Source organism: Thioalbus denitrificans, assembly GCF_003337735.1.
Lineage (GTDB): Bacteria > Pseudomonadota > Gammaproteobacteria > DSM-26407 > DSM-26407 > Thioalbus > Thioalbus denitrificans.
In genome coordinates, this window is the sequence record NZ_QPJY01000001.1 from 521,665 (window position 1) to 577,222 (window position 55,558).

The window sequence follows — 55,558 nt, forward strand, 5'->3', positions numbered from 1 at the left end:
TGGGCTGCGGGGCGGGTTTCAGGACAGCACGCTGACGTTCGTCGCCTGCAGTCCCTTCGGTCCCCGTTCCACCTCGAACTGCACCGCCTGGCCCTCGTTCAGCGTGCGGTAGCCGTCCGCCTTGATGGCCGTGTAGTGGACGAAGACATCGTCACCGCCCTCCGCGGGGGCGATGAAGCCGAAACCCTTGGTGTTGTTGAACCACTTGACCGTCCCGTTCTGCATTGGAAGTTCCTCTGGTCTCTCAATCACGGTGAGTCCGGCGGCGGGGCGCGGCGCCCGGGCCGCCGACGGGTTGAATTTAGCCATAACCGCTCCGGCGTGTCATGCCCGCCCGTGTGACAGCCGGCGCGCGGCGGGGCAGGCGCCCGGCTTGACCGCGCCGGCGCCCTGCCGACACCATGGCCGGGCCACCGGGGCGTTCATCCACGGGCCCGCTCCGGGGCCGGGCGCCTGCCGCCCCGCGCGGGCCCGGACGGGACCTGAACCATGTGCGGACGTTTCTATCTCGATGTGCCGGGCGAGGTGCTGATGGAGCACTTCGGGCTGGCGGCGGCGCCGGAGCTGGCGCCGCGCTACAACATCGCCCCCACCCAGGCGGTGGCGGCGGTGCGCGCCGGGTCCGGCGGCCGGGAGCTGGTGCGGCTGCGCTGGGGCCTGGTCCCGGCCTGGGCCAAAGGGGGGCGCAGCCCCTACCGTCTCATCAATGCACGGGCGGAGACCGTGGCGGACAGGCCCGCCTTCCGCGACGCCTTCCGCCGCCGGCGCTGCCTGGTGCCGGCCTCCGGCTTCTACGAATGGCAGGCGCGGCCCGACGGCAGGCAGCCCTGGGCCATCAGCGCCGGCCCGGGGCCGGTGTTCGCCATCGCCGGGCTGTGGGAGCGCTGGGAGGGGGAGGGGCGGGTGGTGGAGTCCTGCACCCTGCTGGTGACGGAGGCCAACGCCGCGGTGCGGCCCATCCACGACCGCATGCCGGTGATACTCGCGCCGGAGGACTACGCCGCCTGGCTCGATCCCCGGGCGCAGGACCCGGCCCGGCTGGCGACGCTCCTGCGCCCCTGTCCGGCGGAGGGGATGCGGGCCTGGCGGGTGGGGCGCCGGGTCAACTCGCCGGCCAACGACGATCCGGGCTGCCTCGAGCCGCTGGCCTGAGCCGGGAATGCCCGCTTCAGGGCGGGACGGGTCCACAAAAAAGGCCGCGCATTCGCACGGCCTTCAGAGGGCATTGCAGCTGGTGGCTACGGGTGGACTTGAACCACCGACCTCAGCATTATGAGTGCCGCGCTCTAACCAACTGAGCTACGTAGCCAAAATTGGAGGCGGCAATTGTCTACGCCCGGGTTGCCGCTGTCAAGGGTGGTCAGACGTTGAAGCGGAAGTGGACCACGTCGCCGTCCTGCACCACGTACTCCTTGCCCTCCAGCCGCCACTTGCCCGCTTCCTTGGCGCCCTGTTCGCCGCCGAACCTGACGAAATCGTCGTAGGCGATGACCTCGGCGCGGATGAAGCCCTTCTCGAAGTCGGTGTGGATGACCGCGGCGGCCTTGGGGGCGGTGGCGCCCACGGGGATGGTCCAGGCGCGCACCTCCTTCACCCCGGCGGTGAAGTAGGTCTCCAGCCCCAGCAGCCTGTAGCCGGCGCGGATGACCCGGTCGAGGCCCGGCTCGTGGAGGCCCATCTCCTCGAGGAACTCGGCCTTCTCCTCGTCGGCCAGCTCGGCGATCTCCGCCTCGATGGCGGCGCACACGGGGACCACCTCCGAGCCCTCGGCGGCGGCGTACTCGCGCACCTGGTCGAGGTAGGGGTTGTCCTGGAAGCCGTCCTCGGAGACGTTGGCGATGTAGAGGGTGGGCTTCACCGTGAGCAGGTGCAGATCGTAGAGCAGATCGAGCTCCTCGTCGCTCAGGCCCAGGGTGCGCACCATGCGCCCCTCGTTGAGGGTCGCCTCCACCCGCGCCAGCAGCGCCACCAGGGCCTTGGTCTCCTTGTCGGCGCCGGCCTTGGCGCGCTTGCCCGCCCGCTGCACCGCCTTCTCCACGGAGGCGAGATCCGCCAGCGCCAGTTCGGTGTTGATCACCTCGATGTCGGAGATGGGGTTCACCTTGCCGGAGACGTGCACCACGTCATCGTTCTCGAAGCAGCGCACCACGTGGGCGATGGCGTCGGTCTCGCGGATGTTGGCCAGGAACTGGTTGCCCAGCCCCTCACCCTTGGAGGCCCCGGCCACCAGGCCGGCGATGTCCACGAACTCCATGGTGGTGGGGACCGTGCGCTGGGGCTTGACGATGCGCGCCAGCTCGTCGAGGCGCGGATCGGGCATGGGCACCACGCCCACGTTCGGGTCGATGGTGCAGAAGGGATAGTTCTCGGCCTGGATGCCGGCCTTGGTGAGAGCGTTGAAGAGGGTGGACTTGCCCACGTTGGGCAGGCCCACGATACCGCACTTGAATCCCATGGCTGCGACCCGTTGTGTAGGAAAAGATCACCACGAAGTCACGAAGATGATGAAGATCACGAAGTGCCGGAATTCCTGTTAAGCGGTCCTCCACTGTCCATCATGGATGGCGTTTTTTAGGCCGCAGATACCGCTTACCGCGCTTCTTCGTATTCTTCGTGTCTTCGTGGTGAGCTCTGTGGGTTGATGTTCAGCGGCTGTGGAGCCGGTTCATGGCCCGCGCCAGCTCGCCGTCGAGCACCAGGGGCAGGGCGTCGAGGGCCGCGTCGATGGCGGCGAGGATGCCCGCCTCCTCGTCCCGGGTGGGCGGCTTGAGCACCCAGCCCACCACCTTGTCCCGGTTGCCGGGGTGCCCCACGCCCAGGCGCAGGCGCAGGAAGTCCGGCCCCAGGTGGGCGATGGTGTCCTTCAGGCCGTTGTGGCCGCCGGCGCCGCCGCCGCGCTTGAGCCGCGCCGTTCCCGGCGGCAGGTCCAGGTCGTCGTGGACCACCAGGATTGCCTCGGGGGGAATGCGGAAAAAGCGGCAGACCGCGGCGATGGACTGGCCGCTGCGGTTCATGAAGGTGGCGGGTTTCAGGACCCGGCAGTCATGGCCCCAGAGCTGCAGCCGGCAGAGCTGGCCGTGGAAACGGCTTTCGGCCTTCCAGGCGCCGGTCGCGCCGGGAAGCCGGTCGACGAACCAGAAGCCGGCGTTGTGCCGGGTGCCCTCGTACTCGGGACCGGGGTTCCCCAGTCCCACGATGAGCTGCACCTTCGACACCCGCGCCGGCTTCCGGTCGAATCGGCCTGGTCAGAATCAGGCTTCGGCCTCGGCTTCGCCCTCGGCCTCGCCTTCCTCTTCCTCCTCGGCGCCGCCGCCCTTGCCCTGGACGCTCACCACGGACATGTCGTTGCCATGGCTCAGGGCCAGGATCTCGACCCCCTGGGGGAGCTTGAGGTCGGAGAGGTGCAGGGCCTCGCCCAGGTTGAGGGCGGCCAGATCCACCTCGATGAACTCCGGCATGTCGGCCGGCAGGCAGCTGACCTCCACCTCGATGAGCTGGTGGGAGATGCGGCCGCCGCCCTGCTTGACGCCGACGCAGGTCTCCTCGTTGAGGAAGTGCAGGGGCACGTGGATGGTCAGCTTCTCGCTGGCGGAGACACGCTGGAAGTCGGCATGCTCGATGATGGGCTTGATGGGGTGGCGCTGCAGGGCCTTGAGGATCACCTGCTGCTTCCTGCCGCCCACGTTCAGGTCCAGGATGGAGGAGTAGACGGCCTCGTTGGCCAGGCTCTTCACGAACTCCGACTGCACCAGGGTGATCATCTCCGGGTCCTGGTGACCGCCGTAGACGATGGCCGGGATCTTGCCGGCGCGACGCAGGCGGCGGCTCGCACCCTTCCCCACGTCCTGACGCGGCTCGGCATCGATATTGAACTTGATGCTCATTGGTTTGTTGCTCCGGTTGAGTAATGCCCTCGCGGGCGCTTGTGCCGTCCCCGCGACCAGGAACGGCGGTTGAAAGACTGTTTCGTGCCGGTGGGCGGCCGGTCGCTTACCGGCCCGTCCCCGTCAATCCATGAACAGCGAGCTGACCGACTCCTCCTGGTTCACCCGGCGGATGGTTTCGGCCAGCATCTCGGCGATGCTGAGCTGGCGGATGCGGCTGCAGGCCTCCAGCTCGGGGCGCAGCGGAATGGTGTCGGTCACCACCAGCTCGTCCAGCTCCGAGGCCTCGATGTTCTGCAGCGCGCGGCCGGAGAGCACCGGGTGGGTGCAGTAGGCCACCACCCGCTCGGCGCCGTGTTTCTTCAGCGCGCCGGCGGCGTGGCAGAGGGTGCCGGCGGTGTCCACCAGGTCGTCCACCACCACGCAGGTGCGGCCCTTCACGTCGCCGATGATGTGCATCACCTCGGCCACGTTGGGGCGCGGCCGGCGCTTGTCGATGATGGCCAGATCCGCGTCGTCCAGCCGCTTGGCCACGGCGCGGGCGCGCACCACGCCGCCCACGTCCGGCGACACCACGATGAGCCGCGGGTACTTCTGGCGCCAGATGTCGCCGAGCAGGATGGGCGAGGCGTAGACGTTGTCCACGGGAATGTTGAAGAAGCCCTGTATCTGGTCGGCGTGCAGGTCCACGGTGAGCATGCGCGTCACCCCCACGCTTTCCAGCATGTTGGCCACCACCTTGGCGGTGATGGGCACGCGGGCGGAGCGCGGCCGGCGGTCCTGGCGGGCGTAGCCGAAGTAGGGGACCACCGCGGTGATGCGCCAGGCCGAGGAGCGGCGCAGGGCGTCCACCATCACCATCAGCTCCATGAGGTTGTCGTTGGTGGGCGCGCAGGTGGGCTGGATGATGAACACGTCGCGGCCGCGGACGTGCTCCATGATCTCCACCATCACCTCGCCGTCGCTGAAGCGCCCCGTCACCGCCTTGCCGAAGGGGATGTTGAGGTGGTTGCATACCTTCTGGGCGAGCGCCGGGTTGGCGTTCCCGCTGAAGACCATCAGCCTGCTGTCTGACACGCCGTCGTACTCCGTCTCGGGTTCAGGTCGGGGTGGTTTCACGGGCGGGGCGGCCTGCGCGCTGGCCGGGCTCCCGGGTTGTGGTGCTGAAGCGCATGTCGCTCACTCGCTGGAGATCTGGCTGGGGCGCTAGGATTCGAACCTAGGAATGCGGAGACCAAAACCCCGTGCCTTACCACTTGGCTACGCCCCAGATGAACCGATTTTCAGAGCAGCGGCCCGCCGTCACGCGTCCCGGTCTTCCTCCGCCAGCCTGGCGAGCAGGGGTGAGCGGTTGCAGCCGCGGGCGGCGAATCCCGGGAGCGGCGCGGCGGCCAACAGGGCCCGGGCCGCGGCCTCGTCACCGCAGGGCGCGAATACACAGGCCCCGGTGCCGGTCATGCGGCCATCGCCGTGGCGCCGCAGCCAGTCCAGGGCCGCCGCCACCGCCGGGTAGCGCCTGGCCACCACGGCCTCGCAGTCGTTGCCGCCCCTGCCTGAGAGAAAGTCGGATATTTTGAGGGGCTTGGAATCCCGTGTCAATTCCGGGTCGGCGAATACCGCGCCGGTGTCCACGTGGCACGCCGGCGCGAGGACCACGTACCAGGGCTCGGGAAGCTCCACCGGCGTGAGCCGCTCGCCCACCCCCTCGGCCCAGGACGCCAGCCCGCGGACGAACACCGGCACGTCGGCGCCCAGTTCCAGGCCCAGGCGCTCGAGCTCCACGGGGGGCAGTCCCAGCGACCAGAGCCGGTTCAGCGCCACCAGGGTGGTGGCGGCATCGGAGCTGCCGCCGCCCAGGCCGCCGCCCATGGGCAGGCGCTTGTGCAGGCGGATATGCGCCCCGAGGCCGGTGCCGGTCACGGCCTGGAGCCGCCGCGCGGCGCGCAGCACCAGGTTGTCGGCCTCCCGTACCCCGGGCAGGGCCGGCTCCAGGGTCACCCGCCCGTCGGTGGTGGGGGAGAAGTCGAGGCGATCGCCGTGGTCCAGGAACTGGAACACCGTCTGCAGCAGGTGGTAGCCGTCGGAGCGCCGGCCCACCACGTGCAGGAACAGGTTGAGCTTGGCCGGCGCCGGCCAGTCGCTGGAGGTCACGGTGCCACCGCTCAGCCCCCATCGGGGGGCAGGGTCCAGTGGCTGACCACCAGCCGCACCTCCAGGTGATCGCTGGCGAGAAAGACCCGCCGCGGCAGGTCCTGCCCGCCCACGCGCACATAGTCGAGATAGTCGATGCGCCAGCCGGACTGTTCCAGCCGGACCAGGCGGCCGGCGTCGTCGAACCGGGGCCGGGCCTCCGGGCCGGGGCGGGGCAGGCCGCGGACCCACCACGCCAGTCCGTCCACCGGCAGCCGCCAGCCCAGGTGGCGCCGCAGCAGCGTCTCGGCGTCCGCGGCACGATCCCGGGTGCCGTCGGGCAGCGCGATGCGCACCTCTCCGGCGCGGCCCTCCACCATGGCCACCCCCTGCCCGAGGGGGGAGGAGAGCCGCAGGCGGTAGCTGTCGGGCAGCTGCTGCCAGAGCAGCGAGGCGTGCCAGGCCTCGCCCTCCAGGGTGAGGGCCACCCGCCCCTGCAGGTCCCAGGCCGTGATCCGGCCCACCGCCTCGGCGTGCCGCCGCCAGCCGGAATCACCCTCCAGGGGCGTGGTCGGGGGCACGGCGGCGCAGCCGCCGAGGGCCAGGGCGAGGAGGCCGGCGCAGAGCAGGCGGCGGCGGTGTGCGGGTGGGTTTCCGGCCACGACGGGTAGGGTTGTCCGGGTCAGGGGCGGGGCGGTTCCTGCCCCGTCAGGCGGGTGATGGTCTCGCGCAGGATGGCGTCGTCCGGATGATCCGCCAGGGCCGACTGCCACACTTCCCGCGCCGCGTCACGACGACCCCGGGCCCACAGCACCTCGCCCAGGTGGGCGGCGATTTCGGGGTCGCCCTTGCGCAGCTCGAGGGCCCGGCGCAGATGCCGCTCCGCCGCCTCCAGGTCGCCGAGCCGGTACTGGACCCAGCCCATGCTGTCGATGATGGCGGCGTCGTCCGGGGAGAGCTCGAGGGCCTGGCTGATGTACTGCAGGGCCTCGGCGTGGCGGTCGGTGCGATCGGCCAGGGTGTAGCCCAGGGCATTGAGGGCCAGGGCGTTGTCCGGGTCGCGCTCGATGAGCAGTTTCAGGTCGGACTCGAGCAGGTCCAGGTTGTCCATCTTTTCGGCCAGCAATGCCCGGGCGTAACGGATATCGGTGTTGCCCGGCAGCTCCAGCAGGGCCTGGTTGTAGATGTCCATGGCCTGCTCGAGGCGTCCGGCGTTGGTGAGGATTTCGCCCTCCACCAGGTACAGGCGCGGGCGCTGGGCCGGGTTGCGGGAGGCGATGTCCTCGAGCTGGGCCAGGGCCTCGTCGATCCGCTCCAGCCGGGCCAGGACCACGGCGATCCGGAGCTGGGCCTCGTTGAAGTTGGGGCCGCTGCGGACCTCGGAGTACCAGTCGAGCGCCGCCTCGTAGTCCTTGCGCTTCTCCGCCACCTGGCCGAGGTAGAAGGGGGCGCGGGCCGAGGTCTTGCCGTCAACCTCCAGCAGCCGCCGGAACGCCCGTTCGGCCTCCTTGTCGAGACCGGCCTGGAGGCTCAGCAGGCCCAGGGCGAAGAGGGCGTCGCCATTGTCCGGATTGCGCCGCACCAGCGCCTGGAAGGCTGCGTGGGCCTCGTCCATGCGGTCGGCCTGGATCAGGAGCCGGGCGCGGGCCATCGCCAGCTCGTTGTCCTGCGGATGCTCGCGTCCCGCGGCGTCCAGGTAGGCCAGGGCGGCGTCGGTCTCCCCGGCCAGGGTCAGGGCCCGGGCCCTGAGCACCATCGCCTCGGTCCAGTCCGGTTTCAGGCGCAGGGCCTCGTCGACGGCCTGCAGCGCCAGCCCGGAGTCGTTTTCGCTCACCGCCAGCTCGCCGAGGGCGTAGTGGGCCTCGGGCTGGTCGCTGTGCTTCTCCACCAGCCCGCGCATCACCTCCAGGGCGGTGGGCCCGGTGTGCTCGCGGCCGAGCAGGGCGGCGATGATGAGGAAGCGCCGGGCCGGATCGGTCTGGTCGGCGTTCATCAGCCGGTCGAGCTGCTGCAGCGCCTCCTCGGCGCGACCGGCCTTGATGAGGTTGATGGCCAGCAGCTGCCGGGCTTCCTGGCTCTCGGGCGCGGCCTCGAGCCAGATCCGGGTCGCCTCGATGCTTCGTTCGGTATCCCGCACCGCCATGGCGATGCGGGCGGTGCGCTCGGCGATGCCGGCATCCCGTGTCTCGCGCGCGGCCTCAAGATACAATGCCAGGGCGGTGGCGAGGTCGCCGCGCTGACCCGCGATCTCGGCCACCAGCAGGCTGTAGAGCACCTCGGGACTGAAATCTCCGCTCGGCGGGGTCGTCTCCTCCCCGGCCGCCGCGGGGGCGGCAGCGGTTTCCGTGGCCGGCCCGGTGGTGACGGCACCCTGGGTGGCGCAGCCGCCGAGGGCGCCGGCCAAGATGAAGGCGAGGATGGGAAGAAGACACTTCATTGAGATCTGCTCCGGCTGGCAGCCATCGCCGGCCGCGGGCCGGGCGAGCCGTCACTATACCGGAAACGCCGAAGGGTGCGAAACGGGTCCGGAGGCGGCGTGCTGCGTTGACATGATGCCATTAGTAAGTGGAGTGCCAAGTCGATTAAACTCTCCCTCCGCGTGCTGCTATTCATCGGAGCGGCGGGTTCGCGGAAGGTTCCCCGGCGGTGTGCCGAATCACTCCCGGATCCCCGTTCCGTGCACCGCCGGCCGTGCGTGCGGCGTGCCCGAATGGAGCCTCGCCGGCAAGGCCATGACCGTGTTGCAGCGCCTGGCCGGGCACCCGGAGGGGCCGCTGCCCGGGCAGCGCGCCTCGTTCCGGCGCTGTCGAGAGGCCCTGAACGGATATCCAAGTGTGACGCAGGACACGTATAGGCGGTAAATGTCATTGCTGGCGTTCGGCATCAATCACAAGACGGCACCCGTGGCCATCCGGGAGCGGGTCAGCTTCGCCCCTGACCGGCTGGCGGATGCCCTGCGCGAGCTGGTGAGCCAGCCGCGGGTGCAGGAGGCGGCGATCCTCTCCACCTGCAACCGCACCGAGCTCTACTGCAACACCGAGGACGACGACATCGCCCCGGTGGTGGAGTGGTTCCGGCGCTATCACGAGCTGCGCGCCGAGGAGATCGAGCCCTACATCTATATCCACCCCCAGCTCGAGGCGGTGCGCCACATCATGCGCGTGGCCAGCGGGCTCGATTCCCTGGTGCTGGGCGAGCCCCAGATCCTGGGGCAGATGAAGGATGCCTACAACACGGCCAACGAGGCCGGAACCGTCGGCACCCTGTTGGGGCGGCTGTTCCAGCACTGCTTCGCCGTGGCCAAGCAGGTGCGCACCGATACCGCCATCGGCGAGAGCCCGGTGTCCGTGGCGTTCGCGGCGGTCAGCCTGGCACGGCAGATCTTCACCGACCTGTCCGAGACCACGGCGCTGTGCATCGGTGCCGGCGAGACCATCGAGCTGGCCGCCCGCCACCTGCACGAGCACGGCGTGGCGCGCATGATCATCGCCAACCGCACCCTGGAGCGGGCCCATCTCCTGGCCGGCGAGTTCGGGGCCTACGCCATCCCCCTGGACGAGCTGCCGGCCCACCTGGAGGAGGCGGACATCGTGGTGGCCTCCACCGCGGCCCCGCTGCCGATCCTGGGCAAGGGGGCGGTGGAGCGGGCGCTCAAGGCGCGCAAGCACCGGCCCATGTTCATGGTGGACATCGCCGTGCCGCGGGACATCGAGCCCGAGGTGGCGGAGCTGGACGATGTCTATCTCTACACCGTGGACGATCTCCAGGAGGTCATCCGCGAGAACCAGGAGTCGCGGCGCGAGGCCGCCGCCCAGGCCGAGGAGATCGTCAACCTCCAGAGCGCCCACTTCATGGGTTGGCTGCGCTCGCTCAGGGCCGTGGACCTGGTCCGCGCCTACCGCAGCGAGGCGGAACGGCTGCGCGACCAGGAGCTGGACAAGGCCCGGCGCCTGCTGGCCCGCGGCGACGATCCGGAGCAGGTGCTCTACCTGCTGGCCCGCGGGCTCACCAACAAGCTGGTGCACAGGCCCTCGGTGACCCTGCGCCAGGCCGGCTACGACGAACGCGCGGAACTGATCGAGTTCGCCTCCGAACTGCTCGGCGTCAAGACCGACGTAGACTGACATGCAGCCCTCCGTTCTGCACAAGCTGGAGTCACTCTCCGAGCGATTCCAGGAGGTCTCGGCCCTGCTCTCCGACCCGGAGGTCATCGGCAACCAGGGGCGCTTCCGCAGCCTGTCCATGGAGTACGCCCAGCTGGAGCCGGTGATGGGCTGCTTCCGCGACTGGCGCGAGGCCTGCGCGGCCCGGGATTCCGCCCGCGAGCTGCTCGCCGATCCCGAGCTGCGGGAGCTGGCCGCCGAGGAGCTGCGCGCGGCGGCGGACCGCGCCGAGGCGCTGGAGCTGGAGCTGCGCCGGTTGCTGCTGCCCCGCGATCCCCACGACAGCAGCAACATCTTTCTCGAAATCCGCGCCGGCACCGGCGGTGACGAGGCCGCGCTGTTCGCCGGCGACCTGTTGCGCATGTACAGCCGTTACGCCGAGATCCGCGGCTGGGACGTGGAGGTGCTGAGCGAGAGCGAGGGCGAGCACGGGGGCTACAAGGAGGTGATCGCCCGGGTGGTCGGCCAGGGCGCCTACTCGCGGCTGAAGTTCGAGTCCGGCGCCCACCGCGTGCAGCGGGTTCCGGAGACCGAGAGCCAGGGGCGCATCCACACCTCCGCCTGCACCGTGGCCGTGCTGCCCGAGGTGGACGAGGTGGAGGCCAGCCCCATCAACCCGGCGGATCTGCGTATCGACACCTACCGCGCCTCCGGGGCCGGCGGCCAGCACGTGAACAAGACCGACTCGGCCATCCGCATCACCCACCTGCCCACGGGCATGGTGGTGGAGTGCCAGGACGAGCGCTCGCAGCACAAGAACCGGGCCCGGGCCATGTCGCTGCTGGCGTCGCGGCTGCTGGAGGCCGAGCGCGAACGCCAGCGCAGCGAGCAGCAGGCCACCCGCAAGAGCCTGGTGGGCAGCGGCGATCGCTCCGAGCGCATCCGCACCTACAATTTCCCCCAGGGCCGGCTCACCGACCACCGCATCAACCTGACGCTGTACAAGCTGGAGGAGATTATGGCCGGCGCGCTCGACCCGGTAATCGATCCGCTGATCAGCGAGTACCAGGCCGACCAGCTGGCCGCCCTCGCCGGCGAGGCGTGATCCGCGCCCGCCCTGTGCCCGTGCCCCTCCGCATCCTCACCGCGGCGCTGTTCATGGCGGTGGCCACGGAGGCCGCGGCCGCCGACTCCGTCAACGCTCTCGAGGCGCGCGCCATGGCCGCCCTGGCCGCGGTGCAGGCGCGCGCGGACGCCCGGCTTGCCCCCTTCGCCACCGACGGCTGCAGCGGCGGGCTCTCCGCCGGCTGGGCGGTTCTGGCCGGGCGGCTGCCGGCGTTTGGGCGCACCCTGGGCGGGCGGCCGCCCTGGGAGGCCTGCTGCGTGGTCCATGACCTGGCCTACTGGCGCGGGCCGGCCCGCGACGGGGTGGCCCGCCGGCTGGAGGCCGATCGCGGGCTGCAGGCCTGTGTTGCGGACACCGGCCGCGCCCGGGCGGCGGAGCTGGCCCGGCGGCTCGACGTGCCGCCGGAGCAGGTGAGGGTGGCCTTCGAGCTGGCCGCCGAGGTGATGTACGCGGCCGTTCGTCTCGGCGGTGGCCCCTGCACCCCCTTCCCCTGGCGCTGGGGTTACGGCTGGCCGGAGTGCACACCGGGGCTGGTCCGGCCCCGGGACGGCGGTGACGGGCCGTGAGCGGTGCGGCGCCGATCAGCGTCGAGGCGGCCCTCGACCGGGCCCGGGCGCGCCTGGCGGGCCGGGGCGAGAGCCCGGCGCTGGACGCCGAGGTGCTGCTGGCCCATGTGCTCGGGCGGAGCCGGGCCTGGCTGCGCGCCTTCGGCGAACGGGAGCTCGGGGCGGCCGAGGCGGCCCGGTTCGAAGCGCTGGTGGCGCGCCGCGCCGCGGGGGAGCCGGTGGCCCATCTCACCGGCCGCCGGGAGTTCTGGTCGCTGGAGCTGGAGGTGACGCCGGCCACCCTGATACCCCGCCCCGACACCGAGCTGCTGGTGGAGGCTGCCCTGGCGCGGCTGCCGGACACCCCCGGCCTGCGGCTGGCGGATCTCGGCACCGGCAGCGGGGCGGTGGCGCTGGCGCTGGCGGCGGAGCGTCCCGGCTGGCGGCTGCTGGCCACCGACCGCTCGGCTGCCGCCCTGGCGGTGGCGCGGCGCAACGCCGGGCGCCTCGGCCTGGCGAACGTGGCGTTCCGGGCCGGGGACTGGTGCGCGGCGCTGGGCGGGGAGCCGTTCGATGCCATTCTCAGCAATCCGCCCTACATTCCCGCCGCCGATCCCCACCTCGACCAGGGCGACCTGGTCCACGAACCGCGCGCGGCCCTGACCCCGGGGCCGGGCGGACTGGAGGCCATCGAGCGCATCGCCCGGGAGTCCCGCGCCCACCTGCGCCCCGGCGGCTGGCTGCTCATCGAGCACGGCTACGACCAGGGCGAGTCCGCCGTGGCGGTCCTCGAGGCGGCCGGCTACACTGCCGTTGAAGACCTGCGGGACGCCGCCGGGAACCCCCGGGTCGTATGCGGCCGCCAGCCCTGAAAAGCGGCCCGACTGGCTATGCTGCAGTGCATCTTGCAAGCGCTGTTGATGTCGCGGATAAAGGCCACATGAGCGCGAAGGACACCATCAGGGGGCGCACCCTCTGCTTCTGCCAGTATCACCCGGACCCCCACCAGGCGCGTTCGGCCCTGCCCATGCTGCGGCAGGTGGACGGCGTGCATACCGTGAAGCAGCGGGCGGAGCGCTGCCTGGAGCTGGAGTATGACCTCCACAAGGTCAGCCTCAAGCTGATCGAGGACGCCATGGTGGCGGCGGGATTCCACCTCGACAACTCCCTGATGTCCAAGCTCAAGCGGTCGCTCTACTACTACACCGAGGAGAACCTGCGCACCGCGATCGGCTGCGACCGTGGCCAGAACAACTGCGTGGAGAAGATCTTCATCAACCACTACGCCCGGCGGCCCCACGGCTGCCGCGACGACCGCCCGGAACACTGGCGCAAGTATCTCTGAGCGGATAACGGGAAACGGATAAAGGGGAACGGGAGCCCGTTCCTCGTCTCCCGTTCCCTGTTCCCCGTCCCCCGTCCCCTGTAATCTTCCCCCATGGACGACAACACCCTGCTGCGCTACAGCCGCCAGATCATGCTGCCCCAGGTGGACGCCGCCGGGCAGGAGCGGCTGCTCGGCGCCACCGCGCTCATCGTGGGCATGGGCGGGCTTGGCTCGCCGGCGGCCCTCTATCTCGCCGCCGCGGGCGTCGGCCGGCTGCTCATCGCCGATGCCGACACGGTGGACCTCTCCAACCTCCAGCGCCAGGTGATCCACCGCAATGCCGACATCGGCCGCCCCAAGGTGGCCTCGGCCCGCGATACCCTGCGGGCGCTGAACCCCGGCGTGGCGGTGGAGATGCTGGAGACGCGGCTGGAGGGCGAGGCCCTGGAGGCGGCGGTGGCGCGCGCCGACGTGGTGGTGGACGCCAGCGACAACTTCCCCACCCGCTTCGCCATCAACGCCGCGTGCGTGCGCCGGCGCACGCCCCTGGTCTCGGGGGCGGCGATCCGCTTCGAGGGCCAGGTGTGCGTGTTCCACGCCGAGCGCGAGGGCAGCCCCTGCTACCGCTGCCTCTACGGCGAGGGCGCGGAGCTGCCGGAGACCTGCTCGGAGAACGGCGTCATCGCCCCGCTGGTGGGGATCATCGGCAGTCTCCAGGCGCTGGAGGCGGTGAAGGTGCTGCTCGGCATCGGCGAGACCCTCGACGGGCGCCTGCTGCTGTTCGACGCCCTGGCCATGGAGTGGCGCACCCTGCGCCTGCGCCGCGATCCCGCCTGCCCGGTGTGCGGGGGCGGGCACTGACGACGGTACCCGCGCCCGACTGGCCGGGCAGGCCGGCTTCCCGGCGGTGTCCCTGAGCGGCTTCGCCGTCTCCGTCACCCGCCCCGGTTTCCCCGATACCGGCCTCATCGCCTACGGCGAGCCGCTGGCCCGGGGCCGCGGCCCGGGCGCTGATGCGGCGGTCGTCCAGGGGTTGCAGCGGCGCTTCGACTGGAAGGTCGCAGACATCTCCCGGCCACGCCGGGCCAGATGCCCAGCAGCGGTGTCGCCTCGTCCGCCAGCCGCCCCGGCCCCTGCTGTGCTGAACGGCGCGCCGCTCAGCGTTCCACGGTACGCGCCACGGCCCAGACCTCGATGCGCGCCGCGCCCGCCCGGCGCAGCGCCCGGGCCAGCTCGGCCGCGGTGCTGCCGGTGGTGACCACGTCGTCCAGGATCGCCACATGACGTCCGGACAGGGCGCCCGTGACGCTGAAGGCGCCGCGGACGTTGCGCCGGCGCTGACGTTCGTGGAGTCCCATCTGGTGCGGGGTGTCGCGGGTGCGCCGGCAGGACCCGGAGTCGACGGGCAGCTGCAGCAGCCGGCCGATGGGGCGCCCGATCTCCAGCGCCTGGTTGAAGCCCCGTTCCCGCAGGCGCGCCGGGTGCAGGGGGACGGGCAGGATCAGCGCCGGGCGCTCCGTGCTCCCCTCGAGTTCCCGCGCCAGCAGTGCGCCCAGGAGCCGGGCATGGGCCAGCTGCCGGTGGAACTTGAGCCCCGTTATCAGCTCGCGCATGGCGCCCGCGTAGGGAAAGGGGGCCACGGTCCGCTCCTGGGGCGGGGGGTGCCGCAGGCACGCGCCGCAGATTCCCGGTTGCGGCAGCGGGCGGGCGCAGAGACGGCAGGCCGGTCCCGGCCGCGGGATCTCGGCGGCGCAGCCGGCACAGAGATCGAGGCCGGCGCTGCCGGGCGCCCCGCACAACAGGCAGGTGGGCGGATAGAGGATTTTCTGTATAAGATTTATACAGTCGTAAAGATATTGCATCCGTGCAGATTGACAGTCGGCGGGCGGGCGTTAAGATCGGTCGCCATGCCCTGGGTTTATGGGCGCCCAAATATCCCTTAATGGGCCGCAGCAGGCCCTTCCGGACCCACAAGGAAACGTAGCATGACTACCGCCACTGCCGCAGCCGCCGTGACCGATGAGCGCACCGGGCGCCGCGCCTGGACCCGGGCGGAGGTGATCGCCCTGTTCGGGCGTCCCTTCATGGACCTGGTGTTCGAGGCCGCGAGCGCGCACCGCCGCCACTTCGAGCCGAACACCATCCAGGCCAGCACCCTGATGAACATCAAGACCGGCGCCTGCTCCGAGGACTGCGGCTACTGCTCCCAGAGCGCCCGCTACGACACCGGCCTGCAGCGGGAGAAGCTGATGAGCGCCGAGGAGGTGCTGCAGGCGGCCCGGGCCGCGAAGGAGAACGGCGCCACCCGGTTCTGCATGGGCGCCGCCTGGCGCAGCCCCCGGGAGCGCGACATGCCGGTGATCCTGGAGATGGTGAGCGGCGTGAAGTCCCTGGGGCTGGAGACCTGCATGACGCTGGGCATGCTCGACGGGGAACAGGCCCGGGTGCTGCGCGAGGCGGGCCTGGACTACTACAACCACAACCTCGATACCTCGCCCGAGTTCTACGGCCAGGTGATCACCACCCGCACCTACCAGGATCGGCTGGACACCCTGGGGCACGTGCGCGATGCCGGCATGAAGGTCTGCTGCGGCGGCATCATCGGCATGGGCGAGTCCCGCGCCGACCGCGCCGGGCTGCTGGTGGAACTGGCCAACCTGCCCCAGCCGCCCGAGAGCGTGCCCATCAACCGCCTGGTGCCGGTGCCCGGCACGCCGCTGGCGGAAACCGCGCCGCTGGACGCCTTCGAGTTCGTCCGCACCGTCGCCGTGGCCCGCATCCTCATGCCCCGCTCCTACGTGCGCCTCTCCGCGGGCCGCGAGACCATGAGCGAGGAGATGCAGGCGCTGTGCTTCCTGGCCGGGGCCAACTCCATCTTCTACGGCGAGAAGCTGCTCACCTGTCCCAACCGCGAGGCGGACACCGACGCCCAGCTGTTCGAGCGCCTCGGCCTGCGCCTGGAGGCCAACGACTGCCACGCCCACTACGGCGACGAGGACCACAGTCACTGAGGCATGATTCACCACGAAGGCACGAAGGACACGAAGAAGGGCGTGAAGAAGCGCGTGGGGCGAGGTCTATAGCGTCGATGATCCTTGCGTGCGCCTATATGTGTCGTTGCCTCGGGCTTCCCGTCACGACGCCAATGACTCCGGTGCCCTGTCAGGCTTCGTGTCCTTCGTGCCTTCGTGGTGAAAACCGGGGGAATGTCGCCGATGAGCGCTGACAATCCGATGCGGGAGGCGCTGGCGGCGGAGCTGGCGGAGCGGCGCGCGGCGCGGCTCTACCGCGAGCGGCTGGTGGTGGAGAGCCCCCAGGGCCCCGAGCTGGTGGTGGGGGGGCGGCGGTTCCTCTCCTTCTGCAGCAACGACTACCTGGGGCTGGCCGCCCACCCGGAGGTGGCGGCGGCGTTCCGGCGCGGGGTCGATCGCTGGGGCGCCGGCAGCGGCGCCTCGCACCTGGTGACCGGCCACAGCGCCGCCCACCATGCGCTGGAGGAGGAGCTCGCCGCCTTCACCGGACGGGAGCGGGCGCTGCTCTTCTCCACCGGCTACATGGCCAACCTGGGCGCGATCACGGCGCTCCTCGGGCGCCGGGACGCGGTGTTCCAGGACCGGCTCAACCACGCCTCCCTGCTGGATGCCGGATTGAGTTCCGGGGCCCGCTTCCGCCGCTTTCCCCACGCCGATGCCGCGGCGCTGGCCCGGCAGCTGGCCGGCTCCGGCGCGCGGCGGCGGCTGGCGGTCACCGACGGGGTGTTCAGCATGGACGGCGACCTGGCGCCCCTGCCCGGGCTGGCGGCCGCCTGCCGCGAGCACGGGGCGTGGCTGCTGGTGGACGATGCCCACGGCCTGGGGGTGCTGGGGGCGAACGGGCGCGGAACCCTGGAGCATTTCGGCCTCGGCGCCGCGGAGGTGCCGGTGCTGATGGGCACCCTCGGCAAGGGCTTCGGCACCGCCGGGGCCTTCGTCGCCGGCGACGAGACCCTGGTGGAGTACCTGGTGCAGTTCGCCCGCACCTACGTCTACACCACCGCCCTCCCGCCGGCCGTCGCGGAAGCGACCCGCGCCAGCCTGCGGCTGGTGCAGTCCGAGGGCTGGCGGCGGGACCACCTGCGCGCCCTGGTGGCGCGCTTCCGCCGTGGTGCGGAGCAGCTGGGGCTCGCTCTGATGCCCTCCGGGAGTCCCATCCAGCCGCTGCAGGTGGGGGATGCGGGCCGGGCCCTGGCGCTGTCCGCGGCGCTGCGCGAGCGGGGCATCCTCATCACCGCCATCCGGCCGCCCACCGTGCCGGCGGGCGGCGCGCGGCTGCGCATCACCCTCAGCGCCGCCCACGGCGAGGCCCAGGTGGATCGCCTGCTGGCGGCGCTGGAGACGGTGCTGTCCGACACCCCGCCCGCGGTGGATGGCGGTGCCCCACCCGCAGCGGTGAGCCGGTGATGAACGACGCTGCACGCCCGATCCCGGCTCCCGCCGCGGCCGGCGCCGCGCCCTGGTCGCAGACCATCGGCACGGGGCCCGACCTGGTCCTGCTCCACGGCTGGGGTCTGCACAGCGGCATCTGGGCGCCGCTGCTGCCGGCGCTGAGCCGGCGGTTCCGGGTGACCTGCATCGACCTGCCCGGCTTCGGCGCCAGCGCCCCGCTGGCGGGCGGCTACGATGCCCGCGCCCTGGCCGGGGCGGTGCTGGCCGCCGCGCCGCCGCGAGCGGCCTGGCTGGGCTGGTCGCTGGGCGGCATGGTGGCCCTGCAGGCCGCGGCCCTGGCCCCGGAGCGGGTCACGCGGCTGCTGCTGGTGGCGGCCAGCCCGCGCTTCGTCCAGGGCGTGGACTGGCCCCACGCCGTCAGCGCCGAGCTGCTGGAACGCTTCTGCGACGAACTGGCCCGGGACTACCGCGCCACCCTCGGACGCTTCCTGGCGCTGCAGGCCCAGGGCAGCGAGCGGGCCCGGGAGGAGCTGCGCGGGCTGCGGGAGATCCTCTTCGCGCGCGGGGAGCCGGCCCTGGCGGGACTGCAGGGCGGCCTGGAGATCCTGCGCACGGCGGACCTGCGCCCGGAGCTGGCGGCGCTGCGGCAGCCGCTGCTGTGGGTGGGCGGCCGGCGCGACACCCTGGTGCCGCGGCGCGTCACCGAGGGGCTGCTGGAGCTGAACGAGGGGGTGGAGACCTGGGTGGTGCCGGGCGCCGCGCACGCACCGTTCCTCTCCCACCCGGAGCCGCTGCTGGACAGGGTGAGGACGTTCGTGAATGGATAAGGGGCCGGTTGCTCCCATCGACAAGCGCCTGGTGGCCGGGGCCTTCAGCGCCGCCGCGGCCCGCTACGACGAGGCAGCACAGCTGCAGCGGGAGGTGGGCGACCGGCTGCTGGAACGGCTGGAGCTGGTGCGCATCGACCCGCGCCGGATCCTGGACGTGGGCGCGGGCACCGGGCGCTACAGCGAGCGGCTGGGCCGGCGCTACCGCAGGGCCCGGGTGGTGAGCCTGGACATCGCGCCGGGCATGCTGGCGGTGGCCCGCTCGCGCACGGGGTGGTTCGCCCGCCGGAGCTTTCTCTGCGCCGACGCCGAGTGCCTGCCGCTGGCGGATGCCTCGGTCGAGCTGCTCTTCTCCAACCTGACCCTGCAGTGGTGCACCGATCTGGACCGCACCTTCGCCGAGTTCCGGCGCGTGCTGCGCCCCGGCGGGCTGCTGATGTTCTCCACCCTCGGGCCCGACACCCTGAAGGAGCTGCGGGCGAGCTGGCGGGCGGTGGACGGGGGCGTGCACGTCAACACCTTCGCCGACATGCACGACGTGGGCGACGCCATGGTGCGCGCGCGCCTTGCCGGCACGGTGCTGGACATGGAGTATTTCACCCTCACCTACCCGCAGGTGGACGGGCTGATGCGGGATCTCAAGGTGCTCGGCGCCCACAACGTCAACCGCGGCCGCAGCCGCGGTCTCACCGGCCCCGGCCGGGTGCGGGCCCTGCGCCAGGCCTACGAGCGCTTCCGGACCCCCGGGGGGCTGCTGCCGGCCACCTACGAGGTGGTCTACGGCCACGCCTGGGCCCCCGAGGCGGACGCGCGGCCGCAGCCGCGCGGCCCCGCCGGCGAGGTCCACGTCCCGTTCCCCGCCTGGCGCCGGCCGGGGACCCGGGGTTGAGCGGCCGGTGACCGGACAAGCTGAATAGACAGGATTGACAGGATTTTTTTCAAACAGGGCCCCGGGGCGTGGTTTGGTCCGATCGGCTGGTCGGAAGGCGCACGTCGATCCGTGTGCTGCAGATTCCGACTCCAACCTGCCTTACCACTAATCCTGCAAATCCTGTCTATTGAAATTTTCCTTCGTATGGCTGGCTGAGCAGAGGAGTGGCGGATGCGCGGGTTCTTCGTGACCGGGACCGATACCGGGGTGGGCAAGACGCAGGTGGCGCTGGGGCTGCTGGCGCTGATGAACGGCGCCGGGCTGCGGACGCTGGCGATGAAGCCGGTCTCGAGCGGCTGCATGGTCACGCCCGGGGGGCTGCGCAACGAGGATGCCCTGCGCCTGGAGGTGGCCGCCTCCGAGGCGGTGCCCTATACCGAAGTGAACCCCTTTGCCTACGCGCCGGCCATCGCCCCCCACATCGCCGCGGACGAGGCGGGTGACGGGCCGCGGGTGACGGATCTGGTGGCTGCCTTCGACACCCTGCTCCGGCACCCGGCCGATGCGGTGGTGGTGGAGGGGGCCGGCGGCTGGCGGGTGCCCATCAACCCCGACGAGACCCTGGCCGACTTCGCCCGCGAAATCGGGCTGCCGGTGGTGCTGGTGGTGGGGATGCGGCTCGGCTGCCTGAACCACGCGCTGCTCAGCGCCGAGGCGATCCGGCGCGACGGCCTGGTCCTGGCCGGCTGGGTGGCCAACCAGGTGGAGGGGACGATGGCGCGCGCCGCGGAGAATCTCGCCACCCTGGAACGGCTGATGCCCGGCCCGTGCCTGGGCGTGGTGCCCCACCTGCCGGCGCCCACCGCCGATCTCATGGTCGCCAGCCTCGACAACAAGGCCGTCCTCGGCCACCTGGGTGGCTCCTGACATCCCCCCGCCGGCGCGTCCCGGTCTAAACTGAAAGTCTTCGCCCCCGTGGCCCGAACAGGCCTGGACGCATCGCGATGAGACGTACCGCCTCGCTGGAATTCCGGCTCCTCGCCCTCGTGGCGGTCACCTTCGTGGGCCTGCTGCTGGCGGTGACCATCCCCCTGGTCATGCTGGTCTATCCCAGCTTCGAGCGCCTGGAGCAGGAGCGGGCGCGGGAGGATCTGCAGCGGGTGGTCGAGACCCTGCAATCCCGCCTTGCCGGCCTGGATCTGACGGCCCTTGACTGGTCGGCCTGGGATGAAAGCTATCGCTACGCCCAGGGCCGCAATCCGGATTTCCCCGCGCGGGAGCTCACGATGGAGAACATGGTTACCGCCGAATTCGACCTGGTCATGTACCTCGATCCGAAGGGAAAGACCCTCTGGTCCGGGGCCTATGACGCCGAGGCGGGCCGGATGGTGGACAACGACGCTCTCCTCGGCGCGGGTTTTCCGCCCGAACACCCGTTGCTGCGGCAGCCGGATCTGGTTACCGGTGTCACCGGCATCCTGCGCACAAGGCGGGGGCCCATGCTGGTGGCGGCCACTCCCATCATCACCAGCGCCCGGACGGGGCCGGCGGCGGGTATTTTACTGCTGGGGCGCCTGCTCACCCCGGCGCGGGTGGACGCGATCCGGCACCAACTGGACATGGATGCCACCATCACCCCCCTGTCCGGGCCTCCGCCCGGTGAACTCTCCACCGGGGTGGTGATCGCCCGCCATGCCCGGATGCTGACGATCACCCGATTCTACCCCGATGTCGAGGGCCAGCCCTACCTCCGGATCGATCTGCACCTGCCCCGGGACATCACCCGGGAGGGGCGGCTGGCGATAACCTATGCCCTGCTGGCGATTCTGCTCACCGGCCTGGGGGTGCTGGGGGTGCTGTTCGGGCTGCTGCACCGGGGCGTGGTGAAGCCGCTGCGACAGCTCAGCAGCACCATCGTGCGCCTGGGCCGGGGCGAGGATGTGGCCGCGCGGCTGCCGGTCCAGCGCCGGGACGAGCTGGGCATCCTGGCGCGTTCCGTGCGCCGCATGCACAACCGCATCGTCCACCACGCCCACTACGACACGCTGACCCACCTGCCCCGGCGCTCCCTCTTCCAGAGCCAGTCCCGGGCGCTGCTGCAGCGCCTGGAGCGGACGGGGGGCACCGCGGCGGTCCTGTTCCTGGACCTGGACGGATTCAAGGAGATCAACGACCGCTTCGGCCACCAGGCGGGCGACCGGTGCCTGCAGGAGGTGGCCATGCGGCTGCGCCGGGAGGTGCGTGGCTACGACCTGGTGTCGCGCCTGGGCGGGGACGAGTTCGCGCTGCTGCTGGAGGGCATCGACGGCCATGGGGCGGCGGAGACGCTGGCAGGCAAGATCCTGTCCGCACTGGAGCCGCCCTGCACGGGTGCCGGCGGCGTTTCCGTCACCGGGAGCATCGGGATCAGCCTCTATCCCCGCGATGGCGTTACGCTGGAGATTCTCATCGCCCATGCGGACCAGGCCATGTACGCGGCCAAGCAGGCCGGCAAGAACTGCTGCCGCTGCTACGCGCCCTAGGAGCCCGCCGTGCTCGGGACTGATCGGCCGCGGCGGCGGGACAGCGGCCCGTCTGCCCCCGCTCTGCCGCGGTCTCGCTATGATCGCCCGGGCCCGACCGGCTCCTGGCGGAGGTCGATCCGCTCCAGCACCCGCCGCGTCGCCGCCAGGAACCGCTCCACCTCCGTCTCGCCCATGGCCGTGGAGACGCAGCCGGCGCCGCGCGGATCGAGCATCACGCCCTCGTTCAGCAGGCCCAGGAACAGCGTGTGGCGGCGGCCCGGATCGGCGCCCATCACCTCGCGGTAGCTGCGCACCGGCGCGCCGGTGAAATGGATGCCGAACAGGGAGCCGGCGCCGGTCACCCGCGCCGAGAGCCGGTGGGCGTCGAACAGCGACTGCAGCCCGGCGCGCAGGCGCTCCCCGAGCCGGTTGATGCGGTCGCAGGCCCCGGCGTCCAGCTGTTCCAGGGCGCTGATGCCCGCGCGCAGACTGACCGGGTTGGCGTTGAGGCTGCCGGGGTGGGGCACCCGCGGAACCTGCTCGCGCGGGTCGAACTGGGCCATCACGTCGGCGCGGCCGCCGAACACGCCGAGGGGAAAGCCGCCGCCGATCATCTTGCCCAGGCAGGTCAGGTCCGGGCGGATCCCGTACCACGCCTGGGCGCCGCCCGGCGCCAGCCGGAAGCAGACCACCTCGTCGAAGATGAGCAGGATGCCGTGGGCCGCGGTCACCTCCCGCAGCATGGCCAGGAAGGCGGGCTCGGCGGGAATCATCCCCGCCGAGCCCTGCACCGGCTCCACGATTACCGCCGCCAGTCCGTCGGCATGGGCCTCGATCAGCGCCCGGGTCTCGGCCACGGCGTTGAAGGGCAGCACCAGCACCTCCTCCAGCGTCCCCGGTGCCAGGCCCAGGGAGCTCGGCACCGCCCGGGGACAGTCGAGGGGGCCGGCCGCGGCGGGGTCCGGGTGGGTGCTCACCATCATCGGGTCCTGGCTGCCGTGGTAGCCGCCCTCCATCTTGGCGAACCGGCCGCGGCCGGTGAAGGCCCGCGCCGCCCGCACGGCATTGAGGGTGGCCTCGGTGCCCGAGTTGGTGAAGCGCAGCCGCTCCACGGAGGGGATCCGCCCATGGATGAGCCCCGCCAGCTCCACCTGGGTGGCCGAGGGGCCGGGAAAGCAGCTGCCGTGGGTGAGCTGGTCCGCCACCGCGGCCAGCACGCCGGGATTGCGGTTGCCGTGCACCAGGGCGGTGTGGTTGCTGCTCAGGTCCAGCAGCCGGTGCCCGTCGACATCGGTCAGCCAGCAGCCCTCGCCGTGCTTGATGAACAGCGGATAGGGGGGGTAGAAGAGGGTGCTGCGGGTGTCGCCGCCGGGCAGGTGACGCACCGCTTCGGCCATGAGCGCCGCGGAGCGGGGCGTGCGCTCACGGTAGCGCGCCGCTTCCGACGGGTAGCCGCCGTGACTGGTCAGGGGCATGGGGATCTCCATGACGGCCCCGGCGCGGACGGGCCGGGGATCGCAGGGAGCATGTTACCGCCGCCGGCCCGGCCAGGACCACCGTCGCAGCCGCGGGCGGCGGGGCGCGGGATTGGCAGCGCCGCGGGCGGCGGGGCGTCACCTTGCATGCCCGGAGGCTTTTGAGTAACGTCCACAACTCGTTGCCCGGCCGGGCCTTGAGCTCCGCGTTCTCCATGTCCCATTCCGACGCATCCGCCAGCGTTCCGCCCGCCCCGCCGCAGGCCCCCGGGGACGGACGCCGGTGGGGGCGGCTGTTCCTGCTGGCAGTGGGCCTCTACGTGCTGGCGCATCTGCTGCTGCGGCTGCTCGCCTCGCCCACCGTCGGCGTGGATGACGTGGAGCAGGTCATCTTCAGCCAGTCCCTGGCGCTCGGCTACGGCACGCTCCAGCCGCCCCTCTACACCTGGCTGCTCCATGGCCTGGAGCTCGTGCTCGGTCCCGGGGTGCTCGCCGCGGCGCTGCTCAAGTACGCGCTGCTGCTGCTCACCTACCTGGGGTACTACCTGAGCGGGCGCCGGCTGCTGAACGATCCGCGCCTGGCCGTGCTCGCCGCGCTATCGCTGTCGCTGCTGGGACCGCTGGCGTGGGGCATCCACCAGGGCGTCACCCACACCATCCTGCTCGCCGCGGTCTGCGCCTGGACCCTGCACGCGGTGCTGCGCATCGCCGCCACCGGGCAGCGCCGGGACTATCTCTGGCTGGGGCTGCTGCTGAGCGCGGGCATCCTGGCCAAGTTCAACTACGTCCTGTTCGCCCTCGGGCTGCTGGCCGCCGCGCTGGCGGAGCCGGCGCTGCGGTCCCGGCTGCTGCACCGGCGCTTCCTGCTGACCCTCATCCCGGCCGCCGCCGTGACCCTGCCCTACCTGGCCTGGGTGCTCGCCGATGCCCAGGGCGTGGCCGCCGGCCTGGAGCGGAAGCTGGTGGCGGGGAGCGATCGTCCCTACCTGGCGGGGCTGTGGCAGGGGCTGCGCGGGCTCGGGGTGGCGCTGGTGGAGTTCCTGAGCCCCCTGTGGCTGGTGCTCGCCCTGGTGCTGCCCGGGGTCTATGGGCGGCGGCATGCCCCCCGGGGCGCCGAGGGGCTGGACGCCGAGCGCCTGCTGGCGGTGTTCCACCTCGCCGTCCTCGGGCTGCTGCTGGCGGGGGTGCTCGCCGGGGGCATCACCTTCCTCAAGGGCCGCTGGATGCACCCGGTGCTGATGCTGGCGCCCCTCTATGCCTTCGTGCGCCTGGAGCGCCGCGGCTACAGCCTCCGCCGGCTGCGGATCCACGCCTGGACCCTGGGGGTGCTGGCGGTCCTGGTCATGGGTGCGCTCGCGCTCCAGGCCTGGGTGGCGCCGCGCTGGGGCAGCACCGCGCGAATCCACGAGCCGTGGCCGGAACTGGCCGATCGCGTGGCGCGGGCGACCGGTCTGGAGCAGGGCACGGTGGCCGCCGCCGACGAGCATATCGGCGGCAACTTCCGCGTCCGCTTCCCCCGGGCGCGGGTGGTGACGGCCCACTACCCGGACTATCTCCCGCCGCCGGGCACCGGTGAGCCGGGCGGCTGCCTGCTGGTGTGGCGCGGCGGGAAGACGGCGGGACCGCCGGCGGAGCTGCTCGACTACGCCCGTGACCGGCTCGGGGTGGTCCTGCCCGCCGCGGGCGCCGTCTCCGGCACGGCCGTGGCCGCCCTCCGCCACGCGCCGGAGCGGACCCGGGAGATCGGCTGGCTGTGGCTCCCCGGGGGCAGCGGGGAGTGTCGCTGAGACCATGACCGGATTCCGCGGACCGTTCCTCCGTTCCCTGCTCCGGCGCCTGCCGCGGCTGCTAATGCTGGTGGCGCTGGTGTTCCCGCTGGCCTGGTACGGCCCGGATGATTTCCGCTTCCTGCAGGGGGCGGTCCGGGTGCAGGGCACGGTGCTGGCCCCGGAGGGGGAGGCGGGGCTGCTGGGCGGGACGCCCTTCGTGCGCATCGCCTTCAGCCTGGGGGAGGCGCGCTACCGCTACAGCGCCGCGCTCTACCCCTTCGAGCGCCCGGCGGCGGGTGAACAGGTGGCGGCCCTGTTCAATCCCGATCAGCGCCCCTTTTTGAAGCTGGACCGGCCCTGGCACCGCTACCGGGTCCTCGGTGCCTGGTTGCTGCTGGCGGCGGTCGTGCTCGCGCTGTTCCTGTTGCGCCGCCACCATCGTCGTCGGGCCGGCGGCTCCGGCAGCCAGGCCTGAAGCGGGTCACCCTCAGAAGTAGGCCACCGTCTCGAAGAACTCGCTGTAGGGAATGTAGTGGCTGCCGTCGCAGGAGAAGGTCATGCCGATGAGACCGTTGATGGTGTTCATCGAGGCGTTGCGCAGGTAGATGGTCTGGTCGGTGAGGCGCAGGCGCCTGAAGTGGGCCAGGATCTCCGGCACCACCTCGTTGGGGATCTCCGGGCGCTCGGCCAGCACCACGCTCGGGAACTGATCCAGGAAGCCGGGGGCGAACACCTCCTCGCCCACGAACACCCGGTAGCGGTAGGGGTCGTTGTAGAACCAGCAGGTGAGCTGGTTGCTGGCGAAGTGGATCTTGGCGTGGAAGACGCCATGCATCAGCACCAGCGCCTCGGTCACCGCCATCAGTTCATCGATCTGTTCGTCGAACAGGCTCGGGGTACGTGATTGCTGGAACACGAAGTTGCGGATCGAGGGGTCTCCCTTGATCTGCAGCCACTGCTGCTTTCTCGGTGGTTCTTTCATCGTCACTCCACTGGATTTCCCGGTGCGGCACCGGGACCCGCCAGATGCCGGTTCCGGTTGGTGGGAACTCTATCATCCGCCCGTGAATCCTGCTTGACGCAAGGAATTTCCTCGCCTGCCGGTCTGCTGTGTACGACACGGTGTCCGGAGCCGGCTCCGGGAGGTTCCATGCTGTCCCGTACGCTGACCGCCCTGCTGTTGCTGTCGGCATTCGGTGGCGCTGGTGGCGGCGAGGGCGGTCCCAGCGGTTTCGAACTCGCCGGTGCGCTGATCCCGGCCGAGTCGATCCATGCGGGCGGGCCGCCCCGCGACGGCATCCCCGCCATCGACAACCCCCGTTTCGTCTCCGCCGCGCAGGCCGGCTGGCTGCGCGACAGTGATCGGGTCCTGGGCCTGGAGTACGACGGCGAGGCCCGGGCCTACCCGGTGGCCATCCTCAACTGGCACGAGATCGTCAACGATCGCTTCGGTGGCGAGGGGGTGGTGGTCACCTTCTGTCCCCTGTGCGGGACCGGGATGGCCTTCTCCGCGCGGGCCGCGGGGCGGGAACTCGGGTTTGGCGTTTCCGGTCTGCTCTATAACAGCGACATGCTGCTCTATGACCGGGGGACGGAGTCGCTCTGGTCCCAGATCCTGGGCCGTGCCGTGAGCGGCCCGTTGGCAGGCACCCGGCTGGAGCCGGTGCCCCTCGTCCACACCACCTGGGGCGCCTGGCGGGCGGTTCATCCGGGGTCCCGGGTCCTGTCCCGGGAGACCGGCCATGAACGGGACTACGGACGCGATCCCTACGCGGGCTACGCCGACAGCGACGGCGTATGGTTTCCGGTCACCCGGCGCGATCCCCGCTACCATCCCAAGGAGCCGGTGCTGGGGCTGGCACTCGACGGCCGCCACAAGGCCTATCCCTTCACCGAGCTCGCCCGTCTCGACGGGCCGGTGCGTGACACCCTCGCCGGACAGCCCGTGGAGGTGCGCTTCGATGCCCTGGCCCGCAGCGCTGTCGCCACCGATGGTGACGGCGGGCTGCTGCCCGCCGTCACCGCCTACTGGTTCGCCTGGATCGCCTTCCACCCCGACACCGAGGTCTTCACGGCGCCCTGAGCCTGGCGCCTGCCATTGGTACGGGCTCTATTCGAGGGCGTCCAGGCTCCAGCCCACGCCGCCCAGGGTGGCCTCGGGATGGTGCCGCCGCACCCGCGCCTCGACTTCCCCCACCCGAGCCTTGGGGATATCCACCATGACCAGCACCTCGCCGTGGTTCAGGGCGGAGCGGAACGCCTCGAGGTGGGTGTCGGGGAGGGTGAGAAAAACCAGGCCGATGGCCAGTGTGATGGCCATGAACGCGGCCCCCACCATCGACCAGGTGGCGCCGCTGGCCCACAGGCCGTAGACGAACAGTGCCAGGGCGAGGAAGAACAGGGCCAGGTTACCGTTCCAGAACCAGCGCTCCAGCCGGTGCCGCGGGTCATCCATGATGCGGCGCCGCCAGCCGGATCGCCGCTTGCCCGTGTAGGTGTGGATGTGGGCGCGGACGATGCCGGCGGCCTTCAAATCGGCGATGACCTGCTGCGCATGGGCGCTGTCTGGGAGCAGGAAGTAGAGTCTGCGTTTCATGACGTCTCCTCCTTGTCGGCACGGGTACATCCCGTTAAAAACCTATTAAAATACTCATGTATAGGGATGTGACAGCCAAGAGGGCCAAGGGTTCGGCAGCCTTCAGGCGGCGGGTTCTTCCGCGGCGGCATGGCGCGGCTATACTGTCGCCATGCCGACCGTCGACCTGCGCTCCGATACCGTCACCCGTCCCACGGCCGCCATGCGCGAGGCCATGGCCCGCGCCGAGGTGGGCGATGACGTGATGGGCGAGGATCCCACCGTCAACGGGCTGCAGGAGGCGGTGGCCGCGCTGCTGGGCAAGGAGGCGGCCCTGTTCATGCCCAGCGGGACCATGGCCAACCAGGTCGCGGTCCGCACCCACACCGAGCCCGGCGACGAGATCATCCTCGAGGGAACGGCCCATATCTACATCTACGAGGGCGGCGGCTTTGCTGCGCTGTCGGGCGTGTCGGTGTGCTGCGCCCCCGGCGAGCGCGGCCTGCTTACCCCCGCGGCGGTGGCCGCCGCGATCCGCGCCCCCGGCAGCCTCTCCCACTTCCCGGTCACCCGGCTGCTGTGCCTGGAGAACAGCGCCAACCGCGGCGGCGGCACCGTCTACACGCCGGCCCGGACCCGGGCGCTGGCGGTGGTGGCCCGCGAGCACGGGCTCGCACTGCATCTCGACGGCGCGCGGCTGCTCAACGCCGCCGTGGCCCAGGGGGTGGACCCGGCTGAGCTGGCCGAACCGTTCGACTCGGTGTCGGTGTGCCTGAGCAAGGGGCTCGGTTGCCCGGTGGGCAGCCTGCTGGCCGGATCCCGGGCCTTCATCGAGCGCGCCCACCGCTTCCGCAAGCAGTTCGGCGGCGGCATGCGCCAGGCCGGCATTCTCGCCGCCGCCGGTCTCCACGCCCTGGAGCGCCACGTGGACCGGCTGGCGGATGATCACCGCCGCGCCCGGCGCCTGGCGGAGGCGCTGGCCCGGCTGCCGGGGCTCGAGGTGGACCTGGAGGCGGTGCAGACCAACATGGTCTACATCGGGCTGCCCGCGGGAGCGGACAACGCCGCCTGGCTGGCGGAGCTGAAGGCGCGGGGGGTGCTGGCGGGGGCGGTGAAGCCGGGGCTGCTGCGGGCGGTGACCCACCTCGACGTGGATGACGCCGGCATCGATGCGGCGATAGACGCCTTCACGGCGCTGGCGCGCTGAAACACGACGGGGGCCGCAGGGCCCCCGTCGTCCTTATCAGGCCGCCTGGCTCAGACGTCGCCGGAGCCGGTGGCGCCGCGATCGGCCATCCGCTCGCCGGTGAGGCTCAGGCCCCGGACACCGTAGATGATGTCGGTATCCAGTTCCTGGCGGTGGGCGAAGCCCATGGCCGGGGGCGAGGAGGGGCCGGGGACGCCGGCGCCGTTGCCGTAGAGGACGTCGGTCGCCAGGTCGTGCTGCCCAACCGGGCGGTCCGCCATGAAGGGTGCCGGGGCCGAGGTGGCGGTGGAGCCGGCGTTCCAGAGCAGGTAGCTGCCGTCATTGTGGCTGCCGCCGTCGGCGGCCGCGGTACCGGCCAGTGCGGCCAGGGCGAGAAACAGGGCGGTGCGGGTGGTCTTCATGCTGGCTCTCCTGTCTTGCTGGGGATTCTGTCGTGGCAGCCCGGATGGCTGTTGCCAGGACTGTTGCAGATGCCGTGCCAGAACCTTGCGCAAACAATAAAGCCAGTAGGAACAGGCAGTAACGATATTTCTCCGGATGCAGATCCCGGCCGCAGAGGCGGGGTGTTAACGGAACGTGTCAACGTTTCGTCGAGCCGGGGCCGCGGTGGATGGCCGCGTGGCCGAAGCGGGTCCGCACGGCGTCGGCCACGGCATCGAGGCGGCCCTGTCGGCGGCGGTCCGGTTCCGCGAACAGGTCCGCCTGCCGCGGCGCCTCCGCCTCGAAGCCGCTCACGCCCATCCCGAGCAGCCGGACCGGCGGCAGGGGGCGGGGCAGGCGGGTGCGGAACAGCTCCCGGCTGGTCCGCCACAGCTCCCGGGTGAGATCGGTCGGGCGGTCCAGGGTACGGGCGCGGGTCAGGGTGGTGAAGTCGTGCAGGCGCACCTTCAACTGGACGGTGCGCGCCTCCAGTCCCGCCCGCCGCAACCGTTCGGCCACCTGCTCGGTCAGCGCCAGCAGCCACGCCTCCAGCAGTTGCGGGTCGGCCACGTCCTCGGCGAAGGTGTTCTCGTGGGAGATGGATTTCGCCTCCTGGTCGGTGACCACCGGGCGGGGATCGATGCCGTGGGCCAGCTGCCGGAGCTGTTCGCCCCCGCTCCCGAGCGCCTGCTGCAGCATGGCCGGCGGCAGACGACGCAACTCGCCGATGGTCTGTATCCCCCGCGCGGCGAAGAAGCGTCCGGTCACCTTGCCCACCCCCCACAGCCGCCCCACCGGCAGCGGATCGAGGAAGGCCTGCTCCGTGCCGGGCTCCACCACCACGAAGCCGGCCGGCTTGCGCAGGTCGCTGGCGATCTTGGCCAGGAACTTGTTCGGCGCCACGCCCACCGAGGCGTCCAGCCGCTCCTCGGCGGCTATCTCCGCCTGGATGCGCCGGCCGATGGCGGACGCGGTGCCGAACAGCCGTTCGCTGGCGCCGACGTCCAGGAACGCCTCGTCCAGGGAGAGCGGCTCCACCTGGGGGGTGTAGCGGCGGAAGATGGCGTGGATGCGCCCGGACACCTCCGCGTAGAGGGCGAGCCGCGGCGGGACCCGGATGGCGTCGGGGCACAACCGCACGGCGCGGGCCATGGGCATGGCGCTGTGCACCCCGTAGCGGCGTGCCGCGTAGTTGGCCGCCGCCACCACGCCCCGGCCCTCGGGGCTGCCCCCCACCACCACCGGGCGGCCGCGCAGCTCCGGCCGCTCCCGCTCCTCCACCGAGGCGTAGAATGCGTCCATGTCGATGTGAAGGATCATGGCGGGTGCGTGGGGTGAGTGCGTGAGTGCGTGAATGCGTGAATGCGTGAGTGCGTGAATGCGTGAATGCGTGAATGCGTGAATGCGTGAATGCGTGAGTGTGTGAGTGCGTGAATGCGTGAGTGCGTGAATGCGTGAGTGCGTGAGTGCGTGAGTGCGTGGGTGCGCTGGTCCGGATTCATCCGGCCAGGCTGGGCTCATCGCTGCCTCTGGTGTGTGTGATTTGCTGACAGCTGACGGCTGAGGCACGGGACTGCCGCACCTCCCTTCTCGCCGATCGCAAACCATCCTGTCAATCCTGGAAAATCCTGTCCATTCGGCTTTCAGCCCCGCGGGTGGAAGACCCGGTAGGTGGCGGGGACCAGCAGCAGGCTCACCAGCAGGGAGAAGGATAGGCCGGAGACGATGGTCACCGCCAGGGGCTGGAGCAGCTCCGAGCCCTCGCCGACGCCCAGCGCCAGGGGCAGCATGCCCATCACCGTGGTGAGGGTGGTCATCAGGATCGGGCGCAGGCGCAGCCGGGCGGCTTCCACCAGCGCCTCGCGCACCGCCAGCCCCCGCCGGCGCAGGATCTCCACGTATTCCACCAGCACGATGGCGTTGTTCACCACGATGCCGGCGAGCATGATGAGGCCCAGCCACACCGGCATGGACAGCGGCAGGCCGCTGATGCGCAGGCCCAGGGCGGCGCCGATGGCGGCGAAGGGCACGCTCAGCAGGATCACCAGCGGATTGCGCAGCGACTCGTACTGGACCGCCATCACCACGAACACCAGGAACAGGGCCAGGCCGAGCAGCAGCCCGGCGGTGGTGCGTCCCGCCTGCAGGGCCTCCAGCGTACCGCCCTCGTAGGCGCTGTAGCCGGGCGGCAACTCCAGCTCCGCGGCGGCCGCCTGCAGCCGCAGTGCGGCCTCCCCGAGGGTCACTTCCCCGTCCGGCGCCGCGGTCACCTCCACGATGCGCTGCTGGTTGTCGCGCCGGATCTCGGCGGGCGCGGCCACCAGCGTCACCTGTGCCACGTCACCCAGGTAGACCGGTGGGCGATCCCCCCCGGAGGGGAACAGCAGGATCTCCTCCAGGTCCGCGGGGTTGCCGATCTGCGCCCGCGGCAGGCGCAGCCGAACGTCGAAGCTGCGGTCGCCGTCGAGGTAATCGGTGACCACCTCGCCCTCCAGGGCGCGGCGCACCGCCTTGCCCACCTCCGCCACGTCCAGCCCCAGGGCGGCCGTGCGTTCGCGGTCCGGTACCACGGCCACCTCCTGGCGCACGCTCTCGGTGGAGCTCTGCACGTTGCGCAGGCCCGGCACCCGCGTCAGCCGCTCCACCGCGGTCTCGGCCAGTCGCTCCAGGACGGCCAGATCCGGGCCCTGGATGCGGAGGCTGAGCTCGTCGCTGCCCCGTCCCAGGCTGATGCCGCGGATGCCCTGGGTGCGCAGGAACACCCGCAGGCCCGGCAGGCGCAGGGCGTCGATCTCGCCCTTGACCCGGCGGATCCAGGCCTCGCTGCTCAGGGCCCGCCGGGTGCGCGGTACCAGTTGTACCTGGAGGCTGGTGCGGTTGCTGGCCTCGAACTGGGAGCGGCCGAAGACGAAGCCGCCCACGGTGGCGAACACGGTCTCCACCTCGGGCTGGGCCAGCAGCAGCTGCTCCACCCGGGTGGCGGCGCGATCCATCTCCTCCAGCGAGGCGCCGGGATCGGCGGTCAGGCTGATGCGGATGCGGCCGTCGTCGAGCTCGGGCAGGAAGGCCTGGCTGCCGGAGAGGAAGGTGCCCGCGGTGACCCAGAGGGCCGCCAGGAACACCAGCCACGGCAGCCAGGGAAGGCGCAGGGCGAGGCCCACCGTGCGGGCATAGCCGCGGCCGAGCCGGTCCATGAGTCCGTCCATGACGCGGCGCAGAGCCCCTTCGGATCGGGCCGGCACCCGCGCCGAGAGGGCCGGCACCAGGGTCAGGGCCACCACCAGCGAGGCGACGATGGCGGCCGAGATGGTGAAGATCAGCTCCCGGAAGATGAGACCCACCAGCCCGCCGATGAACAGGAACGGCAGCACCGCCGCGAGGTTGGTGGTGGTGGAGGCGACGATGGCGCCGTTGACCTCGGCGGCCGCTTCGGTTCCCGCCTGCTCGGGACTCTCTCCGGCGCGCTGGTGGCGGACGATGTTCTCCAGCATGACGATGGTGTTGTCCACCAGCATGCCCACCCCCAGGGCGAGGCCGCCGAGGGTCATCACGTTCAGCGTCAGGCCGCCCAGCACCATGAGCACGAAGGTGACCATGATGGCGATGGGGATGGCGCTGCCGATGATGAGGGTGCGGCGCACGCTGCCCAGGAACAGGTAGACCACCGCCATCGCCAGCAGTGCGCCGCTGGTCGCCGCCAGGGCGGCGTTGTTGACGGCGGTGCGCACGAACACCGCCTCGTCGCCCACGGGCGTGATGGTGACATCCGCCGGTATCAGGTCCTCGGCGCGCAGCCACTGCAGGCGCGCGTGGACGGCGTCGGCCACCGCCACCGTGTTCGCCGAGGGCTGCTTCTGGATGGAGAGCTTGATGCCGGGAATGTCGTTGAGGCGGATGCGCAGCCGCTCGTCCTGGTGGGTATCCACCACTTCGGCCACTTCCGCCAGGTGGACCGTTTCTCCGCCGGGCAGGGGGATGGGCAGCGCCGCCAGGGCGTCGAGACTCTCCAGCCGCCCGGCCGTGCGGCCCGACAGCTCGCTGCGGGCCATCTCCAGCCGACCGCCGGGGGTTTCGCGGTTGCCCGCCTGCAGGGCATCCACGAGGTCGTCCAGCGACAGCCCCAGCGCGCCCAGGCGGCGCGGGTCGGGCAGCACCTGGACCTCGCGCACCAGGCCGCCGCCCACCTCGGCGGCGGCCACCCCGGGCAGGGTCAGGAACCACTTGGCGAAGGTGTAGTCCACCCAGCTGCGCAGCTCCACCGGGTCGCGCAGGGTGGAGCTCACCACGAACTCCAGCACCGGAATCTGCGAGGGATCGCGCTTGTAGATGGTGGGCGGCTCGATGGTGTCGGGCAGGAAGCGCTTGGCCCGGTCGAGCCGGGTGCTGGCGTCGCGGAGCGCCCGATCGATATCGGTGCCGTAGGCGAAGGAGAGGTCCACGGCGCTGCGGCCCTCGGTGGTGGTCGACTGCACCGCGATGGCGTCCTCGGTGATGGCCAGCTGCTCCTCGAGCTGGCGGGTCACCTGGTCCTCCATCACCTCCGGGGGCACGCCGGGGTCCACCACCCGCACCCGCACCTCGGGGTAGATGATGTGGGGCAGCAGGTCCACGTTGAGCCGTCCCAGCGCGAAGCCGCCGAGGACGATCACGGCCAGGGCGAGCATGCTGACCCCGACCGGGTGGCGCACCGACCAGGCGGCGAGTCCTCCGCCCACGCCGCGGCCGGCGCTCATGGCGTCTCCCCGACCGGCTCCACGGACATGCCGTCCTTCAGGCCCAGGAAGCCCTTGGTGACCACCCGTGCACCGGCATCCAGTCCCTCCAGGATGCTGACGCGGGCGCCCAGCCGGGTCCCGGTGCGCACCTCGGCCCGGTGGGCGACGTTTTCATCGTCCAGGCGGAAGACGTACTCGCTGCCGCGATCCTGCTGCAGGGCCGTCAGGGGGATGCTGAGGGTGGTCAGCGCCGGAATCTCGAGGGTCACCCGCGCCAGCTGGCCGGCGCGCGCGCCCGGCGGGACCGGCTCGATGGTGATCTCCACCGTGCCGAGCCGGGTGCTGGCGTCCACCTGGGGATAGATGCGGCTGATGTGGCCGGCATGGGCTTCGCGGCCCAGGGCGTCGATGAGCACCCGCACCTTCTGGCCGAGGGCCAGGTGGGGGAGCAGCAGCTCGGAGACGGAGACCTCGGTCACCAGGGAGCCGGGGTCGATCAGGGTGAGCAGGTGGGTATGGCGCGGCACGGCGTCGCCCGGCTCCACCAGGCGGGCGCTCACCACGCCGGCGAACGGGGCCCGGATGACCATGTAGCCGAGCCGGGTGCGCAGCAGCGCCTCCTCGGCGCGCGCGACTTCCACCGCCGTGGCCGCCCGCGACACCTCGTCCTCGGAGACCATCTGCCGCTCCACCAGCCGCCGCAGCCGCTTCAGGTCCTGCTCCGCCTGGGCGCGGGTGGCGACGGCGCGCTCAAGCTCCGCGCGCAGCAGCGCATCGTCCAGCCGCGCCAGCACCGCGCCCTGCTCCACCCGGTCGCCCTCGTAGAAGGGCAGCTCGATGATCCGTCCCTCCTCCTGGTTGAACAGGCGCACCTGGCGGCGGGTGCGCAGGGTGCCGGTGCGGGTGCTGGCGTAGGGCAGGGGCGCGCGGCTGACCTCACCGGCGGCGACCAGGTGGGTGGCGGGCGGTGCTTTCTTCGGTGCCGGTTGCGATGTCCCCCCGTCCTGCGAGCAGGCCGTGGCGAGAAGGGAGGAGAGGAGCAGCAGCAGGGGCGGCAGGGCGCGGAGTCGTGGCTTCATGGAGTATCCCGACAGAGACTGGGGCGATTACAGCACAAGCCCGGGTTGCGGACCAGATCGGCTGCGCGGCCGGGCTCCGGCGGCCGGTTCAGGCGGCGGGCGGCGGTACCCGGAGCAGGAAGGTGACCGGCCCGTCGTTCACCAGCTGCACCTTCATGTCGGCGCCGAAGCGGCCGCTGGCCACCTTGCCGTGACGCTCGCCGGCGCGGTGGCAGAAGTGGTCATAGAGGCGCTCCCCCGTGGCGGGGTCGGCGGCCGGGGTGAAGCTCGGGCGCATGCCCTTGCGGGTGTCGGCGGCGAGGGTGAACTGGGAGACCACCAGCAGGTCGCCGCCGATGTCGGTGAGGCCGAGGTTCATGCGCTCGTTGCAGTCGGGGAAGATGCGGTAGCCCAGCACCCGCTCCAGCAGCCGCTCCGCCTGCCTCTCCGTGTCGCCGCGCTCCACGCCGAGGAACACCAGCAGCCCGGCGCCGATGTTGCCCACCGTCTCGCCCGCCACCACCACCCGCGCGGCGCTCACCCGCTGGAGGAGTGCGATCACGGCATATTCAACGCCAAGACGCCGAGGCGCCAGGACGCGAAGGGTTCAAGGGGCGGTTGCGCGGATGCCGGTCGAACGCTTTCGTTCAGACGCGCATTCGGCTGCCGCGGTCTGCTCTGAAGGAACTGGAACACCATTTTTTCTCTTCGCGTCTTGGCGTTGAATCTGTTGACCGGACGTTCCTCAGCCCACGCGGCGTCCCAGGCTGTTGGTGGCCCGCACCAGGGCGTCGACGATGCCCGGCTCGCTGGCGGCGTGGCCGGCGTCGGGGATGATCTGCAGCTCCGCATCGGGCCAGGCGCGGGCCAGCTGCCAGGCGTTCTCCAGCGGGCAGATGGCGTCGTAGCGGCCGTGGACGATGATGCCCGGGATGCCGGCCAGGCGGTGGGCGTCGCGCAGCAGCTGATCCGGTTCGAGGAAGCTGTCGTGCATGAAGTAGTGGCACTCGATGCGCGCCAGGCTCAGCGCGGTGAAGGGGTCGGCGAAGTGGTTCACCAGCTCCTCCCGCGGCAGCAGGGAGGCGGTGCGTCCTTCCCACAGGGACCACGCCTTTGCCGCGGCCATCCGCGCCACCTCGTCGTCGCTGGTCAGCCGGCTGTAGTAGGCGCGGACCAGGTCGCCGCGCTCGGCCTCGGGAATGGGTTCCAGGTACGCCTCCCAGTAGTCCGGGAACAGGCGGCTGGCGCCCTCCTGGTAGAACCAGCGGATCTCGTGGGGGCGGCAGAGGAAGATCCCGCGCAGGATCAGGCCCAGTACCCGCTCGGGGTGGGTCTCGGCATAGGCGAGGCCGAGGGTGGAGCCCCAGGATCCGCCGAACAGCATCCAGCGCTCCACTCCCAAGTGCTCGCGGATGGCCTCCATGTCGGCCACCAGCGCCTGGGTGGTGTTGCCGTCGAGCTCCGCGTGGGGGGTGGAGCGTCCGCAGCCCCGCTGGTCGAAGAGGATGATGCGGTAGAGCCCGGGATCGAAGAAGCGCCGGTGATAGGGCTCGCAGCCGGCGCCGGGCCCGCCGTGGACGAACAGGACCGGGATGCCGTCGGGATTGCCGCACTCCTCCACGTGCAGGACGTGGGGCGGCTCCACTGCCAGGCTGTGCTGGACGTAGGGACGGATGTCTGGATAGAGCGTGAGCCGGGTCACGAACCCTCCTGCTGGGTGGTTTCCATGCCGGGGATGGTGTCGCGAACGGCGGGGCAACTCAAGGCCCCGGCGCCGCCCGCCGTGGTGCGCCGCAAGACGGCTATGGACAATTTCCTACAACAGGACTGGCAATTGGCCGCTGGGCAGCGCCCATCCCTTTGCGCACACTGAATCTGCGTCAATCACTAGGAGTCGTATCCGGACTCGTCGTCCCCGAACCTCTGGTTCGGGGTTTTTTTTGCCTGTCGCAGCCCGGATTCCCCCGCCGCCTCCCGTGGCGGCGGTTCCGCCCCGCCCGAACCGGGGGGTGGATATCGTCATCCACCCCCCTGGCGGTCAACTCGCCTCGCTGTCGGTCCGTGAGGCGCGCTTGCGCTCGTGCTCCTTCAGGTGGCGCTTGCGCAGGCGGATGGCCTTGGGGGTGATCTCCACCAGCTCGTCGTCGTCGATGAACTCCATGGCCTGCTCCAGCGTGAGGTGGATGAAGGGCTCGAGGGCCACCGCGTCATCCTTGCCCGAGGCGCGGACGTTGGTCAGCTGCTTGCCGCGCAGGGCGTTCACCACCAGGTCGTTGTCGCGGGCGTGGATGCCGATGACCTGGCCTTCGTACACCTCGGTGTTGGGGCCGATGAACAGCCGTCCGCGCTCCTGCAGCTTCCACAGGGCGTAGGCCGGCGCCTTGCCCTGGGCATTGGAGATGATGACCCCGTTCTTGCGCCGGGCCACCGCGCCGGAACGCACCGGTCCGTAGTGATCGAAGACATGGTGCATCAGGCCGGTGCCGGAGGTCATGGTCATGAAATCGGTCTGGAAGCCGATGAGGCCGCGGGTGGGGATCATGAACTCGAGCTTCACCCGGCCCTTGCCGTCGGGCTGCATGTCGCGCATCTCCGCACCGCGCTGGCCGAGGGCCTCCATGACGGCGCCCTGGGCGTCGGTTTCCACGTCCACCACCAGGTGCTCGTAGGGCTCCTGGCGCTGGCCGTCGATGACCTGGAGGATGACCTCGGGACGGGAGATGGCCAGCTCGTAGCCCTCCCGGCGCATGTTCTCCAGCAGGATGGAGAGGTGCAGCTCGCCGCGCCCGGAGACGCGGAAGCGGTCGGGGTCGTCGGTGGGCTCCACCCGCAGGGCCACGTTGTGGATGAGCTCCCGCTCCAGGCGCTCCTTGATCTGGCGCGAGGTGAGGAACTTGCCCTCCTGCCCGGCGAAGGGGGAGGTGTTGACCTGGAAGGTCATGGTCACCGTGGGCTCGTCCACCGACAGGGCCGGGAGGGCTTCCACCCGGTCGGGATGGCACAGGGTGTCGGAGATGTGCAGATCCTCGATGCCGGTCACGGCGATGATGTCGCCCGCCTCGGCCTCCTCGATCTCCAGCCGCTGCATGCCCATCATGTTGAACAGCTGCAGCACCCGGCCGCGGACCGTGTCGCCCACCCGATCCACCGCCACCACCGGGGTGTTGCGGCCGATGCGGCCGCGGCTGACCCGGCCGATGCCGATGGTGCCGAGGTAGCTGGAGTAGTCCAGCGAGGAGATCTGCATCTGGAACGGGCCGTCCGGATCCACCGCGGGGGGCGGGCAGTTGTCGACGATGGACTGGAACAGGGGCGTCATGTCGCCGTCGCGCACGTCCGACTCGAGGCCGGCGTAACCCTGGAGGGCGGAGGCGTAGACCACGGGAAAGTCCAGCTGCTCATCGGTGGCGCCGAGACGATCGAACAGGTCGAAGGTCTGGTCCAGCACCCAGTCCGGGCGCGCGCCGTCACGGTCGATCTTGTTGATGACCACGATGGGCCGCAGGCCGCGGGCGAAGGCCTTCTGGGTCACGAAGCGGGTCTGGGGCATGGGCCCGTCCACCGCGTCCACCAGCAGCAGCACCGAGTCCACCATGGAGAGCACCCGCTCCACCTCGCCGCCGAAGTCGGCGTGGCCGGGGGTGTCGACGATGTTGATGCGGTACTCCCCCCAGCGGATGGCGGTGTTCTTGGAGAGGATGGTGATGCCACGCTCCCGCTCCAGGTCGTTGGAATCCATCATGCGCTCGGTCACCGTCGCACGCTGGTCCAGGGTGCCGGACTGTTTCAGGAGCTCGTCCACGAGGGTGGTCTTGCCGTGGTCCACGTGGGCGATGATGGCGATGTTGCGCAGTTTGTCGATCAAGGGGGTATCCACTTCAATATCGGGTGAGGGGCGCGGATTATACCCGAGGCGGGGCTAAAGTGCAGCTGCGCAAGGAAAAAAGTTGTGAGGGGTGAGGAGTGAGGAGGGCGGGGTGGCGTTGTTTTCCCGCTATTCGCATCACTGTCTGTGCGGCACCGGTGCTCCATTCTGGTATCATGATGGCTCAAGGCTGTACGCGGCCGTGGTTGTCCCGCGTAGTCCGTTTCATCCCGTCCGAGTTCCGTTCGAGTTCCCATGTCCAAGCAGCGCAAAGCAGTGGCCCTCGTCTCCGGCGGCCTCGACTCCATGCTCGCCGCCAAGGTGGTGCAGGAGCAGGGCATCCAGGTGGAGGGCATCAATTTCTTTACCGGTTTCTGCGTGGAGGGACATACCCACGCCATCCGCGAGAAGGACCGCAGCCGGCCCAAGCGCAACAATGCCCTGTGGGTGGCCGAGCAGCTGGGGATGAAGCTGCACATCATCGACATCTCCGCTGACTACAAGGACGTGGTGCTGAATCCGAAGCATGGCTACGGCGCCAACCTGAATCCCTGCCTCGACTGCAAGATCTTCATGGTCCACAAGGCCCTGGAGTGGATGGAGGCGAACGGTTTCGACTTCATCATCACCGGTGAGGTGGTGGGCCAGCGGCCCAAGTCCCAGCGCGCCGACACCATGCCGGTGGTGGCCCGGGAGTCGGGCGCGGAGGATCGGCTGCTGCGGCCCCTGTGCGCGAAAAACCTGCCGCCCACGCTGCCGGAGCGGGAGGGGTGGGTGGACCGCGAGCGGCTCCACGACTTCTCCGGCCGTTCGCGCAAGCCGCAGATGGCGCTGGCCGCGGCGCTGGGGCTGGAGGAGTACGCCCAGCCGGCCGGCGGCTGCTGTTTCCTGACCGACGAGCACTACTCCGCCAAGCTCGCCGATCTCTGGCGCGCGCGCGGCGAACGGGACTACGATCTCGACGACATCATGCTGCTCAAGGTGGGGCGGCATCTCCGGCCGCGCCCCCATTTCAAGCTCATCATCGGCCGCGAGGAGGGAGAGAACAATTTCCTCGAGGGCTACCGCCGCCGGTTCATCCACCTGCGTACCCTGGGCCATACCGGCCCCCTGGTGCTGGTGGACGGCAGGGTGGACCGCGACGACCTGGAACTGGCCGCCCGCATCGCCGCCCGCTACGGCCAGGGCCGCAGCGCGGCGGCGGTGGAGGTGCAGGTGGAGGATCCCGGGGGGGTGCTCAGCACCATCCTGACCGTCGCGCCCCTGCCGCCCCACGAGGTGGCGGAGTCCTGGCACGTGTGAGGGGGCGCCCGGGCTCCGCCGTCCCCGTGGTTCGCCGCCGGGGCCCGGCGGGATGGCGGGCAGGGCACGGCAACAACAAAATTCAGCGCAACGGCGCAATCTGTGGATAATACTGTCTCCGTGTCACCATTCGCGGTCCAGGAACAACCCGTGAGCCGCCATCAGCTCGATGCCCGCAATCTGCTCTGTCCCATGCCCGTGATCCGCACCCAGGACCGCGTGGCGACACTGGCCCCCGGCGACATGCTGGAGGTGTTCTGCACCGACCCCGGCGCCCTCAACGACATCCCCGCCTGGTGCCGCCTGAACGGCCACCGCGTGCTGGAGACCCGGCGCGACGGGCGCGACGTCGTCCTGGTGGTGGAAGTGGGGGGGGAGGAGCGGTGACCGAAGCCCACGCCGGTGACCTGGCGGCCGAGTTCAACGTCGGCGACGCGCGCTACCGGGAGGCCAAGCGGGTCACCCTGGTGGGTGCGGTGGTCAACCTGGTGCTCTCCGGGGTGAAGATCCTGGTGGGTTGGCTGGGCCATTCCCAGTCGCTGGTGGCCGACGGCATCCACTCCCTCTCCGATCTGGCCACCGACGTGCTGGTGCTGTGGGCGGCCAAGCATGGCAGCCGGGACGCGGACGCGGAGCACCCCTACGGCCACGGACGCATCGAGACCCTGGCCACGGTGGTGCTCGGCATCTTCCTGCTGGCGGTGGGCGCGGGCATCGGCATCGATGCCTCCCGCCGCCTGTTCCACACCGAACTGCTGCTGACCCCGGGCTGGCTGGCCCTGGCGGCGGCGGCGGCCTCGGTGCTGCTCAAGGAGGCCCTCTACCACTACACCCTGCGCGCGGCCAGGCGCCTGCGCTCCAACATGCTGCGGGCCAACGCCTGGCACCATCGGACCGACTCCATCTCCTCGGTGGTAGTGATCGTGGGCATCGCGGGCACCATGGCGGGGCTCCCCTACCTGGACGCCATCGCCGCTGTCGGCGTGGCGCTGATGATCGTCAAGATCGGCTGGGATCTCGCCTGGCACAGCGTCCACGAGCTCATCGATACCGCGCTCGAGCAGGAACGGGTCGATCACATCCGCGAAAAGATCCTGTCGGTGGATGGTGTGCGCGCGGTGCATCAGCTGCGCACCCGGCGCCACGGCGGCCAGGCGCTGGTGGACGTGCACCTGCAGGTGGATCCGCGGCTCAGCGTCTCCGAGGGGCACCGCATCGGGGAGCGGGTCCTCGAGCGGCTCCATGCCGAGGTGGAGGAGGTGAGCGACGTGGTGGTCCACGTGGATCCCGAGGACGACGAAAGCTCGCGGCCCAGCAGCAACCTGCCGCTGCGCGGCCCGGTCCTGGAGCGCCTGCGGCAGCACTGGAAGGCGATCGAGGGGGCCGACCAGGTGCGGCATGTGACACTCCACTACCTGGATGGCGCCATCCATGTGGAAGCCTGGGTGCCCCTTGACGGCCTGGTGGATCTCGAGGCCGGGCGGCAGTTGTCGCGGCGCCTGGCGGAGACCGCAGCCGGTGACCCGGATGTGGCGGAAGTGAAGGTCTTGTATTACTAGTTGCACCATATTGGTGCCTGCGGGACAAGTGTGCACCAAAAGAGGGCGTGCTTGTTCCGCGGGATAGACGGAACCGCCTGATTTCCGTGGATTCCCCGGCTTTCAGGCAGTGGCACAGCAATTGCACCTTTCCCGGCGGGTTTTTTTCAGGGCGGGTGCCCCGGCAGTCCGAAACGCAATTTCCGGAGGAAACAACAGATGTCCGCAGCGAAAGTGCTCAAGATGATGAAAGACAACGAGGTGAAGTTCGTCGACCTGCGCTTCACCGACTCCCGGGGCAAGGAGCAGCACGTGACGCTGCCCGCCAGCGAAATCAACAACGCCTTCTTCAAGGACGGCAAGATGTTCGACGGCTCCTCCATCGCCGGCTGGAAGGGCATCCACGAGTCCGACATGGTGCTCATGCCCGACGCCGACACCGCGGTGATGGACCCCTTCACCGACGAGCCGAACATGATCCTGCGCTGCGACATCCTCGAGCCCAGCACCATGAAGGGCTACGAGCGTGACCCCCGCTCCGTGGCCCGCCGCGCCGAGGAGTACCTGAAGTCCACCGGCATCGCCGACTCCGCCCTGTTCGGCCCCGAGAACGAGTTCTTCATCCTCGACGACGTGCGCTGGGGCGTGACCATGGAGGGAGCCTTCTACAAGGTCGACTCCGACGAGGCCCACTGGAACTCCGAGCGCGTGTTCGAGGGCGGCAACATCGGTCACCGTCCCAGCATCAAGGGCGGCTACTTCCCGGTGCCCCCGGTGGACTCCCTGAACGACATCCGCGCCGCCATGTGCCTGGCCATGGAGGAGATGGGCCTCGTGGTCGAGGTGCACCACCACGAGGTGGCCACCGCCGGCCAGTGCGAGATCGGCGTGGGCGCCAATACCCTGGTGAAGAAGGCCGACGAGGTGCAGATCCTGAAGTACGTGGTCTGGAACGTGGCCCACGCCTACGGCAAGACCGCCACCTTCATGCCCAAGCCGCTGGTGGGTGACAACGGCAGCGGCATGCACGTGCACATGTCGCTGGCGAAGGCCGGCAAGAACATCTTCGCCGGCAACAAGTACGGCGGCCTGTCCGAGATGGCGCTCTACTACATCGGCGGCATCATCAAGCACGCCCGGGCCCTGAACGCCTTCACCAACGCCTCCACCAACAGCTACAAGCGCCTGGTGCCCGGCTTCGAGGCGCCGGTGATGCTGGCCTACTCCGCCCGCAACCGCTCCGCCTCCATCCGCATCCCGCACGTGAGCAACCCGAAGGCCCGCCGCATCGAGGTGCGCTTCCCCGACTCCACCGCGAACCCCTACCTCTCCTTCGCCGCCATGATGATGGCCGGCCTGGACGGCATCCAGAACAAGATCCACCCGGGCGACGCCATGGACAAGGACCTCTACGACCTGCCGGCGGAAGAGGCCAAGGCCATCCCCACCGTCTGCCACGCCCTGGATCAGGCGCTGGCGGCACTGGACGAGGATCGCAAGTTCCTCACCCAGGGCGGCGTGTTCACCGACGACATGATCGACGGCTACATCGGCCTGAAGATGTCCGAGGTGACCCGCCTGCGCATGACCACCCACCCGGTGGAGTTCGATCTCTACTACAGCCTGTAAGGCGTTCCCGCCCCGAGGCAGAAGACGCCCCCGCAAGGGGGCGTTTTTTTTTGCGGCCGGCGAGGGCCGGTTGCCGCGCCGGCAATGCCGACCCGGCGGCCCACGGGCGTGCCGGGGTTGCGCTGCCCGGCCCGGGGGCTGTACAAAAGACGGACAATCAGTCGACGCGGCGGGAGCCGGGGAGAGCCAATGCACAGGTGGATCATCATCGGGCTGCTTTGCCTGGCCACCGCCGCCCAGGGGGCGGTCTACCGCTGGGTGGACAAGGACGGCAACGTGGTCTTCTCCGACCGCCCGCAACCGGGCGCGGAGGAGGTGCGGGTGCCGACCCCCAGTCTCTACGAGGCGCCGCGCCTGCCCGCGCCGGCCGGGAGCGCGCCGTCCGCCGCGCCCCGCGGGCCCCGCTACGGCAGGGTGACGGTGACCCTGCCGGAGAATGACGCCACCATCCGCGACAACACCGGCCAGGTGCGGGTCGAGGTGCAGGTCGTTCCCACCCTGGACAGCCGGGCCGGGGATCGGGTGGTCATCCTCCTCGACGACCGGGTCCAGGGCGGCCCGCTCGCCACCACCCGGCTCACGCTGGCGGGCGTGGACCGTGGCACCCACACCCTGCAGGCGCGGGTGGTGGATGCCAACGGCGACGAACTGCTGGCCAGCGATCCGGTCACCTTCCACATGCACCAGGCCTCGGTGCTGTTCCGTCAGGGTGACGGAAACGGCGGCGATTCCGGCGGCGGCGATTCCGGCGGCGGCGACTCTGGCGGCGGCGACTCCGGCGGCGGCGACTCCGGCGGCGGTGCCGATGGTGGTTCCACCGGCGACGGCGGGACCTGACGTTCCACCGCCATTTCCGGGCGCACACACCCACCCAGACCCCTCGCGCACCATATTGGTGCGCGAGGGGTCTCTCCGATAGACTCCCCTGCAGACCCTGGCGTTCGCCGCCTGACGCTAAGCCACTCCCGGTGAACGGCTTTCATGCCCCATGACGGGGCGGTGACACGGACTGGTCCGCTCTTTGCTAGGGAAAGAGCACGAATCTGCGTGGGAGTGCCCTGCTTGGCCCGTCTGCACCAGCATATCCTGGACAACCTCACCACGGCCGTGGTCCTGCTGGGCGAGGATCTGCGGCTGCGGTACATGAACCCGGCCGCCGAGGAGCTCTTCGACGTCAGCGTCGGGCGCATGCTCGGCCGCCCGGTGGAAGACCTGTTCTGGAACGCCGAACTGACCCCGGAGACGCTCCGGCAGGCGCTGCGCTCCGGGCATCCGTTCACCGATCGGGAGCTGGCGCTGGAACTGCCGGGACGACGCCAGGTGACGGTCGGATGCACCGTCACACCGCTGCTGACTCCCGGCGCGCCGGTGGAGCTGCTGGTGGAGATGGAACGGGTGGACCGGCACCTGCGCATCGCCCGCGAGGAGACGCTGATTGCCCAGCAGCAGGCCGCCCGGCTGCTGGTGCGGGGCCTGGCCCACGAGGTCAAGAACCCCCTCGGTGGGCTGCGCGGGGCGGCCCAGCTGCTGGAGCGGGAGCTGCACGACCCGGCGCTGAAGGAGTACACCGGCATCATCATCGGCGAGGCGGATCGCCTGCAGGAGCTGGTGGACCGCCTGCTCGGACCCCACAGCCTGCCGCGGAAGCGTTCCATCAACATCCACGAGGTACTGGAGCGCGTGCGGACGCTGGTGCTGGCGGAGTCGCCGGAATCCCTGTCCGTGGTGCGCGACTACGATCCCAGCATCCCCGAGCTGAACGCGGATCCCGACCAGCTGATCCAGGCGCTGCTGAACATCGTCCGCAACGCCGTCCAGGCGCTGGAGGGGCGGGGCCGGATCACCCTGCGGACCCGCACGGTGCGCCGGTTCACCATCGGGCACAAGTGCTACCGGGTCGTGCTGCGGGTGGACATCATCGACAACGGCCCCGGCATCCCCAAGGAGCTGCTGGAGAACATCTTCTATCCCATGGTGACCGGGCGACCCGACGGGACCGGCCTGGGCCTGTCCATCGCCCAGTTCCTGATCAGCCAGCACGCCGGGCTGGTGGAATGCGACAGCCGGCCGGGCCGTACCGTCTTCCGCCTGCACCTGCCGCTGGAGAATGGCGGTGCCGGCGCCGATGCCGGTGAGTGACCGACACGAGGTGAGTTATGCCCACAGGAGAACATGTCTGGGTCATCGATGATGACCGCTCCATCCGCTGGGTGCTGGAGCGGGCGCTGTCCCAGGCCGGCATGGATGTGCGCAGCTTCGAGGAGGGCGGCAGCGTCATGGCCGCCCTGGAACGGGAGCAGCCCGACGCGCTGCTGACCGATGTCCGCATGCCCGGCATCGACGGCATCGAGCTGCTGGAGCAGGTGCGCCGGCGCTTTCCCGACCTGCCGGTCATCATCATGACCGCCCACTCGGACCTGGACAGCGCCGTGGCCGCCTACCAGGGCGGGGCCTTCGAGTACCTGCCCAAGCCCTTCGACGTGGACGAGGCGGTGGAACTGGTCCGTCGCGCGGTGCAGCACCGGCGCTCGGAGGCCGAGGCGCCGGTGGAGCCGGTCACCGAGGCGCCCGAGATCATCGGCGAGGCGCCGGCGATGCAGGAGGTGTTCCGGGCCATCGGGCGCCTCGCCCGCTCCCACATCACCGTGCTCATCAACGGCGAGACCGGTACCGGCAAGGAGCTGGTGGCCCACGCGCTGCACCGCCACAGTCCCCGCGCCGCCTACCCCTTCATCGCGCTGAACATGGCCGCCATTCCCCGGGACCTCCTGGAGAGCGAGCTGTTCGGGCACGAGAAGGGCGCCTTCACGGGCGCCACCGGCATGCGCCGCGGCCGGTTCGAGCAGGCCGACGGCGGCACCCTGTTCATGGACGAGATCGGCGACATGCCGGCGGAGCTCCAGACCCGGCTGCTCCGGGTCCTGGCCGACGGGGAGTTCTACCGGGTCGGCGGTCACACCTCGGTGAAGGTGGACGTGCGCATCATCGCCGCCACCCACCAGAACCTCGAGCACCTGGTCGCCGAGGGCCGCTTCCGCGAGGATCTCTTCCACCGTCTCAACGTGATCCGCATCCACATCCCCGCCCTGCGCGAGCGGCGCGAGGACATCCCGGTCCTGGCGCGTCACTTCCTCGACCGCGCGGCGCGGGAGCTGGACATGGAGCCGAAGGTGCTGCGCAGCGAGGTGGCGGCCTACCTGAGCGGGCTGGAGTGGCCCGGCAACGTGCGCCAGCTGGAGAACGCCTGCCGCTGGATGATGGTGATGGCCTCCGGGCGCGAAATCCACCTGGACGACCTGCCGCCCGAGCTGATGGGCGGCACCGAGACCCCCGCCAGCGGCGAGGACTGGCTCGCATCCCTGCGCGCCTGGGCCGACCGCCATCTCGCCATGGGCGACCAGGGGCTGCTGACCCAGGCCCTGCCGCGCTTCGAGCAGACCCTCATCGAGGTGGCCCTGGCCCGCACCGGCGGCCGGCGCCAGGATGCCGCCCGGCTGCTGGGCTGGGGGCGCAACACCCTGACCCGCAAGATCAAGGAGCTGGACATGGACGTGGGCGGGGAGGAGTAGCGGCCGGCGGTCCGGCGCTACCACTCCACCGTGATTGTCAGCCGGTCCTCGTAGTATCCCACCGCGGCGTTCTGGCCGGGGGGCAGGCGGGCATGGACGGTGAGCACCGCCGGCGTGTTGCGGGTCACCTTGCGCAGCCACACGGTCTCGCCGATGCCCGTGCCGTCGCCCCAGATCCGGGTGGTGGCCGGATCGACGAACAGGTTGTAGGCCAGGCGCTCCTCGCCACCCACCCGGCGCAGTTCCCGGGGCAGGAAGCCGCCCGATACCGCGCTGGGACCGATGCCGACGGTCACGTCCGGCGGCGGGGCGAGGTCGCAGTCGATGGTGATGCTGGCGCTGCTGGCGGCGCCCGCGGGATCGAAGGGGTCGTAGCTGCCGAAGGCGATGCCGCCGACGCTCACGCCGCAGGCGCCGGCCGGCGCCAGGCCCAGGAGCAGGATGACTCCCCCCGCCGCCGCGGCGACGCGGCGCCGGCGGGTGCGCGGCGGCCGCTCAGCGCTCGGGTGCGTCACAGCGAACCTCCCCCAGCTCCAGGACCACCTGTTCGGTGGCCGGTATTTCCAGCAGGAAGTCGCACCCGCCGGCGGGACCCTGGTAGCGGCCGCGGTGGCGCCCGGGGGCGATCCCCTCCAGGTAGAAGCCGCCGTCGCGCAGGGTGATGGCTTGCAGGGGCTCCGACGCCTCTCCGAGGGTGACGGTGCCGTGACCGGCCGGCGTGCCGTCGGACCTGAGCAGCCGTCCCGCCACTGCCCGTACCCGGCGCAGGGGGAAGTCCACCAGCACCCCGCCCCGGTGGGGCGGGGCCACGTGCCGTTCGCGGGTCGCGAAGGCGTAATCGAGCGGGATGTCCCGCCCGTCGATGGTCACGGCGTTGTCCAGGTAGCCGCTGAGATCGGGCAGCGGCAGGAGGCCCCGGCTGTCGGTCCGTCCCACCGCCTGGTGGTTGAGGGAGACGCGGACGTTTTCCAGCGTGCCCACCCGCACCAGGGCGAAGGCGTCGTGGATGGGGCGCGTCAGCACGGCGTGGCCGTCCGCCCACGCCAGCGCCCCGGCCCCCCGCAGCCGCCAGCTGTCGCCACCACCCGCGCCGCCTGTGCGCAGCTCCCCGCTCAGGATTCCGCGCCGTCCGTGCCAGCGGGCGTAGGGGGAGAGGGCCACCTCCCCGGCGTCGTGATCCATGGCGAGGCGATAGCCGAACCCTTCGCCGGCCGGTGTGGGGCGGGTGACCTGCAGGCTCTGGCGCCCGCCGTCGCCGTCCTGCTGGTGCTGGAGGCTGACGTTCCGCCGGCCGCCGGCGTGGAGGCTCAGGCCCAGGAACAGGCGCGTGTCGCTGCCCGAATCCGGGTCGCGGCCGCGGCTCAGGGTGGTGAACAGGCTCAGGCGTCCCCCCAGCGTGCGGCTGTAGGTGAGGCTGTCGGTGCGGCCTTCCCCCCCGTCATGGTCGCGCTGCTCGGCATGGCTCAGGCCCAGGTTGCCGAGGCCGGGAAGGTGGGTGCCGATGCTCGCCTCCAGGCGCCGGCTGGGGCGATCGGACGCGCTGCCGTGGGTGCTGTTGGCGTAGGACGCCGCGTAGGTTTCCAGGCGCAGCCCGGCATTGAAGCGGCGGGCCTGGTAACTGTAGCCGAGCAGGCCGGCACCGCCGGCGGCGGCGCCCGGGATGCCGCCGGCGGCGCCGGCCAGGGTGGCGATGCCGAGGCCGCCGGGCAGCCGCAGGGTGAGCTCGGGCCCGGCGTTCCAGAACCCCTCCCCGGCCTCGCCCCGCAGGCCGGCGGTGAGATCGTCGCTGACGCCGTAGCGGTGGTAGAGGGCCGCGGCCGGAGCGCCATAGTCCGCGCTGCGGCTGCCGAACGCCTCGCGCTGCAGGCCGGCGGCGTAGCCGTACTCATGCAGGCCCGCGGCGAGGAGGGAATCGGTGAAGTAGTAGGCGCGGGTCAGGAACTGTTCGCGGCCGAAGGCGTCGCGCACCAGGACCTGGACGTTGCGGCTGCCGCCGTAGTAGTCCAGCCCCTCGAGCTCGAACGGCCCCGCCCCCAGCTCCTCGCTCCTCACCCGCACCCCGTCCAGGTAGATCTCCACCTCCGCGGGCGAGGGGAGCACGCCGCTGAGGCGGGCGGTGGGATTGCGCACGAAATAGGGATCGATGGCATAGACCTTGGTGAGGCTGACACCGCCGAGATTGAGCGTGCCGCCCAGGCTCCCGGAGTCGGCGTAGTGGTCGCCGAGCACCAGCCGCTGCAGTTGCTGCGGGCGATCCCGGACCAGTCGCGTCATCAGGCGCAGGGGACGGCCGCCGGCCCGGCGCTGATCGCTCAGCAGGAGCCAGCCGCCGCGGCGCACGCCGAGCTCCAGGTCCAGGTCCCGGCTCGATCCGCCGTCCCCCCCCTGGAGGCCGGCGCCGTAGTTGAGAAAGGCGCTGTCGCCGCTGAGGGGCTCCAGGTCGGCGCGCCTGGGCGTGCGGAAATCGAGGCGCCGGACCGGCAGCCGCTCCGGGGGGAGCACGATGTCCAGGGTCAGGGTGGCGGTGTCGAAGGCGACCCGGGACTCCGGCAGCGCGGAAAGATCGATCCATGCGTCTGGCTCCGGGCTATGGCCGCTCCCGGGCGGGAGGGGGCCCAGGCCCAGTTGCAGGAAACTCGCCGCGGGCACCAGGAATGTCCCCTGCGGGGTGCGCAGGGCCGGGAGTTCGCCGCGGCCCTCGCCGTTCACCCTGACCGCCACCAGCATCATCTCGCCGGGGGGATCCGCCGCCCGGGCCGGGGCCGCGAGGCAGAGCAGCAGGCACAGGGCCCAGGGCAGGGGGGCGCTGCGGCTCATGGCCCGCAGAGCGACCGGTCAACCGGTATCCGATCCTCCAGGGTGAGCGCGTCGCTGCGGACCGTGACCCGAACCTGGTCCAGCTCCGCGCACTGCCCGGAGGAGAGCGCCAGGCGGTAGTCGCGGCCGCGCCCGGGCAGGAGGTACCAGCCGGGCAGGCGCTGCTCCAGTCCGGCGCCCTCGAACACGACCTCCTCGAGCCGCAGGTGGACGTTGCCCGTGTTGCGCACGTGGACGAGCAGGTCGCCGGATGGCGTCTGCCCCGTCTCCAGGGTGGCGGCCGGAGCGGGTGCGGCCGGCGCCACGAAGACCGGCACGCCGAAACGGATGGCCAGGCTTACCCGGGCGCCCCCGTTCCGCGCCGGCGGCGTCACCTCCTCCAGGTAGAGGCGGTAGCTCCGCTCCACCGCCCCGGGCGGCTGGCGCAGGCCCACCCGCACCACCTGCCGCGCCGCCGGGGCGAGCGAAACCACCCGGGGGAAATAGATCAGCGCATCGCTCGGCTCATAGCGGTCACCGCCCGCCTCGTCCTGGCTCCAGGCCTTGAGGGTCAGGGCCAGGTCGAGGGTCGCGCGGCCGTTGTTGGTGACCGTGACCGCCGCCGAGCGGGTGGCGGGGTCCAGGTCGAGGCGGATGGGGGCGACGGCGAAGTCGCCCGCCGGCGTCGGCGCGGTACACGCCAGCAGCCACAGCCCGGCGAGCAGCCGGGCCGTGGCCGGAGATGGGTGGCGACGGGTGGGCATGGAACAGCGCGGCGATCGGCCCCGGGAGGCCGGTCGCCCCGTCCTCAGGGATTGATCTCCAGGGTGACGGTATCGGAGTAGGCGCCGGCGGTGGCCTGCTCGTAGTCGGTCTGGGCCACGCCGCCCTCGTAGGTGAGGGTCAGGGTGGACAGGGGGCCGTTGCCGGTGCCGCTGGCGCCGCCGGTGAAGGCGAAGGTGTAGGGCAGGTACTCGGTGATGCCGGCGTCGTCATGCTCCATGCGCTTGGTGCCGGTGTCGTCGTAGAGTCCGCCACGGTCGGTGATGGTATAGCTCACCCCCTTGGTGCACCAGAAGTCGACGGCGCCGGTCTGGGTCACGTCGCCGCCCATGGCCGGATCCAGGTCGCCGAAGGCGAGGGTGCCGGTGGAGGTGAACTTGCAGGTGCCCACCACGTTGGCCGAGACGCTGACGGTGGTCTGGTCGCTGGCCGCGTGGGCGGCGGGGGAGAGGAGCAGGGTGGCCAGGGTGAGGCCGGAGAGGAGTCGTGCCTTGCGCATGGTTGCGGTGCGTCCTGTGACAGAGGGTTCGGATCCGGAAACGTCCTGCGATACGGCATTTCATCACAATCCATGTGGGCATTTGTCAATATTCGCGTCATTTGTAAACGCGGCGGACACATAAAGATGTGAACCCCGTCACGGTCTCGATTTGTTGAGTGATGCGATGCGGCACTACGCCGGCGCAGCCAGGCGGGGATGGCTGTCACTGCGGTGGCGGGTATGCCGGCGGCGCCGGCGCCCGCCACCCTGGCACCCGGTCAGAGGGGGAGGATGCTGAGGGTGACGGGCCAGGGATACTCGCCCGGGGGAGTTCCCGGCGCCAGCGCGAAGCGGTAGCCGGGTCGGATCTCGATTGCTGCACGGGGATCGGCGGGGGGGCGCAGGAGCGTGCCGCCGGCGACGGCGAGGGCGACATCCGGGCCCAGGCCGCGGATCACCACGCCGGTGAGGATTTCGCTCCGCCCTTCCACGACCAGGGCATAGCCGCGGGGCGAGTTGCTGCGGATGGAGAGCCGGGAGATGCCGTCCACCTCCACGTAGCCGCGCGCCGCGTCGACGGCTGTCACGTGCAGGCTCGAGGGCTGGGCGAGTACCTCCAGGCGTGCGTAGGGCAGTACCCGCGCCGACACGCTGACGCCGCCCTCCGCCCCGCCGGCCGCGGCTGCGGTGCCGGGCAGTCCCGGGCCGAGGGCGAGCAGCGCCGCCACCGCGGCGGCCATCAGGCCCCGCTGCAGGCGCAGGCCCTCGGCAATGGTCCGCGGCGTGGCGTAGCCGGCGTCGATGAGCACCTCGCCCAGGGCGCGGCCGGTTCCGACCTGGCGGGCGAGGGCGGCATCGAGCTGTCCGGTGGTGATGGCGCCGAGCAGCACGAGGATGCGGCCCAGGCGCAGGGGTCCGGGGCCCGGCGGCGTGCGCCCGAGCTGCCGCTGCAGGGACAGCAGCCGCTCCAGGGCCGGCTCCGCGATCCAGCCCCGCCGCACCGCGATGCGGCCCAGGCGCGCACCGGTCCGCTCCTGTTCGGCGAGGGCATCCTCCAGCTGCGCGGGCGTGATGCACCCGCCCGCCAGCAGCAGGACACCCAGCGGTTCGCGGGGGCCGGCGGCGGTGGCCAGGATCCGCTCGGGGGAGGAGAGCGCCGATTGCAGCTCCAGGGCCAGCTCGAGGGTCGCCGGGTCGAGGAAGCCCATCTCGCAGAGCAGCGCGCCGAGGCGGACCGCACCGGCTTGCTGCCGCGCCAGGGCCGAATGCAGCTGGTCCGTCGTGACGAGGCCGGCATCGAGCAGGATCCGTCCGATGCGGGGGGCGGCCGTGCGTGCCGGTCCGCCGCCGGGGCGCGGTGCCTGCCTGGTCATGGATCCCTCCCTATGCGGATCGCCCCGGCCCGTCGGAGCGACTGCTGATACTTTAGACCATCGGCAGGGGCCGGGGATGGGCAACCGGTTGCTGTCCGCTCACGCCGGGGGGTGTGAATGCGCCGGGCTCAGCTGGTGCACAGGCTGGCGGGCCGCTCGGTGACCAGCGTGCCCACGAGCTGCTCCACCGTGCCCATGCCGTGGCGCTGGAGGTAGGCGGCGATGCCGGTGTTGATCTTGGCGCACACCAGGGGATCGTAGAACAGGGCGGTGCCCACCCCGATCGCCGAGGCGCCGGCGATGATGAACTCCAGGGCGTCCTCGGCGGTGGCGATGCCGCCCTGGCCGATGATGGGGATGCCATGGTCGCGGCAGACCTGGTGGACCTGGTGCACCTTCAGCAGCGCGATGGGCTTGATGGCGGGTCCGGAGAGCCCGCCCTGGCGGTTGCCGAGGATGGGGGTGCGGTTCTCGATGTCGATGGCCATGCCCATGAGGGTATTGATCACGGCGAAGGCGTCGGTGCCGGCCTCGATGCAGCGGCGGGCGTTGTGGGCGATGTCGGTCTGGTTGGGGGAGAGCTTGGTGATGAGCGGCTTGGCCGTGGCCCGGCGGCACACCTCGACCACCCGCGCGGACATTTCCGGGTCGTTGCCGAAGGCCACGCCGCCCGCCTTCACGTTGGGGCAGGAGATGTTGATCTCGATGGCGTCGATGGGCGAGTCGTCGAAGATGCGCGCCACCTCCTCGTACTCCTCCACCGTGGAGCCGGAGATGTTGGCGATGAAGCGGGTCTCCGAGAAGTCGAGCGTGGGCAGGATCTTCTCCACCACGTGGCGGGCGCCGGGGTTCTGCAGGCCGATGGCGTTGAGCATCCCCGCGGGGGTCTCGTAGACCCGGTGGGGAGCGTTGCCGAGCCGCGGCTCAAGCGTGGTGCCCTTCAGGCACACCGCCCCCACCTCCGCGTTGGAAAAGCCCTCGACCCGCGTGTATTCTTCGCCGAAGCCGACGCACCCCGACAGCAGGGTGATGGGTGAGGAGAATTCGAGGCCGCAGAAATCGAGGGCCAGCAGGGAGCGTTGTTCGGCTGTCATGAGTCTTGGTCCGGTGCGCGGGTGCCAGTGCGACGCAGTCCACTGCGGATGCCTGAGATGCAGCGTTGAACTGCGCAGTACACGATACAGCGAACCCGGAGACCGATGTTGCACGTGGTGCTCTACGAGCCGGAGATTCCCCCCAACACCGGCAACGTCATCCGCCTGTGCGCCAACGTGGGCGCGCGGCTGCATCTGATCCATCCCCTCGGCTTCGATCTGGAGCATGCCAAGCTCCGGCGCGCGGGTCTGGATTACCGGGAGTTCGCCGAGGTGCAGCAGTATGACAATTTCCAGGCCTTTTCGGAAGCGCAGCGGCCCCGGCGGATCTTCGCCGTGAGCACCCGCGGCCGCACCGCCTACACCGGGCCGGAGTATCGCGACGGCGACGCCTTCCTGTTCGGCCCCGAAACCCGCGGACTGCCCGCCGCGCTGCTCGACGGCTTCCCTCCCGAGCGGCTGCTGCGCATCCCCATGCAGCCCCGCAACCGCAGCCTCAACCTCTCCAACGCCGTGGCCGTCGTCCTCTACGAGGCCTGGCGCCAGCTCGGCTTCCCCGGCGGGGCCTGATGCCCCGTTCCTCCATCGACCGGCTAGAAACGCGGTTTATCCGCAGATTACGCGGATTTCGCAGATTGAAAAAATCTGAACGTCATTGGGCAATTCAGTCTGGAGTGCGAGGTGGGCTGATGGATCGCCCAGGGCCGTTGTCCGGCAATGTCGCGTGGCTTGATCAAGCCCCCATCGGCGTAATCTGCGTAATCTGCGGATAAAAGGAGGATCGGGACGGGAGGGTCAGGCGAGGCCCCAGGTCTCGGATTTCTGTTCGCGGGCGAGCAGGGTGGTGACGGCCGCGCGCGGGGTTTCGCCCTCGTAGAGGACCCGGTGGACCTCCCCGGTGATGGGCATCTCCACCCCGGCGCGCTGTGCCAGGCGGTGCACCTCGGCCGCGGTCCCGCGGCCCTCCACCACCTGGCCGATGGCGGCCTCGGCGGCCTCCGGATCCGTGCCCCGGCCCAGGGCGAGTCCGAAGCGGCGGTTGCGGGACTGGTCGTCGGTGCAGGTGAGCACCAGGTCGCCGAGCCCGGCCAGGCCCATGAAGGTCTCCGCCTGGCCACCCAGGTGCGCGCCCAGGCGCGCCATCTCGGCCAGTCCGCGGGTGATGAGCGCGGCGCGGGCGTTGGCGCCGAAGCCGAGACCGTCGGAGATGCCGGCGGCGATGGCCAGCACGTTCTTCACCGCGCCGCCGAGCTGCACACCCACCATGTCGGCGCTGGTGTAGGCGCGGAAGGTGTCATTGTGCAGCCAGCCGGCCAGGTCGTGGGCCAGCTCCGGATCGTGGGAGGCGACGGTGACCGCGGTGGGAAGGCCGGCGGCCACCTCGCGGGCGAAGGAGGGGCCGGAGACCACGGCGGCCGGACGCTGCGAACCGAGCACCTCGGCGCAGACCTCGTGCAGGAGCTGGCCGGAGGCGGCGTCCAGGCCCTTGGTGCCCCAGGCGATGCGGCAGCCCGGCGCGAGCCAGGGACGGATCTGGTGCAGGACGCCGCGGAAGACGGCGCTTGGCACCACCAGCAGCGCCAGGCCGGCACCGTCGAGCGCCGCGTCGAGCCGGTGCTCCACCTGCAGTGTCTCGGCGAAGGGGATGCCGGGGAGGAAGGCGTCGTTGCAGCGCCTGGCGGCGAGTTCGGCCATGTGCGCCGGCTCGTGCCCCCACAGGGTGACCGGCAGCCCGTTGCGGGCCAGCAGCATGGCCAGGGCCGTTCCCCAGGAACCGGCGCCGAGCACGGTGACGGGTGGTGTTGCGGCTCTGCTCACGGGCGTCTCCTCATCCGCGGGCGATGGCGGCCGCCTCAGTGGGCGGTGCCGCCTTCGGCCGGCTGCTCGCCTTCCTGCGCACGGCGGAGGTGCTCGGCGTAGAGGGCATCGAAATTCACCGGATTGAGGTACAGGGGCGGGAAGCCGCCGCGGCTGACCAGGTCGGTGATGGCCTCGCGGGCGTAGGGGAAGAGGATGTTGGGACAGAAGCTCCCGAGCATGTGGCCGAGCTGGGCCGGTTCGAAGCCCTTGAGCGTGAAAATCCCCGCCTGCTTGACCTCCGCCAGGAAGGCGGTCTTGTCGTTGTTGGTGACCGTTACGGTGAGGGACAGGGTCACTTCGTTGACTCC

Annotated in this window: 52 protein-coding genes, 2 tRNA genes and 1 pseudogene (1 of these 55 cut by a window edge); 25 read left to right on the forward strand and 30 right to left on the reverse strand. The window is 70.9% G+C overall.

Annotated elements, in window-relative coordinates:
- Positions 1 to 18 precede the first annotated feature (18 nt).
- Complete coding sequence (locus DFQ59_RS02460) at positions 19 to 225, reverse strand: cold-shock protein (RefSeq protein WP_114278070.1); 207 nt, start codon at positions 223 to 225, stop codon at positions 19 to 21.
- Between the two features lie 264 nt (positions 226 to 489).
- Between DFQ59_RS02460 and DFQ59_RS02465 the strand changes: the two genes are divergently transcribed.
- The gene (locus tag DFQ59_RS02465; RefSeq protein WP_114278071.1) at positions 490 to 1,152 is read left to right on the forward strand and encodes an SOS response-associated peptidase; all 663 of its coding nucleotides are present in this window, start codon (positions 490 to 492) and stop codon (positions 1,150 to 1,152) included.
- Positions 1,153 to 1,232: 80 nt separating this feature from the next.
- On the opposite strand, the gene DFQ59_RS02470 is transcribed toward DFQ59_RS02465, so the two are convergent.
- From DFQ59_RS02470 to DFQ59_RS02510, 9 genes are all read right to left on the reverse strand, one after another.
- Positions 1,233 to 1,309, reverse strand: a tRNA-Met gene (locus tag DFQ59_RS02470).
- Between the two features lie 51 nt (positions 1,310 to 1,360).
- Entirely contained in the window at positions 1,361 to 2,455 is a 1,095-nt protein-coding gene (ychF, locus tag DFQ59_RS02475) for a redox-regulated ATPase YchF (RefSeq protein WP_114278072.1), read from the reverse strand.
- 190 nt (positions 2,456 to 2,645) lie between these two features.
- Positions 2,646 to 3,215, reverse strand: a complete 570-nt coding sequence (gene pth / locus DFQ59_RS02480; protein ID WP_114278073.1) for an aminoacyl-tRNA hydrolase — start codon at positions 3,213 to 3,215, stop codon at positions 2,646 to 2,648.
- A 36-nt stretch (positions 3,216 to 3,251) separates the two neighbouring features.
- The gene (locus DFQ59_RS02485; RefSeq protein WP_114278074.1) at positions 3,252 to 3,884 is read right to left on the reverse strand and encodes a 50S ribosomal protein L25/general stress protein Ctc; all 633 of its coding nucleotides are present in this window, start codon (positions 3,882 to 3,884) and stop codon (positions 3,252 to 3,254) included.
- Positions 3,885 to 4,007: 123 nt separating this feature from the next.
- On the reverse strand, positions 4,008 to 4,943 hold the full coding sequence (locus DFQ59_RS02490) for a ribose-phosphate diphosphokinase (RefSeq protein WP_114278075.1): 936 nt from the start codon (positions 4,941 to 4,943) through the stop codon (positions 4,008 to 4,010).
- Positions 4,944 to 5,079: 136 nt separating this feature from the next.
- Positions 5,080 to 5,154, reverse strand: a tRNA-Gln gene (locus DFQ59_RS02495).
- Positions 5,155 to 5,186: 32 nt separating this feature from the next.
- Positions 5,187 to 6,035, reverse strand: a complete 849-nt coding sequence (gene ispE, locus DFQ59_RS02500; protein WP_114278076.1) for a 4-(cytidine 5'-diphospho)-2-C-methyl-D-erythritol kinase — start codon at positions 6,033 to 6,035, stop codon at positions 5,187 to 5,189.
- An 11-nt stretch (positions 6,036 to 6,046) separates the two neighbouring features.
- Positions 6,047 to 6,676 carry a lipoprotein insertase outer membrane protein LolB gene (gene lolB / locus DFQ59_RS02505; RefSeq protein ID WP_170142000.1) on the reverse strand — a complete coding sequence of 210 codons (630 nt, stop codon included), beginning with the start codon at positions 6,674 to 6,676 and terminating at the stop codon, positions 6,047 to 6,049.
- A gap of 20 nt (positions 6,677 to 6,696) precedes the next feature.
- Positions 6,697 to 8,451, reverse strand: a complete 1,755-nt coding sequence (locus DFQ59_RS02510) for a tetratricopeptide repeat protein (RefSeq protein WP_114278078.1) — start codon at positions 8,449 to 8,451, stop codon at positions 6,697 to 6,699.
- A gap of 424 nt (positions 8,452 to 8,875) precedes the next feature.
- Between DFQ59_RS02510 and hemA the strand changes: the two genes are divergently transcribed.
- The 6 genes from hemA to DFQ59_RS02540 all read left to right on the forward strand — a co-directional run bounded on the left by hemA (position 8,876) and on the right by DFQ59_RS02540 (position 13,976).
- Entirely contained in the window at positions 8,876 to 10,138 is a 1,263-nt protein-coding gene (hemA, locus tag DFQ59_RS02515) for a glutamyl-tRNA reductase (protein WP_114278079.1), read from the forward strand.
- A gap of 1 nt (position 10,139) precedes the next feature.
- On the forward strand, positions 10,140 to 11,222 hold the full coding sequence (gene prfA / locus DFQ59_RS02520) for a peptide chain release factor 1 (RefSeq protein ID WP_114278080.1): 1,083 nt from the start codon (positions 10,140 to 10,142) through the stop codon (positions 11,220 to 11,222).
- Between the two features lie 14 nt (positions 11,223 to 11,236).
- A complete protein-coding gene (locus DFQ59_RS02525) occupies positions 11,237 to 11,809 on the forward strand; it encodes a hypothetical protein (protein ID WP_211314752.1) in 573 nt (190 codons plus the stop codon).
- Positions 11,806 to 12,660, forward strand: a complete 855-nt coding sequence (prmC, locus tag DFQ59_RS02530) for a peptide chain release factor N(5)-glutamine methyltransferase (RefSeq protein WP_281268225.1) — start codon at positions 11,806 to 11,808, stop codon at positions 12,658 to 12,660. Before DFQ59_RS02525 ends, prmC begins: the two co-directional genes overlap by 4 nt.
- Before the next feature lie 68 nt (positions 12,661 to 12,728).
- On the forward strand, positions 12,729 to 13,133 hold the full coding sequence (locus DFQ59_RS02535; RefSeq protein WP_114278081.1) for a hypothetical protein: 405 nt from the start codon (positions 12,729 to 12,731) through the stop codon (positions 13,131 to 13,133).
- Positions 13,134 to 13,226: 93 nt separating this feature from the next.
- On the forward strand, positions 13,227 to 13,976 hold the full coding sequence (locus DFQ59_RS02540; RefSeq protein WP_114278082.1) for a HesA/MoeB/ThiF family protein: 750 nt from the start codon (positions 13,227 to 13,229) through the stop codon (positions 13,974 to 13,976).
- A 296-nt stretch (positions 13,977 to 14,272) separates the two neighbouring features.
- Here DFQ59_RS02540 and DFQ59_RS02545 read toward each other — a convergent pair whose 3' ends face one another.
- Both DFQ59_RS02545 and DFQ59_RS20600 read right to left on the reverse strand, forming a co-directional pair.
- On the reverse strand, positions 14,273 to 14,755 hold the full coding sequence (locus DFQ59_RS02545) for a ComF family protein (protein ID WP_342768418.1): 483 nt from the start codon (positions 14,753 to 14,755) through the stop codon (positions 14,273 to 14,275).
- 39 nt (positions 14,756 to 14,794) lie between these two features.
- Positions 14,795 to 14,977, reverse strand: a pseudogene (locus tag DFQ59_RS20600) (double zinc ribbon domain-containing protein); the annotation flags it as partial.
- 123 nt (positions 14,978 to 15,100) lie between these two features.
- Between DFQ59_RS20600 and bioB the strand changes: the two are divergent.
- The 6 genes from bioB (at position 15,101) to DFQ59_RS02575 (ending at position 21,759) form a co-directional block, all read left to right on the forward strand.
- Positions 15,101 to 16,126, forward strand: coding sequence for a biotin synthase BioB (gene bioB / locus DFQ59_RS02550; RefSeq protein ID WP_114278084.1), 1,026 nt, complete (start codon positions 15,101 to 15,103; stop codon positions 16,124 to 16,126).
- A 222-nt stretch (positions 16,127 to 16,348) separates the two neighbouring features.
- Positions 16,349 to 17,554: an 8-amino-7-oxononanoate synthase gene (gene bioF, locus DFQ59_RS02555; RefSeq protein ID WP_114278085.1), complete on the forward strand. Its 1,206-nt coding sequence runs from the start codon at positions 16,349 to 16,351 to the stop codon at positions 17,552 to 17,554.
- A complete protein-coding gene (gene bioH, locus DFQ59_RS02560; protein ID WP_114278086.1) occupies positions 17,554 to 18,366 on the forward strand; it encodes a pimeloyl-ACP methyl ester esterase BioH in 813 nt (270 codons plus the stop codon). Before bioF ends, bioH begins: the two co-directional genes overlap by 1 nt.
- Positions 18,359 to 19,255, forward strand: a complete 897-nt coding sequence (gene bioC / locus DFQ59_RS02565; protein ID WP_114278087.1) for a malonyl-ACP O-methyltransferase BioC — start codon at positions 18,359 to 18,361, stop codon at positions 19,253 to 19,255. Before bioH ends, bioC begins: the two co-directional genes overlap by 8 nt.
- Positions 19,256 to 19,468: 213 nt before the next feature.
- Entirely contained in the window at positions 19,469 to 20,164 is a 696-nt protein-coding gene (gene bioD, locus DFQ59_RS02570; protein WP_114278088.1) for a dethiobiotin synthase, read from the forward strand.
- A 77-nt stretch (positions 20,165 to 20,241) separates the two neighbouring features.
- Complete coding sequence (locus DFQ59_RS02575; RefSeq protein ID WP_114278089.1) at positions 20,242 to 21,759, forward strand: diguanylate cyclase domain-containing protein; 1,518 nt, start codon at positions 20,242 to 20,244, stop codon at positions 21,757 to 21,759.
- Between the two features lie 77 nt (positions 21,760 to 21,836).
- Here the strand turns inward: DFQ59_RS02575 and DFQ59_RS02580 are convergent, their stop codons facing one another.
- Positions 21,837 to 23,216, reverse strand: coding sequence for an aspartate aminotransferase family protein (locus DFQ59_RS02580; RefSeq protein ID WP_170142001.1), 1,380 nt, complete (start codon positions 23,214 to 23,216; stop codon positions 21,837 to 21,839).
- A gap of 215 nt (positions 23,217 to 23,431) precedes the next feature.
- Here DFQ59_RS02580 and DFQ59_RS02585 point away from each other — a divergent pair, with 215 nt between their 5' ends.
- Positions 23,432 to 25,003 (forward strand): glycosyltransferase family 39 protein, encoded by a 1,572-nt coding sequence (locus tag DFQ59_RS02585; RefSeq protein ID WP_114278091.1) that lies wholly within the window; start codon positions 23,432 to 23,434, stop codon positions 25,001 to 25,003.
- A gap of 4 nt (positions 25,004 to 25,007) precedes the next feature.
- Positions 25,008 to 25,460: a hypothetical protein gene (locus DFQ59_RS02590; protein WP_114278092.1), complete on the forward strand. Its 453-nt coding sequence runs from the start codon at positions 25,008 to 25,010 to the stop codon at positions 25,458 to 25,460.
- 12 nt (positions 25,461 to 25,472) lie between these two features.
- On the opposite strand, the gene DFQ59_RS02595 is transcribed toward DFQ59_RS02590, so the two are convergent.
- Positions 25,473 to 25,967, reverse strand: coding sequence for a hypothetical protein (locus DFQ59_RS02595; protein ID WP_114278093.1), 495 nt, complete (start codon positions 25,965 to 25,967; stop codon positions 25,473 to 25,475).
- A gap of 168 nt (positions 25,968 to 26,135) precedes the next feature.
- Between DFQ59_RS02595 and DFQ59_RS02600 the strand changes: the two genes are divergently transcribed.
- Positions 26,136 to 27,068, forward strand: coding sequence for a DUF3179 domain-containing protein (locus DFQ59_RS02600; protein ID WP_114278094.1), 933 nt, complete (start codon positions 26,136 to 26,138; stop codon positions 27,066 to 27,068).
- Positions 27,069 to 27,095: 27 nt separating this feature from the next.
- On the opposite strand, the gene DFQ59_RS02605 is transcribed toward DFQ59_RS02600, so the two are convergent.
- Positions 27,096 to 27,581, reverse strand: coding sequence for a hypothetical protein (locus DFQ59_RS02605; RefSeq protein WP_114278095.1), 486 nt, complete (start codon positions 27,579 to 27,581; stop codon positions 27,096 to 27,098).
- A 151-nt stretch (positions 27,582 to 27,732) separates the two neighbouring features.
- Here DFQ59_RS02605 and ltaE point away from each other — a divergent pair, with 151 nt between their 5' ends.
- On the forward strand, positions 27,733 to 28,767 hold the full coding sequence (gene ltaE, locus DFQ59_RS02610) for a low-specificity L-threonine aldolase (protein ID WP_114278096.1): 1,035 nt from the start codon (positions 27,733 to 27,735) through the stop codon (positions 28,765 to 28,767).
- Positions 28,768 to 28,817: 50 nt separating this feature from the next.
- On the opposite strand, the gene DFQ59_RS02615 is transcribed toward ltaE, so the two are convergent.
- From DFQ59_RS02615 to typA, 7 genes are all read right to left on the reverse strand, one after another.
- On the reverse strand, positions 28,818 to 29,168 hold the full coding sequence (locus DFQ59_RS02615; RefSeq protein ID WP_114278097.1) for a hypothetical protein: 351 nt from the start codon (positions 29,166 to 29,168) through the stop codon (positions 28,818 to 28,820).
- A 178-nt stretch (positions 29,169 to 29,346) separates the two neighbouring features.
- Complete coding sequence (locus DFQ59_RS02620; RefSeq protein WP_342768408.1) at positions 29,347 to 30,795, reverse strand: DNA polymerase IV; 1,449 nt, start codon at positions 30,793 to 30,795, stop codon at positions 29,347 to 29,349.
- A gap of 35 nt (positions 30,796 to 30,830) precedes the next feature.
- On the reverse strand, positions 30,831 to 33,920 hold the full coding sequence (locus tag DFQ59_RS02625) for an efflux RND transporter permease subunit (protein WP_114278099.1): 3,090 nt from the start codon (positions 33,918 to 33,920) through the stop codon (positions 30,831 to 30,833).
- A complete protein-coding gene (locus DFQ59_RS02630; protein WP_114278100.1) occupies positions 33,917 to 34,981 on the reverse strand; it encodes an efflux RND transporter periplasmic adaptor subunit in 1,065 nt (354 codons plus the stop codon). The genes DFQ59_RS02625 and DFQ59_RS02630 overlap by 4 nt, the downstream gene beginning before the upstream one ends.
- A gap of 88 nt (positions 34,982 to 35,069) precedes the next feature.
- Complete coding sequence (dtd, locus tag DFQ59_RS02635; RefSeq protein ID WP_114278101.1) at positions 35,070 to 35,522, reverse strand: D-aminoacyl-tRNA deacylase; 453 nt, start codon at positions 35,520 to 35,522, stop codon at positions 35,070 to 35,072.
- A 183-nt stretch (positions 35,523 to 35,705) separates the two neighbouring features.
- Positions 35,706 to 36,662: a prolyl aminopeptidase gene (gene pip / locus DFQ59_RS02640; RefSeq protein WP_114278102.1), complete on the reverse strand. Its 957-nt coding sequence runs from the start codon at positions 36,660 to 36,662 to the stop codon at positions 35,706 to 35,708.
- 336 nt (positions 36,663 to 36,998) lie between these two features.
- Positions 36,999 to 38,825: a translational GTPase TypA gene (gene typA, locus DFQ59_RS02645; protein ID WP_114278103.1), complete on the reverse strand. Its 1,827-nt coding sequence runs from the start codon at positions 38,823 to 38,825 to the stop codon at positions 36,999 to 37,001.
- Between the two features lie 255 nt (positions 38,826 to 39,080).
- On the opposite strand from typA, the gene DFQ59_RS02650 reads away from it, so the two are divergent.
- The 7 genes from DFQ59_RS02650 (at position 39,081) to ntrC (ending at position 46,863) form a co-directional block, all read left to right on the forward strand.
- Complete coding sequence (locus DFQ59_RS02650) at positions 39,081 to 40,127, forward strand: tRNA (5-methylaminomethyl-2-thiouridylate)-methyltransferase (protein WP_114278104.1); 1,047 nt, start codon at positions 39,081 to 39,083, stop codon at positions 40,125 to 40,127.
- A gap of 150 nt (positions 40,128 to 40,277) precedes the next feature.
- Complete coding sequence (locus tag DFQ59_RS02655; RefSeq protein WP_114278105.1) at positions 40,278 to 40,514, forward strand: sulfurtransferase TusA family protein; 237 nt, start codon at positions 40,278 to 40,280, stop codon at positions 40,512 to 40,514.
- A complete protein-coding gene (locus DFQ59_RS02660; protein ID WP_245937148.1) occupies positions 40,511 to 41,686 on the forward strand; it encodes a cation diffusion facilitator family transporter in 1,176 nt (391 codons plus the stop codon). The genes DFQ59_RS02655 and DFQ59_RS02660 overlap by 4 nt, the downstream gene beginning before the upstream one ends.
- Before the next feature lie 198 nt (positions 41,687 to 41,884).
- Entirely contained in the window at positions 41,885 to 43,294 is a 1,410-nt protein-coding gene (gene glnA, locus DFQ59_RS02665) for a glutamate--ammonia ligase (protein WP_114278106.1), read from the forward strand.
- Positions 43,295 to 43,483: 189 nt separating this feature from the next.
- A complete protein-coding gene (locus tag DFQ59_RS02670; RefSeq protein ID WP_170142002.1) occupies positions 43,484 to 44,131 on the forward strand; it encodes a DUF4124 domain-containing protein in 648 nt (215 codons plus the stop codon).
- A 216-nt stretch (positions 44,132 to 44,347) separates the two neighbouring features.
- Positions 44,348 to 45,433, forward strand: a complete 1,086-nt coding sequence (gene glnL / locus DFQ59_RS02675) for a nitrogen regulation protein NR(II) (RefSeq protein WP_342768409.1) — start codon at positions 44,348 to 44,350, stop codon at positions 45,431 to 45,433.
- A 17-nt stretch (positions 45,434 to 45,450) separates the two neighbouring features.
- Positions 45,451 to 46,863, forward strand: a complete 1,413-nt coding sequence (ntrC, locus tag DFQ59_RS02680; RefSeq protein ID WP_114278109.1) for a nitrogen regulation protein NR(I) — start codon at positions 45,451 to 45,453, stop codon at positions 46,861 to 46,863.
- A gap of 17 nt (positions 46,864 to 46,880) precedes the next feature.
- On the opposite strand, the gene DFQ59_RS19710 is transcribed toward ntrC, so the two are convergent.
- From DFQ59_RS19710 to DFQ59_RS02710, 6 genes are all read right to left on the reverse strand, one after another.
- Entirely contained in the window at positions 46,881 to 47,378 is a 498-nt protein-coding gene (locus tag DFQ59_RS19710) for a Csu type fimbrial protein (protein ID WP_170142003.1), read from the reverse strand.
- Complete coding sequence (locus tag DFQ59_RS02690; protein ID WP_114278111.1) at positions 47,359 to 49,680, reverse strand: fimbria/pilus outer membrane usher protein; 2,322 nt, start codon at positions 49,678 to 49,680, stop codon at positions 47,359 to 47,361. Before DFQ59_RS02690 ends, DFQ59_RS19710 begins: the two co-directional genes overlap by 20 nt.
- Complete coding sequence (locus DFQ59_RS02695) at positions 49,677 to 50,423, reverse strand: fimbrial biogenesis chaperone (RefSeq protein ID WP_114278112.1); 747 nt, start codon at positions 50,421 to 50,423, stop codon at positions 49,677 to 49,679. Before DFQ59_RS02695 ends, DFQ59_RS02690 begins: the two co-directional genes overlap by 4 nt.
- Before the next feature lie 44 nt (positions 50,424 to 50,467).
- A complete protein-coding gene (locus DFQ59_RS02700) occupies positions 50,468 to 50,941 on the reverse strand; it encodes a spore coat protein U domain-containing protein (protein WP_114278113.1) in 474 nt (157 codons plus the stop codon).
- Between the two features lie 260 nt (positions 50,942 to 51,201).
- Entirely contained in the window at positions 51,202 to 52,296 is a 1,095-nt protein-coding gene (locus DFQ59_RS02705; protein ID WP_114278114.1) for a cyclic di-GMP-binding domain-containing protein, MshE-related, read from the reverse strand.
- Between the two features lie 128 nt (positions 52,297 to 52,424).
- Positions 52,425 to 53,390: a dihydroorotate dehydrogenase gene (locus tag DFQ59_RS02710; RefSeq protein ID WP_114278115.1), complete on the reverse strand. Its 966-nt coding sequence runs from the start codon at positions 53,388 to 53,390 to the stop codon at positions 52,425 to 52,427.
- Between the two features lie 105 nt (positions 53,391 to 53,495).
- On the opposite strand from DFQ59_RS02710, the gene DFQ59_RS02715 reads away from it, so the two are divergent.
- Positions 53,496 to 53,960, forward strand: coding sequence for a tRNA (cytidine(34)-2'-O)-methyltransferase (locus DFQ59_RS02715; protein ID WP_114278116.1), 465 nt, complete (start codon positions 53,496 to 53,498; stop codon positions 53,958 to 53,960).
- A gap of 225 nt (positions 53,961 to 54,185) precedes the next feature.
- Here the strand turns inward: DFQ59_RS02715 and gpsA are convergent, their stop codons facing one another.
- The gene (gene gpsA, locus DFQ59_RS02720) at positions 54,186 to 55,208 is read right to left on the reverse strand and encodes an NAD(P)H-dependent glycerol-3-phosphate dehydrogenase (RefSeq protein WP_114278117.1); all 1,023 of its coding nucleotides are present in this window, start codon (positions 55,206 to 55,208) and stop codon (positions 54,186 to 54,188) included.
- Positions 55,209 to 55,243: 35 nt separating this feature from the next.
- Positions 55,244 to 55,558, reverse strand: partial view of a protein-export chaperone SecB gene (gene secB, locus DFQ59_RS02725; RefSeq protein ID WP_114278478.1) — the 3' portion only. 174 nt of this gene lie beyond the right edge of the window; only the last 315 of its 489 coding nucleotides appear in the window; its start codon lies beyond the right edge, outside the window; the stop codon is at positions 55,244 to 55,246.

Bases quoted from the DNA above. Each gene is read 5' to 3' on its own strand.
- DFQ59_RS02650 (WP_114278104.1), top strand. From the start codon at position 39,081: ATGTCCAAGCAGCGCAAAGCAGTGGCCCTCGTCTCCGGCGGCCTCGAC.
- DFQ59_RS02620 (WP_342768408.1), bottom strand. From the start codon at position 30,795: ATGGTTTGCGATCGGCGAGAAGGGAGGTGCGGCAGTCCCGTGCCTCAG.
- DFQ59_RS02485 (WP_114278074.1), bottom strand. From the start codon at position 3,884: ATGAGCATCAAGTTCAATATCGATGCCGAGCCGCGTCAGGACGTGGGG.
- bioD (WP_114278088.1), top strand. From the start codon at position 19,469: ATGCGCGGGTTCTTCGTGACCGGGACCGATACCGGGGTGGGCAAGACG.
- DFQ59_RS02705 (WP_114278114.1), bottom strand. From the start codon at position 52,296: ATGACCAGGCAGGCACCGCGCCCCGGCGGCGGACCGGCACGCACGGCC.
- DFQ59_RS02585 (WP_114278091.1), top strand. From the start codon at position 23,432: ATGTCCCATTCCGACGCATCCGCCAGCGTTCCGCCCGCCCCGCCGCAG.
- DFQ59_RS02490 (WP_114278075.1), bottom strand. From the start codon at position 4,943: ATGGTCTTCAGCGGGAACGCCAACCCGGCGCTCGCCCAGAAGGTATGC.
- DFQ59_RS02695 (WP_114278112.1), bottom strand. From the start codon at position 50,423: ATGCCCACCCGTCGCCACCCATCTCCGGCCACGGCCCGGCTGCTCGCC.
- DFQ59_RS02535 (WP_114278081.1), top strand. From the start codon at position 12,729: ATGAGCGCGAAGGACACCATCAGGGGGCGCACCCTCTGCTTCTGCCAG.
- ntrC (WP_114278109.1), top strand. From the start codon at position 45,451: ATGCCCACAGGAGAACATGTCTGGGTCATCGATGATGACCGCTCCATC.
- DFQ59_RS02595 (WP_114278093.1), bottom strand. From the start codon at position 25,967: ATGAAAGAACCACCGAGAAAGCAGCAGTGGCTGCAGATCAAGGGAGAC.
- DFQ59_RS02690 (WP_114278111.1), bottom strand. From the start codon at position 49,680: ATGAGCCGCAGCGCCCCCCTGCCCTGGGCCCTGTGCCTGCTGCTCTGC.
- DFQ59_RS02465 (WP_114278071.1), top strand. From the start codon at position 490: ATGTGCGGACGTTTCTATCTCGATGTGCCGGGCGAGGTGCTGATGGAG.
- glnA (WP_114278106.1), top strand. From the start codon at position 41,885: ATGTCCGCAGCGAAAGTGCTCAAGATGATGAAAGACAACGAGGTGAAG.
- DFQ59_RS02590 (WP_114278092.1), top strand. From the start codon at position 25,008: ATGACCGGATTCCGCGGACCGTTCCTCCGTTCCCTGCTCCGGCGCCTG.
- bioH (WP_114278086.1), top strand. From the start codon at position 17,554: ATGAACGACGCTGCACGCCCGATCCCGGCTCCCGCCGCGGCCGGCGCC.
- DFQ59_RS02670 (WP_170142002.1), top strand. From the start codon at position 43,484: ATGCACAGGTGGATCATCATCGGGCTGCTTTGCCTGGCCACCGCCGCC.
- DFQ59_RS02700 (WP_114278113.1), bottom strand. From the start codon at position 50,941: ATGCGCAAGGCACGACTCCTCTCCGGCCTCACCCTGGCCACCCTGCTC.
- DFQ59_RS02630 (WP_114278100.1), bottom strand. From the start codon at position 34,981: ATGAAGCCACGACTCCGCGCCCTGCCGCCCCTGCTGCTGCTCCTCTCC.
- DFQ59_RS02580 (WP_170142001.1), bottom strand. From the start codon at position 23,216: ATGCCCCTGACCAGTCACGGCGGCTACCCGTCGGAAGCGGCGCGCTAC.
- bioC (WP_114278087.1), top strand. From the start codon at position 18,359: ATGGATAAGGGGCCGGTTGCTCCCATCGACAAGCGCCTGGTGGCCGGG.
- bioB (WP_114278084.1), top strand. From the start codon at position 15,101: ATGACTACCGCCACTGCCGCAGCCGCCGTGACCGATGAGCGCACCGGG.
- ltaE (WP_114278096.1), top strand. From the start codon at position 27,733: ATGCCGACCGTCGACCTGCGCTCCGATACCGTCACCCGTCCCACGGCC.
- prfA (WP_114278080.1), top strand. From the start codon at position 10,140: ATGCAGCCCTCCGTTCTGCACAAGCTGGAGTCACTCTCCGAGCGATTC.
- DFQ59_RS02575 (WP_114278089.1), top strand. From the start codon at position 20,242: ATGAGACGTACCGCCTCGCTGGAATTCCGGCTCCTCGCCCTCGTGGCG.
- DFQ59_RS02615 (WP_114278097.1), bottom strand. From the start codon at position 29,168: ATGAAGACCACCCGCACCGCCCTGTTTCTCGCCCTGGCCGCACTGGCC.
- DFQ59_RS02460 (WP_114278070.1), bottom strand. From the start codon at position 225: ATGCAGAACGGGACGGTCAAGTGGTTCAACAACACCAAGGGTTTCGGC.
- DFQ59_RS02510 (WP_114278078.1), bottom strand. From the start codon at position 8,451: ATGAAGTGTCTTCTTCCCATCCTCGCCTTCATCTTGGCCGGCGCCCTC.
- DFQ59_RS02625 (WP_114278099.1), bottom strand. From the start codon at position 33,920: ATGAGCGCCGGCCGCGGCGTGGGCGGAGGACTCGCCGCCTGGTCGGTG.
- hemA (WP_114278079.1), top strand. From the start codon at position 8,876: ATGTCATTGCTGGCGTTCGGCATCAATCACAAGACGGCACCCGTGGCC.
- DFQ59_RS02600 (WP_114278094.1), top strand. From the start codon at position 26,136: ATGCTGTCCCGTACGCTGACCGCCCTGCTGTTGCTGTCGGCATTCGGT.
- ychF (WP_114278072.1), bottom strand. From the start codon at position 2,455: ATGGGATTCAAGTGCGGTATCGTGGGCCTGCCCAACGTGGGCAAGTCC.
- bioF (WP_114278085.1), top strand. From the start codon at position 16,349: ATGCGGGAGGCGCTGGCGGCGGAGCTGGCGGAGCGGCGCGCGGCGCGG.
- DFQ59_RS02715 (WP_114278116.1), top strand. From the start codon at position 53,496: ATGTTGCACGTGGTGCTCTACGAGCCGGAGATTCCCCCCAACACCGGC.
- DFQ59_RS02605 (WP_114278095.1), bottom strand. From the start codon at position 27,581: ATGAAACGCAGACTCTACTTCCTGCTCCCAGACAGCGCCCATGCGCAG.
- DFQ59_RS02540 (WP_114278082.1), top strand. From the start codon at position 13,227: ATGGACGACAACACCCTGCTGCGCTACAGCCGCCAGATCATGCTGCCC.
- DFQ59_RS02710 (WP_114278115.1), bottom strand. From the start codon at position 53,390: ATGACAGCCGAACAACGCTCCCTGCTGGCCCTCGATTTCTGCGGCCTC.